Annotated in this window: 52 protein-coding genes (2 of these 52 cut by a window edge); 25 read left to right on the top strand and 27 right to left on the bottom strand. The window is 61.3% G+C overall.

The window, feature by feature from the left end:
• From IHQ71_RS22695 to otnI, 8 genes are all read right to left on the bottom strand, one after another.
• Positions 1–443 carry the start of an ATP-binding protein gene (locus tag IHQ71_RS22695; protein ID WP_374989906.1) on the bottom strand. 1,351 nt of this gene lie to the left of the window's left edge, so the window shows 443 of its 1,794 coding nt (coding positions 1–443); the start codon lies at positions 441–443; the stop codon falls past the left edge of the window.
• A gap of 88 nt (positions 444–531) precedes the next feature.
• A complete protein-coding gene (locus tag IHQ71_RS22690) occupies positions 532–1,617 on the bottom strand; it encodes an ABC transporter ATP-binding protein (RefSeq protein WP_308737971.1) in 1,086 nt (361 codons plus the stop codon).
• A gap of 11 nt (positions 1,618–1,628) precedes the next feature.
• The gene (locus IHQ71_RS22685) at positions 1,629–3,545 is read right to left on the bottom strand and encodes a glycoside hydrolase family 127 protein (RefSeq protein ID WP_374989905.1); all 1,917 of its coding nucleotides are present in this window, start codon (positions 3,543–3,545) and stop codon (positions 1,629–1,631) included.
• A 40-nt stretch (positions 3,546–3,585) separates the two neighbouring features.
• Entirely contained in the window at positions 3,586–4,470 is an 885-nt protein-coding gene (locus IHQ71_RS22680; protein ID WP_258158679.1) for a carbohydrate ABC transporter permease, read from the bottom strand.
• Positions 4,467–5,384, bottom strand: coding sequence for a carbohydrate ABC transporter permease (locus tag IHQ71_RS22675; protein ID WP_258158678.1), 918 nt, complete (start codon positions 5,382–5,384; stop codon positions 4,467–4,469). The genes IHQ71_RS22680 and IHQ71_RS22675 overlap by 4 nt, the downstream gene beginning before the upstream one ends.
• Before the next feature lie 303 nt (positions 5,385–5,687).
• A complete protein-coding gene (locus IHQ71_RS22670; protein ID WP_258158677.1) occupies positions 5,688–6,923 on the bottom strand; it encodes a sugar ABC transporter substrate-binding protein in 1,236 nt (411 codons plus the stop codon).
• A 51-nt stretch (positions 6,924–6,974) separates the two neighbouring features.
• Positions 6,975–7,976 (bottom strand): LacI family DNA-binding transcriptional regulator, encoded by a 1,002-nt coding sequence (locus IHQ71_RS22665; protein ID WP_374990050.1) that lies wholly within the window; start codon positions 7,974–7,976, stop codon positions 6,975–6,977.
• Between the two features lie 102 nt (positions 7,977–8,078).
• Positions 8,079–8,855, bottom strand: coding sequence for a 2-oxo-tetronate isomerase (gene otnI, locus IHQ71_RS22660; RefSeq protein WP_258158675.1), 777 nt, complete (start codon positions 8,853–8,855; stop codon positions 8,079–8,081).
• A 96-nt stretch (positions 8,856–8,951) separates the two neighbouring features.
• Here otnI and IHQ71_RS22655 point away from each other — a divergent pair, with 96 nt between their 5' ends.
• From IHQ71_RS22655 to IHQ71_RS22635, 5 genes are all read left to right on the top strand, one after another.
• A complete protein-coding gene (locus IHQ71_RS22655) occupies positions 8,952–9,878 on the top strand; it encodes a transcriptional regulator (RefSeq protein WP_258158674.1) in 927 nt (308 codons plus the stop codon).
• Positions 9,879–10,120: 242 nt separating this feature from the next.
• Positions 10,121–11,041, top strand: a complete 921-nt coding sequence (locus IHQ71_RS22650) for a metal ABC transporter substrate-binding protein (protein WP_308737877.1) — start codon at positions 10,121–10,123, stop codon at positions 11,039–11,041.
• Positions 11,042–11,058: 17 nt separating this feature from the next.
• Complete coding sequence (locus IHQ71_RS22645; protein ID WP_258158673.1) at positions 11,059–11,946, top strand: manganese/iron ABC transporter ATP-binding protein; 888 nt, start codon at positions 11,059–11,061, stop codon at positions 11,944–11,946.
• Positions 11,946–12,803, top strand: coding sequence for a metal ABC transporter permease (locus tag IHQ71_RS22640; RefSeq protein ID WP_258158672.1), 858 nt, complete (start codon positions 11,946–11,948; stop codon positions 12,801–12,803). The genes IHQ71_RS22645 and IHQ71_RS22640 overlap by 1 nt, the downstream gene beginning before the upstream one ends.
• Complete coding sequence (locus IHQ71_RS22635; RefSeq protein ID WP_258158671.1) at positions 12,800–13,645, top strand: metal ABC transporter permease; 846 nt, start codon at positions 12,800–12,802, stop codon at positions 13,643–13,645. The genes IHQ71_RS22640 and IHQ71_RS22635 overlap by 4 nt, the downstream gene beginning before the upstream one ends.
• 4 nt (positions 13,646–13,649) lie before the next feature.
• On the opposite strand, the gene IHQ71_RS22630 is transcribed toward IHQ71_RS22635, so the two are convergent.
• A complete protein-coding gene (locus IHQ71_RS22630; RefSeq protein WP_374990049.1) occupies positions 13,650–14,285 on the bottom strand; it encodes a GntR family transcriptional regulator in 636 nt (211 codons plus the stop codon).
• 139 nt (positions 14,286–14,424) lie between these two features.
• Here IHQ71_RS22630 and IHQ71_RS22625 point away from each other — a divergent pair, with 139 nt between their 5' ends.
• The 6 genes from IHQ71_RS22625 (at position 14,425) to IHQ71_RS22600 (ending at position 20,820) form a co-directional block, all read left to right on the top strand.
• Positions 14,425–15,564: a mandelate racemase/muconate lactonizing enzyme family protein gene (locus IHQ71_RS22625; RefSeq protein ID WP_258158669.1), complete on the top strand. Its 1,140-nt coding sequence runs from the start codon at positions 14,425–14,427 to the stop codon at positions 15,562–15,564.
• Between the two features lie 52 nt (positions 15,565–15,616).
• Positions 15,617–16,876, top strand: a complete 1,260-nt coding sequence (locus tag IHQ71_RS22620; RefSeq protein ID WP_258158668.1) for an ABC transporter substrate-binding protein — start codon at positions 15,617–15,619, stop codon at positions 16,874–16,876.
• A 217-nt stretch (positions 16,877–17,093) separates the two neighbouring features.
• The gene (locus tag IHQ71_RS22615; protein ID WP_258158667.1) at positions 17,094–17,927 is read left to right on the top strand and encodes a carbohydrate ABC transporter permease; all 834 of its coding nucleotides are present in this window, start codon (positions 17,094–17,096) and stop codon (positions 17,925–17,927) included.
• A gap of 7 nt (positions 17,928–17,934) precedes the next feature.
• Positions 17,935–18,768 carry a carbohydrate ABC transporter permease gene (locus IHQ71_RS22610; RefSeq protein WP_258158666.1) on the top strand — a complete coding sequence of 278 codons (834 nt, stop codon included), beginning with the start codon at positions 17,935–17,937 and terminating at the stop codon, positions 18,766–18,768.
• 4 nt (positions 18,769–18,772) lie between these two features.
• On the top strand, positions 18,773–19,828 hold the full coding sequence (locus IHQ71_RS22605) for an ABC transporter ATP-binding protein (RefSeq protein WP_258158665.1): 1,056 nt from the start codon (positions 18,773–18,775) through the stop codon (positions 19,826–19,828).
• 11 nt (positions 19,829–19,839) lie between these two features.
• The gene (locus IHQ71_RS22600; RefSeq protein WP_258158664.1) at positions 19,840–20,820 is read left to right on the top strand and encodes an aldo/keto reductase; all 981 of its coding nucleotides are present in this window, start codon (positions 19,840–19,842) and stop codon (positions 20,818–20,820) included.
• Between the two features lie 4 nt (positions 20,821–20,824).
• Here IHQ71_RS22600 and IHQ71_RS22595 read toward each other — a convergent pair whose 3' ends face one another.
• From IHQ71_RS22595 to IHQ71_RS22555, 9 genes are all read right to left on the bottom strand, one after another.
• Positions 20,825–21,928 carry a Xaa-Pro peptidase family protein gene (locus IHQ71_RS22595; RefSeq protein ID WP_258158663.1) on the bottom strand — a complete coding sequence of 368 codons (1,104 nt, stop codon included), beginning with the start codon at positions 21,926–21,928 and terminating at the stop codon, positions 20,825–20,827.
• Positions 21,929–22,119: 191 nt separating this feature from the next.
• Entirely contained in the window at positions 22,120–23,784 is a 1,665-nt protein-coding gene (locus IHQ71_RS22590) for a hydantoinase B/oxoprolinase family protein (protein ID WP_258158662.1), read from the bottom strand.
• A 1-nt stretch (position 23,785) separates the two neighbouring features.
• Positions 23,786–25,861 carry a hydantoinase/oxoprolinase family protein gene (locus tag IHQ71_RS22585; RefSeq protein WP_258158661.1) on the bottom strand — a complete coding sequence of 692 codons (2,076 nt, stop codon included), beginning with the start codon at positions 25,859–25,861 and terminating at the stop codon, positions 23,786–23,788.
• A gap of 47 nt (positions 25,862–25,908) precedes the next feature.
• A complete protein-coding gene (locus IHQ71_RS22580) occupies positions 25,909–26,718 on the bottom strand; it encodes an ABC transporter ATP-binding protein (RefSeq protein WP_258158660.1) in 810 nt (269 codons plus the stop codon).
• A complete protein-coding gene (locus tag IHQ71_RS22575) occupies positions 26,715–27,605 on the bottom strand; it encodes an ABC transporter ATP-binding protein (RefSeq protein WP_258158659.1) in 891 nt (296 codons plus the stop codon). The genes IHQ71_RS22580 and IHQ71_RS22575 overlap by 4 nt, the downstream gene beginning before the upstream one ends.
• Complete coding sequence (locus IHQ71_RS22570) at positions 27,602–28,432, bottom strand: ABC transporter permease (protein WP_258162920.1); 831 nt, start codon at positions 28,430–28,432, stop codon at positions 27,602–27,604. The genes IHQ71_RS22575 and IHQ71_RS22570 overlap by 4 nt, the downstream gene beginning before the upstream one ends.
• A complete protein-coding gene (locus IHQ71_RS22565; protein ID WP_258158658.1) occupies positions 28,432–29,457 on the bottom strand; it encodes an ABC transporter permease in 1,026 nt (341 codons plus the stop codon). The genes IHQ71_RS22570 and IHQ71_RS22565 overlap by 1 nt, the downstream gene beginning before the upstream one ends.
• A 218-nt stretch (positions 29,458–29,675) precedes the next feature.
• Complete coding sequence (locus IHQ71_RS22560; RefSeq protein ID WP_258158657.1) at positions 29,676–31,259, bottom strand: ABC transporter substrate-binding protein; 1,584 nt, start codon at positions 31,257–31,259, stop codon at positions 29,676–29,678.
• Positions 31,256–31,942: a helix-turn-helix domain-containing protein gene (locus tag IHQ71_RS22555; RefSeq protein WP_258158656.1), complete on the bottom strand. Its 687-nt coding sequence runs from the start codon at positions 31,940–31,942 to the stop codon at positions 31,256–31,258. The genes IHQ71_RS22560 and IHQ71_RS22555 overlap by 4 nt, the downstream gene beginning before the upstream one ends.
• 143 nt (positions 31,943–32,085) lie before the next feature.
• On the opposite strand from IHQ71_RS22555, the gene IHQ71_RS22550 reads away from it, so the two are divergent.
• The 9 genes from IHQ71_RS22550 (at position 32,086) to IHQ71_RS22515 (ending at position 43,743) form a co-directional block, all read left to right on the top strand.
• Positions 32,086–34,449: a LuxR C-terminal-related transcriptional regulator gene (locus tag IHQ71_RS22550; RefSeq protein ID WP_258158655.1), complete on the top strand. Its 2,364-nt coding sequence runs from the start codon at positions 32,086–32,088 to the stop codon at positions 34,447–34,449.
• A gap of 219 nt (positions 34,450–34,668) precedes the next feature.
• Positions 34,669–36,234: an ABC transporter substrate-binding protein gene (locus tag IHQ71_RS22545; RefSeq protein WP_258158654.1), complete on the top strand. Its 1,566-nt coding sequence runs from the start codon at positions 34,669–34,671 to the stop codon at positions 36,232–36,234.
• 128 nt (positions 36,235–36,362) lie between these two features.
• A complete protein-coding gene (locus tag IHQ71_RS22540; RefSeq protein ID WP_258158653.1) occupies positions 36,363–37,385 on the top strand; it encodes an ABC transporter permease in 1,023 nt (340 codons plus the stop codon).
• Complete coding sequence (locus IHQ71_RS22535) at positions 37,385–38,272, top strand: ABC transporter permease (RefSeq protein WP_258158652.1); 888 nt, start codon at positions 37,385–37,387, stop codon at positions 38,270–38,272. The genes IHQ71_RS22540 and IHQ71_RS22535 overlap by 1 nt, the downstream gene beginning before the upstream one ends.
• Entirely contained in the window at positions 38,269–39,114 is an 846-nt protein-coding gene (locus IHQ71_RS31935; protein WP_308737876.1) for an ABC transporter ATP-binding protein, read from the top strand. The genes IHQ71_RS22535 and IHQ71_RS31935 overlap by 4 nt, the downstream gene beginning before the upstream one ends.
• The gene (locus IHQ71_RS31930; protein ID WP_308737875.1) at positions 39,111–40,013 is read left to right on the top strand and encodes an ABC transporter ATP-binding protein; all 903 of its coding nucleotides are present in this window, start codon (positions 39,111–39,113) and stop codon (positions 40,011–40,013) included. Before IHQ71_RS31935 ends, IHQ71_RS31930 begins: the two co-directional genes overlap by 4 nt.
• Positions 40,010–41,575: a hydantoinase/oxoprolinase family protein gene (locus tag IHQ71_RS22525; RefSeq protein ID WP_258158651.1), complete on the top strand. Its 1,566-nt coding sequence runs from the start codon at positions 40,010–40,012 to the stop codon at positions 41,573–41,575. Before IHQ71_RS31930 ends, IHQ71_RS22525 begins: the two co-directional genes overlap by 4 nt.
• On the top strand, positions 41,565–42,647 hold the full coding sequence (locus IHQ71_RS22520) for a DUF917 domain-containing protein (RefSeq protein WP_258158650.1): 1,083 nt from the start codon (positions 41,565–41,567) through the stop codon (positions 42,645–42,647). Before IHQ71_RS22525 ends, IHQ71_RS22520 begins: the two co-directional genes overlap by 11 nt.
• 13 nt (positions 42,648–42,660) lie before the next feature.
• Complete coding sequence (locus tag IHQ71_RS22515; protein ID WP_258158649.1) at positions 42,661–43,743, top strand: DUF917 domain-containing protein; 1,083 nt, start codon at positions 42,661–42,663, stop codon at positions 43,741–43,743.
• On the opposite strand, the gene IHQ71_RS22510 is transcribed toward IHQ71_RS22515, so the two are convergent.
• The 4 genes from IHQ71_RS22510 to IHQ71_RS22495 form a co-directional block, all read right to left on the bottom strand.
• The gene (locus IHQ71_RS22510) at positions 43,740–44,852 is read right to left on the bottom strand and encodes an acetate/propionate family kinase (protein ID WP_258158648.1); all 1,113 of its coding nucleotides are present in this window, start codon (positions 44,850–44,852) and stop codon (positions 43,740–43,742) included. The two genes, IHQ71_RS22515 and IHQ71_RS22510, sit on opposite strands and share 4 nt — an antisense overlap.
• Positions 44,853–44,986: 134 nt before the next feature.
• Entirely contained in the window at positions 44,987–46,264 is a 1,278-nt protein-coding gene (locus IHQ71_RS22505) for a hypothetical protein (protein WP_258158647.1), read from the bottom strand.
• A gap of 100 nt (positions 46,265–46,364) precedes the next feature.
• Positions 46,365–47,012 carry a transcriptional regulator BetI gene (gene betI, locus IHQ71_RS22500; protein ID WP_258158646.1) on the bottom strand — a complete coding sequence of 216 codons (648 nt, stop codon included), beginning with the start codon at positions 47,010–47,012 and terminating at the stop codon, positions 46,365–46,367.
• 44 nt (positions 47,013–47,056) lie between these two features.
• The gene (locus IHQ71_RS22495; protein ID WP_258158645.1) at positions 47,057–47,845 is read right to left on the bottom strand and encodes a class I SAM-dependent methyltransferase; all 789 of its coding nucleotides are present in this window, start codon (positions 47,843–47,845) and stop codon (positions 47,057–47,059) included.
• A 154-nt stretch (positions 47,846–47,999) separates the two neighbouring features.
• On the opposite strand from IHQ71_RS22495, the gene IHQ71_RS22490 reads away from it, so the two are divergent.
• The 5 genes from IHQ71_RS22490 to IHQ71_RS22470 all read left to right on the top strand — a co-directional run bounded on the left by IHQ71_RS22490 (position 48,000) and on the right by IHQ71_RS22470 (position 54,213).
• Positions 48,000–49,619 carry an NAD(P)/FAD-dependent oxidoreductase gene (locus tag IHQ71_RS22490; RefSeq protein ID WP_258158644.1) on the top strand — a complete coding sequence of 540 codons (1,620 nt, stop codon included), beginning with the start codon at positions 48,000–48,002 and terminating at the stop codon, positions 49,617–49,619.
• The gene (locus IHQ71_RS22485) at positions 49,606–51,165 is read left to right on the top strand and encodes an NAD(P)/FAD-dependent oxidoreductase (RefSeq protein WP_258158643.1); all 1,560 of its coding nucleotides are present in this window, start codon (positions 49,606–49,608) and stop codon (positions 51,163–51,165) included. Before IHQ71_RS22490 ends, IHQ71_RS22485 begins: the two co-directional genes overlap by 14 nt.
• A complete protein-coding gene (locus IHQ71_RS22480) occupies positions 51,162–52,379 on the top strand; it encodes an aminomethyltransferase family protein (protein WP_258158642.1) in 1,218 nt (405 codons plus the stop codon). Before IHQ71_RS22485 ends, IHQ71_RS22480 begins: the two co-directional genes overlap by 4 nt.
• 3 nt (positions 52,380–52,382) lie before the next feature.
• Positions 52,383–52,631: a hypothetical protein gene (locus IHQ71_RS22475; protein ID WP_258158641.1), complete on the top strand. Its 249-nt coding sequence runs from the start codon at positions 52,383–52,385 to the stop codon at positions 52,629–52,631.
• Between the two features lie 169 nt (positions 52,632–52,800).
• Positions 52,801–54,213, top strand: a complete 1,413-nt coding sequence (locus IHQ71_RS22470) for an aminotransferase (RefSeq protein ID WP_258158640.1) — start codon at positions 52,801–52,803, stop codon at positions 54,211–54,213.
• A 10-nt stretch (positions 54,214–54,223) separates the two neighbouring features.
• On the opposite strand, the gene IHQ71_RS22465 is transcribed toward IHQ71_RS22470, so the two are convergent.
• The 5 genes from IHQ71_RS22465 to IHQ71_RS22445 form a co-directional block, all read right to left on the bottom strand.
• The gene (locus IHQ71_RS22465) at positions 54,224–54,544 is read right to left on the bottom strand and encodes a YnfA family protein (RefSeq protein ID WP_258158639.1); all 321 of its coding nucleotides are present in this window, start codon (positions 54,542–54,544) and stop codon (positions 54,224–54,226) included.
• Positions 54,545–54,946 (bottom strand): type II toxin-antitoxin system VapC family toxin, encoded by a 402-nt coding sequence (locus IHQ71_RS22460; protein WP_258158638.1) that lies wholly within the window; start codon positions 54,944–54,946, stop codon positions 54,545–54,547.
• Positions 54,943–55,206, bottom strand: a complete 264-nt coding sequence (locus IHQ71_RS22455) for a type II toxin-antitoxin system Phd/YefM family antitoxin (RefSeq protein WP_258158637.1) — start codon at positions 55,204–55,206, stop codon at positions 54,943–54,945. The genes IHQ71_RS22460 and IHQ71_RS22455 overlap by 4 nt, the downstream gene beginning before the upstream one ends.
• 61 nt (positions 55,207–55,267) lie before the next feature.
• Entirely contained in the window at positions 55,268–56,467 is a 1,200-nt protein-coding gene (locus IHQ71_RS22450) for an aromatic ring-hydroxylating dioxygenase subunit alpha (RefSeq protein WP_258158636.1), read from the bottom strand.
• A 234-nt stretch (positions 56,468–56,701) separates the two neighbouring features.
• Positions 56,702–57,240: the 3' portion of an adenylate/guanylate cyclase domain-containing protein gene (locus IHQ71_RS22445; RefSeq protein ID WP_258162919.1), read on the bottom strand. Its footprint extends 217 nt past the window's final position; the window shows 539 of its 756 coding nt (coding positions 218–756); the start codon falls outside the window, past its right edge; its stop codon occupies positions 56,702–56,704.

Below are 57,240 nucleotides of genomic sequence, written 5' to 3'. Positions count from 1 at the left end.
GCCTGATGCCCTTCGGCCGCACGCTGGAAATACGGCCGGTAGCTGAAATTCTCGCCGACGAAACTCGTCGGCTCATTATAATTGCTGGCGGCGATGGTCTCGCCGTCCAGCGTCATCACGTAGATATCCGACGAGCGCAGCAACGTGTTGATTTCCTTCAAATAGAGATTGGCGGCGTCGCGAAGTGCCGGGTCGTGGGGCTTGGAAATCAATTCCTTGATGTTGTCGTGATCGGCGATGAGGGCGGGGAGCGGCTCGTATCGCTTGAGCTGACCGGACAGGGCCGAGACCGCCAGCCTGAGCGCGCTGTTGGCCTGAAGCGAGGCTTCGTTCATGAAACGCACGGTCGCGAACGGAATGCCCCAGCCGACGACGAAGATCGCCGCGGCAAGCAGCACGCCGATAAGTGCGAGGATGCTTCGATGTGCGTTCCTCAGGTTCACTCTCCCACGGACTGGCGGTGGCCGTCCTCAATCCGCCCTAAGGATTGCAGATTGCGGGCGTCTTTCCAAGTGTGGGTGTGTGAAGGGCTTACCGCAGCCTCTCACCGGTGGTGGCGAAGAACCGGCGGCGATCCAGCGGTGTCGTCAGATGCAATGCCTCACCGGGTGCTGTATCCGGGCCATCGCGCTGCTCGACAGTCAGGTTTTGGCCATCGTCAAGCTGGCAATAGAGAAAGCGATTGCCACCGAGATATTCGGAGAAATCCACCCTGGCGGCGATGGTATCCGGTCCGGCTGCCGTGACCACCATGTGTTCGGGGCGCATGCCGAGCAGGAGCTTGCCGCCGGATTGCAGGCCGGAGGCATCGATCGACGCATCCACCGTGATGCCCGAGATACGGACTTTGCCATCGCCCGCCCATTCCGCCTCCAGCAAGTTCATCCGGGGCGAGCCGATGAAACCGGCGACGAAGACATTGGCCGGATCCTCGTAGACCTGGCGCGGCGTGCCGACCTGCTCGACCTTGCCGTCGCGGAGCACGACGATCTTGTCGGCGAGTGTCATCGCCTCGGTCTGGTCGTGGGTGACATAGATCATCGTATTGCCGAGTTGGCGGTGCAGGCGCGCGATTTCGATGCGCATGGAAACACGCAATTCGGCGTCGAGGTTCGAAAGCGGCTCGTCGAACAGGAAGACATCCGGTTCGCGCACGATCGCCCGGCCGATGGCGACGCGCTGGCGCTGGCCGCCGGAGAGCTGGCCCGGTCGGCGCTCCAGCAACGGATCGATCTTGAGGATGCCAGAGGCATGAGCGACCCGCCGCTCGATCTCGGCCTGTGGCGTGTTCGCCATCTTGAGCCCAAAGGCGAGGTTTTCGCGCACGCTCATGTGGGGATAGAGCGCATAGGACTGGAACACCATGGCAATGCCGCGATCGGACGGATCGAGGTCGGTGACGTCGCGGCCCTTGATGGCGATCTCGCCGTCGGTGACTTCTTCCAGGCCGGCAATCATCCGGAGCAGCGTCGATTTCCCGCATCCGGACGGTCCGACGAAGACGACGAATTCGCCTTCGGCGACCGTGAGGTCGATGCCGTGGATCACTTCCAGGCCGCCGTAGCTCTTGCGCACGTCGACGAGCGCGACGCTGGTGTTGTTCATCCCGTTCGCCATCAGCATAGTGCCTATTTCTCCGACTGCACCCAGACCAGCATTTCGCCGGGCGCGCGGTTGTCCCAGAGATGATAGGGCACGAAGCGCGCCTTGTCTTTCACCCGTTTCGCCGGCGCGTTTCGGTAGAGCGACTTGCCCCAGTCCGAACTATCGTCACGTTCAACTGGCAGGTCGACCGCCACGGCATTGTGGAGATCGTCGAGAACCGTCGTCTCCCCCGCCGGCAGCTCGGCGGGCAGGACGATGGCGCTGAGGTCATGGCCATTGTCAGTCGTCTCGACGCAATAGACGAGCGGGCCGCGCATCAGCGCGACGCGGCCGGCATCCTGCCGGACCTTGGGGTTGGCATATTGTGGCCGGAGCGCCAGCGGTAACAAGAGCGCCACCCGGTCGCCATCGGTCCAATCGCGCTCGATGCGGGCATAGCCGTCGATGACATTGGCGGCGAGGTCGATCATCGTGCCGTTGACGCTGAGCGTCGCGCCGTCCGCCCATTCGGGGATGCGGAGGGAAAGTGCGAAGCGGGCTGGCTTCGCCAGTTCTGTGGTGAACGCAATCGTGCCTTCCCAGGGATAATTGGTGGTCTGCCTGATCGTCACCTTGGCGCCGTTTGCCAGCTCGCAGCGCAGCGTGCTCTCGCCGTAGAGATGCACCGCGATCTCGTCATCGGACGCGGCATACATATAGGAGCCGATCGAGGTGACCAGCCGCGCGATGTTCGGCGGGCAGCAGGGGCAGTGATGCCAGGTCCAGCGGTGGTGCTTGCCGACGCTTTCCAGCGGATTGTCGTAGAAGAAGGTCTTGCCGTCGATCGCCAGGCCGGGCAGCGCGCCATTGTAGAGCGCCTGTTCCATGATGTCGGCATAGCGGCGGTCGGGGCCACGGCCGAGCATGCGGTTGGCCCAGAAGACGAGGCCTACGGAGGCGCAGGTCTCGGCATAGGCGGTCTCGTTCGGCAGGTCGAAGTAATCGGTGAAGCCCTCGTTGCTGGCCGAAGGGCCGATGCCGCCGGTGATGTACATCTGCTTGGTGACGACATCGTCCCAGAGCGCTTCAAGCGCCTCGGTCAGGCTGTCGTCCTTGTATTCGGTGGCGATGTCGGCCATGCCGGAATAGAGATACATGGCGCGCACCGCGTGGCCGACGACCTTGCGCTGGTCGCGCACCGGCTCGTGCGCCTGGCCGTATTCGTAGGTTTTCTGGATGAAGTTCGCCGGGTCGCGGCCATCCTTGATCGCCTCGGCGGTGAAGAATTTTGGTTCGATGCCGCGTTCGTCGATGAAGTATTTCGAGAGTTCGAGGTATTTCTTCTCGCCTGTGACGCGGGCGAGCTTGACCAGCGCCAGCTCGATCTCCTCATGGCCGCAATAGCCGGGGATCTGGCCTTCGCCGTGACCGAAGATGGTGATCATGTAATCGGCATAGCGGCACATGATGTCGAGCAGCTTGCGCTTGCCCGTCGCCTGATAGTAGGCGACTGCCGCTTCCATCAAGTGGCCGGCGCAGTAGAGCTCGTGATGGTCGCGGAGATTGGTCCAGCGGCGATCCGGCTGGACGCGCTGGAACCAGGCGTTGAGGTAGCCATCCGTGTCCTGCAGCCGCTCATACATGTCGATGATCGCGTCGGCGCGGGCTTCGAGCTTGGGATTGGGCTTGCGATAGAGCGAATAGGCAATCGTTTCGATCGACTTGCCGAGATCGGAATCCCAGAACATCTGGGTCGTTCCACCCCAGGGCTGGATCGGGATGACGACGCCGGGGCTCGGTTGATTGACGTCGATCGCCTTGATCATGCCGGCCGCTTCGCAACGATCGAGCAGGATCTCGGCAGTCGAGTCGCTCACGGCATCCTGCCACTTGCCCCAGAATCCGCCGAGATCGACGTCGGGAACGGCAACGGGGCGGAACTGCCCATCTTTCCTATTCATAGAGGCTTTCTTACTCATATCAGCATCCATTTCTGAAGGTTCATTTCACCGCGCCGGCCATCAGCCCGCGCATGTAGTAGCGTTGGAGGAGGAGGAAGACGAAAAGGCAGGGCACGACCATGACAGCCACGCCGGCCTGCACCGCGCCCCAGTTGATGGCGCCGAGGCGGCCGGCACGCACAGCGGTCATCAGCACCGGCAGCGTGTAATTCTCGTTCGAGGACAGCAGGATCAGGGCTGCAAAGAATTCGTTCCAGGCATTGAGAAAGGCGAAGATCGAGACCGTGGCAATGCCGGGCATGACCAATGGCAGCAGCACGCGGACCAGCAGTCGCAAGTCCCGCGCGCCGTCGATACGGGCGGCTTCCTCAATCTCCTTCGGCACCGCATCGAATGCGTTGCGCATCATGAAGACCGAGAAGGGAAGCTGCAGCGTCACATAGACCAGCATCAGGCCGAACAGCGAATTGTTGAGCCCGAGCCTGGCCAGGATGATGAAGAGCGGCGTCAGGATCGACTGGAACGGGATCATCAGCGTGGCGATGATCAGCACGAAGAACACGTTCTTGAACCGGAAGCGGTAGCGCGAGAAACCGTAGCCGGCGAGCACGCTGACGGCGACCGTCAACAGCACCGTGCCGATCGAGACGACGAGCGAATTGATCGTGTGCTGCCAGATGCCGGAGCCGAAACCATCGAGTGCGCGGTAAGCGTCGATGCTGATGCCCGATGTCGGCCAGGGAGGCAGCGGCGGCGAACTGGATTCCTGGTTGGTCCGGAAGGATGCGAGCAGCGTGATGACGAACGGTGCGAGGAAGAAGAAGCACGTGCCGATGCCGATGCCGTGATAGGCGATCCTGTCCCAGAGCGCCTTGCGGGCGCGGATTTCGCGGCGGCTGCCGAGTGTCGTTGCGGATGTGCTCATGGGCGTTCGTCTCCGACACGCAGGAACCAGAGCTGAACCACGCTGATCGTCACAAGGATCGCCAGCAGCACGATCGAAAGAGCCGCGCCATAGCCGAGATTGAAGGACACGAAGGACTGGTTGAAGATATAGTAGACGACCGAGATCATCTTGTTCTGCGGTCCACCCGAGGTCATGATGTAGAACTGGTCGAAGGCGAGGATGGAGCCGGTGACCGACAGGATCAGCGCCAGCGCCAGCGTGCGGCGCATCAGCGGTAGCGTGAGATAGCGGAAGCGCTGCCAGCGCCGGGCGCCATCGATGCGCGCGGCTTCGCTGAGTTCGGTCGGGATCGCCTGCAAGCCGGTCAGCAGGATGATCATGGTGAAGCCGGCGATCTTCCACACGACCATGACGATGATGGTCAGGAACGCGGTATCGAACTTGGCGAGAAGATTGAGCCGCCCAGTCGTCAGCCCAAGCATCTGGAACAGCGGCGCGAACAGGCCGCTATCGACATTGGCGAGCCACACCCAGAGCAGCGAGGCCGATGCCAGCCCGACCACGACCGGCAGGAAGATGATGGTGCGATAGGTGGAGACCAGCGGTCGCTGTTTCTCGACGAAGATCGCGAGGGGAAAGGCCACGACGAAAATCGCGATGGTGACAATGATCGTGTAATAGGCGGTGAAACCGAGTGCCGAGAAGAAACGCGCGTCGCTCAGCATCCGCGTGTAGTTGGAGCCCCAATTGAAGACCGGCACGCCGAGCAGCGGCCATTTGTGAAAGCTCATCCAGACGGTGAACAGCACCGGAGCCACGAAGAACATCAGCACCAGTGCCATGGCGGGTGCGATATAGACGAGCCCGCGCCAGTTGGAATTTCGCCGCGGGCGGCGCCGGGCTCGGGTTTGGGTTTCGGCGAGCATCGTCATTGGCACTGTACCAGTTCGATCATAAGCGAACGAAGGCTCAACGCGCTCCCGCTTCTCCCCTTGGGGAGAAGGTGGCCGAAGGCCGGATGAGGGGTTCTCACAAACGTCGTGTATGCTGCTGAGAACCCCTCATCGCCTCGCATGCGCTCGGCACTTCTCCCCAAGGGGAGAAGGGGGCGCCAGCCTTTGGCGCGTGCGTCCGAAGACAGGTTGGAGGGGCTGCAAAGGCTCAGCATATGCAAGTCCGGCTTGGGTTAAGGAAGATCCGGGAGCGCCAACGCCCTCCCGGCAGCATTGTTTCACTTACTGTGCAGCGTCGATGATCGACTGCATTTCCGCTTGCGCGTTGGCAAATGCGCCATCGACATCGTCGCCATAGATCGCGGCGTTGATGAAGGTGGCCCAAGGGCCGTTCGACGAGTTGATCAGGTCGTTGAACTGCAGTGTATAGGGCGTCTTGGCGACCGCGATCGCCTCGATGCCGACTTTCAGGCGCGGGTCCAGACCTTCGAGCACCTGGTCGGCGATGTCGCCGCGGGTCGGAAGGCTGCCATACTTGGCCAGGATCTTCTGCCCCTCGAGCGAATAGGTATATTCGAGGAATTTCTTGACCGTTTCGAGCTTCGGCGTGCCCTTGGTGACGACGAAGTTGTCGCCGCCGGCAAAGGATGACGGCTTGCCGTCGACGCCGGGGATCAGCGTGACCCCAAAATTGATCTCCGGATGCTGGGTCACCAGCGTGCCAATGGCAAAGGCGCCGATACTCTGCTGGCCGATCTTGCCATTGGTGAAGGTCAGGAAGTTGACGCCGTTGTCGCCCTGCGAACCCGCGGGCACCGTGTCCTTGGCGACGAGGTTGCGATAGATCTCGACGGCCTTGCGCATCTGCGGCGTATCGAGCGTCGCGGTCTTGCTGTCGGCGGACAGGATGTCGGCGCCGGCACCCCATGTGAGCGGGGTGAAGGTGAAGATCATGCAGCCGCCGCAACCGCCGCCGGAGAAGTAGAAGCCGTAGGTGTCGCCGCCGAGCGCGCGGATCTTTTCGGCATTGGCGGTGATTTCGTCCCAGGTCGTCGGCGCTTTTTCGGGGTCGAGGCCGGCCTTCTTGTAGAGGTCCTTGTTCCAGGCGAAGATCGAGGTCTCGACCGAGAGCGGCAGGCCGTAGATCTTGTCCTCGTAAGTGCCGAGCTTGACATGCGACGGCGACAGCGAGTTGAAATAGGGTAGGGCCTTGGCCCAGTCGCTGAGGTCTTCGAGCTGACCAGCTGCCGCGAAAGCGGGCGTGTAGATCAGGTCGAGAGATAGCGCATCAGGCGCCTGGCCGCCGGCGATCGCGGTCGCATATTTCTGCACCAGCTCGGCGAAGGGCACTTCGGTCATCTCGACCGTGTCACCGCCCTTGGCGTTATAGGCCTTGACGACTTCCTTGAAGGAATCGCCGATGCCCGATCGCACCCACATATTGATCGTCTCGGCCGAGGCCGAGTTGATCATCACGGCCGAAATCAGGGCCGTTGCTGCCAGTAATCTCTTCAACATTGTCATTCCTCCCATGTTTGGGGTTGCGTCCTCCCGCACCCCTTCTTCCAGCTAGATTTGTTTGCCTCCGCAGGAATCGCGGACGACGAGCTTGCAGGGTAGGCGGCGCAGGCCGTGTTCGACGGTCCTGCCTTCGGCGAGGGCCAACACCATCAGCCCAGCCTGTCTGCCGAGTTCCTTGAGGTTCATGTCCACCGTGGTCAGCGGCGGGCGGGTCTGATCGGCGACGATCTCCCAGTTGTCGAAGCCGATGACCGAGACATCGGTGGGGACATTGGCGCCACGCTCGCGTAACGCATCGACCACGCCGCGTGCGATCTGGTCGTTGCCGCAGAAAATACCGTCGGGCTTTTCGCCCGGGTTATTCCAGATACTGGCGATGGCTTCGTGGCCCCAGGTTTCGGACCATGTACCATGCATGACGGGAGCATCCTTGCCCGCGACCTGGCGGAACGCGTCGGCACGCTCGCCGACGGACATGAAGCTTGTCGGGCCGGTAATATGAACGAGGCGTTTCCGCCCCAGCTTCAACAGCCATTCCGTCGCGAGCACCGCACCGTGGCCGTCGTCTGAGGTCAATGTAGCGCTGTCGGGTGCACCCTTTGTGAACGCGTAGACAACAGGCACCGGCAGGTGAGCGAGATCGACAGGGAGAGACTTGTCGATCCGCTTACCTGTCGCGATGATGCCGTCCACCTGTTTGTCCAGCATGGCATCGACATGGATCTTGGCGAGCGCGGGGTCATCCTCGATCGCGCAGAGGAAAACGGAGACACCGTGATCGACCAGCGCCTCTGAAATCCCGGCCATAACGGGCAGCGTGAAGCGGCCATAGGTGTCGTTGGTCAGAAGGCCCACGGTGAAGCTGCGATTGCTGAGCAATCCGCGAGCGAGCGCATTGGGCCGGAAGCCGATCTCGCCGGCCATGCGCTTGACCCGCTCGCGGGTCTCGGTGGCCATGCGGCCGTTGCCGTTGAGCGCCTTGGACACGGTCGAAACGCTGACGCCGGCAGCCCTGGCCAGGTCATGAATGGTTACTCGACTGCCCTTGATGCGCTGCGCGTTCAGTGTGGTTTCCTCCCAAATCCGGGGTGAGAAAACCTTTTATCACTACGCAAGTCAATATGAGAAAACGTTTTCTCAAAAATTTCACATTTATGTCCTGCTTGCGCGTTCCAGCCATTCAAGGCCGTCACGCGTGCTGCCCGCGGGACGGTATTCGCAGCCGACCCATCCGGCATAGCCGAGCGCATCGAGTGCGTTGAAGACCGCGAAATCGTCGAGGGTGCCGCTGCCGGGCTCGTTGCGGTGTGGTACGGACGCGACCTGGATATGGCCGATGAGCGGCATCATCCTTTCGAGAGATGCGATGACGCCGCCATGAAGAATTTCGTGATGATAGATGTCGAATTGCAGCTTGAGCGCGGGGTGGGCAATGTCCTCGATGAACGCTGCGGCACGATCGAAGTGATTGAGGAAATAGCCTGGCATGTCGCGGCCGTTGAGCGGCTCGATGAGGAGACCGATGCCGGCCTCACCCGTCATATCGGCTGCGAAGCGCAGCGAATCCCGGTATGAGGCGATTGCCACCGGATCCTCCGGCGATGCGATCCCCGCCATCATGTGAAGATTGGGAACCTCGAGGATGCGGCCATAGCGCAGCGCCGTGGCGACCGATTGCCGAAATTCATCGCGCCGTCCGGGCAGGGCTGCAAGCCCTCGATCGCCGGCATCCCAGTTGCCGGGAGGCATGTTGAACAGCACTTGGACGAGCCCGGCATTTTCGAGCTTGCGGGCGATTTCCTCCGGATCGAAATCATAGGGAAACAGGAATTCTACCGCCTCGAAACCGCACTCCGCGGCTTCGGCGAAGCGATCGAGGAACGGCAGTTCGTTGAACATCATGCTCAGATTGGCGGCGAAGCGCGGCATCTCAAGTCTTCCCGCATGCGGCCAGTTTGGCTGGGACATTGATCAAATCAGATTAGCTGATATAGAAGGTGGTCGCCACTCGAATTTCATATCAGAATGAGCCGCAATTTCCTGGTCATCGACCCCGAAGAAGACATAGCCGTTCTCAAGGGCCTCGCGTCGCATGGGCGGGTCCTGATGCTGAAGCTCCTGCATGAAAAGGGGCCGATGAATGTCAACGACATCGCGGCCGAACTGTCGCTGCCGCAATCGACCGTTTCCACCAATGTGCAGGTCCTCGAAGATGCCGGGCTGATCCGCACCGAGAACCGCAAGGCGCGCAAGGGCAGCCAGAAGATCTGCTATCCGACCGCCGAGGAAGTGCTGGTCGTCTTCAAAAGCGAGTATCGCCGCGTCAAGAACGATGCGATCGAAGTGTCGATGCCGCTCGGGCTTTACACAAGTTTCGAGGTCACGGCGCCCTGCGGCCTCTGTTCGCCGGATAGCATTATCGGCCTGCTCGACGTGCCGAATTCGTTCCTCGATCCGGACCGCATGAAGGCGGGGCTCGTGTGGTTCACCCGCGGCTATGTCGAATACCAGTTCCCCAACAATGCCAAGCTCGCCAATGCCGATATCGCCGAGTTGGAGGTGGCGATGGAGTTGAGTTCGGAAGTGCCCGGCACGAGCGCCGACTGGCCCTCGGACATCACATTGACGATCAATGGCGTCGATGTCGGCACCTGGACGTCACCCGGTGATTTCGGCGACAAGCGCGGCGTGTTCACGCCTTCGTGGTGGAAGTTGAAGGGCTCGCAATACGGCAAGCTCAAGAATTGGCGGATTTCCAGCGACGGGACCTATGTCGATGGTGTCAGGATTTCCGAGGTCAACCTGAATGCGCTCGATCTCAAGAGCCACCATTCGATCCGGGTGAGGATCGGCGTGAAGGAAAACGCCAAGCATCCCGGCGGGATCAATATCTTCGGCAAGGGATTCGGGAACTACGATCAGGATATTGTCCTGCGCATCAAGACCGGGTGACCCTGTCATCACTTCACCAAGCTCTGCAAGCCAAGCCTTTATTATTGATATCAGGCATTGTGATCTAAATCACGGCTGCCGATATTTCTCATATCCGGAAACATCGGGCATCCCTGATTTCGACGAGGGGAACCTTGCCGTGGCCTGAGAGTCTTGTTTCAATGAGAATGATTATCACTTGCAATGCTGAAACCTTTCCATTATTTCTGCTATTGCAACTTACTCGCAATAAGGAGAAGCTGGTGCTCGATAGGACAAGGCGGCATGTTCTTGCCGGGATGACAGGCGCTGCATTTGCGTTGTTGATAGGCTTTACGCCGGCTGCGGCGGCGGAAAAATTCAAGGCGGTGACGACATTTACTGTCATCGCCGATATGGCGCGCAACGTTGCCGGCGACGCGGCGGTGGTGGAATCGATCACCAAGGCAGGCGCCGAAATTCATAATTACTCGCCGACGCCGGGCGATATCCAACGGGCACAGGGCGCCCAGCTCATTTTGTGGAACGGGCTCGGCCTGGAACGCTGGTTCGAGAAATTCTTCCAGAACCTCAGTGATGTGCCCGGCGTGGTCGTTTCCGACGGCATCGAGCCGATGGGCATCAGCGAAGGCCCGTATGAAGGCAAACCCAATCCGCATGCCTGGATGTCGCCGAAGAACGCGCTGATCTATGTCGACAATATCCGCGACGCTTTCGTGAAATACGATCCGGCCAATGCCGAGACCTACAAGGCCAATGCCGAGGCCTATAAGAAGAAGATCGAGGCGACGGTCGCTCCGATCCGCGCGAAGCTCGCGACGATCCCCGAGGACAAGCGCTGGCTGGTTTCCAGCGAAGGTGCGTTTACCTATCTTGCCCGTGATTTCGGGATGAAGGAACTCTATCTCTGGCCGATCAATGCCGACCAGCAGGGCACGCCGCAGCAGGTGCGCAAGGTCATCGATGCGATCAGGGAACACGGCATCGTCACCGTCTTCAGCGAGAGCACCGTGTCCGACAAGCCGGCGCAGCAAGTCGCGCGCGAGACCGGCGTCCATTATGGCGGCGTGCTTTATGTCGACTCCCTTAGCGATGAAGCCGGCCCGGTGCCGACCTATGTCGATCTGTTGCGCGTGACCTCCGATACGATACAGAAGGGTCTGGCCGAGGGCCTGTCGCAATGAATGAAATGGCCTCAAGCATGACCTCTGCAGCCGCGTCTTCCAACAGTGGGTCAGGTCTCGCCGTCCGGCATGCGACCGTCACGTATCGCAATGGCCTGACCGCGATCAAGGATGCTTCATTCGAGATTCCGACCGGAACGATCACGGCGCTGGTCGGCGTCAACGGTTCGGGCAAATCGACGATATTCAAATCGATCATGGGTTTCGTTCGTCTCGCCAGGGGCGATATTTCCGTGCTCGGCATGCCGGTCGCGCAGGCTCTGAAAAAGAACCTCGTCGCCTATGTGCCGCAGGCCGAGGAGGTCGACTGGAACTTCCCCGTTCTTGTCGAAGACGTGGTGATGATGGGCCGCTACGGCCATATGGGGATAATGCGCATCGCCAAGGCCGCGGATCGCGAGGCGGTCGACAAGGCGCTCGCTCGCGTCGGCATGACCGACTATCGCAAGCGCCAGATCGGCGAACTCTCGGGCGGCCAGCGGAAGCGCGTTTTCCTCGCCCGTGCGCTGGCGCAGGACGGGCGGGTGATCCTGCTTGACGAGCCTTTCACAGGCGTCGATGTCAAGACCGAGGATGCCATCATCGCGCTTCTGCGCGCGCTGCGCGACGAGGGCCGCGTGATGCTGGTTTCCACCCACAATCTCGGCAGTGTGCCGGAATTCTGCGACCGGACGGTGCTGGTCAAGGGAACTGTGCTTGCCTATGGCCCGACCTCCGAGGTCTTCACCCAGGCCAATCTCGAGAGCGCCTTTGGCGGCGTGCTGCGCCATTTCGTGCTCGGCCATGCCGATAGCGAGGCGCCCTATCCATTCGGCCTGTTTACCGATGACGAACGGCCGCTGGTGCTCCAGGGCGGCAAGGCCGTGCCACGCGAAAAGGCGGAGACGGCCGAGGATCAAGGCTGATGGAGGTCCTGCTTGAGCCCTTCGGCTACAACTACATGATCAACGCCATGTGGGTTTCGGCGCTGGTCGGCGGCGTGTGCGCGTTTCTCTCCTGCTATCTGATGCTGAAGGGCTGGTCATTGATCGGGGACGCGCTTTCGCATTCGATCGTTCCCGGCGTTGCCGGCGCCTATATGCTCGGCCTGCCGTTCTCCATCGGCGCGTTCTTTGCCGGCGGTTTGGCGGCAGCAGCGATGGTGTTCCTCAACCAGCGCACCAAGCTGAAGGAGGACGCGATCATCGGCCTGATCTTCTCGTCCTTCTTCGGGCTGGGGCTGTTCATGGTGTCGCTGTCGCCGACCTCGGTCAATATCCAGACTATCGTGCTCGGCAATATCCTGGCGATCACGCCGGAGGATACGCTGCAACTCGCGATCATCGGATTCGTCTCGCTGGCGATCCTATTGGTCAAGTGGAAGGACCTGATGGTGGCGTTCTTCGATGAGAACCACGCACGTTCGATCGGCCTCAATCCGACAGCGCTGCGGGTGATGTTCTTCGCATTGCTGGCGGCTTCGACGGTGGCGGCGTTGCAGACGGTGGGCGCGTTCCTGGTGATCTGCATGGTGGTGACGCCGGGCGCTACCGCCTACCTGTTGACCGATCGGTTCCCGCGCCTGCTGGTGATCGCCGTGATGATCGGAACCTTGACGAGTTCTATCGGCGCCTATGCCAGTTATTTTCTCGATGGCGCCACGGGTGGCATTATCGTCGTGCTGCAGACGCTGATTTTTCTCATCGCCTTCTTCTTCGCCCCCAAGCACGGCATGCTGGCGGCACGCCGCCGTGCGGCCGAAGCGCTGGAGCCGGGCCAATGACCATTCTCGATACGCTGCTCTCGCCCTTCCAGTTCCCGTTCATGATTAATGCGCTGGTCATCTCGGTTCTGATCGCGGTGCCCACGGCACTACTGTCGTGCTTTCTCGTGCTCAAGGGCTGGTCGCTGTTGGGTGACGCGATCAGCCACGCCGTATTTCCCGGCGTGGTCATCGCCTATATCGTCGGCTTTCCCTATGCGATCGGCGCCTTCGTGGCGGGCATGATCTGTGCGGTCGCCACCGGCTTTCTCAAGGATAATAGCCGTATCAAGCAGGATACGGTGATGGGTGTGGTGTTCTCCGGCATGTTCGGCCTGGGGCTGGTGCTCTATGTCAAGATCCAGTCCGACGTCCATCTCGACCATATCCTGTTCGGCGACATGCTGGGCGTGCAATGGGCCGATATCGCGCAGGCCGCCGCGATTGCTCTCGTCACGGCGGGTGTGATCGGCATCAAATGGCGGGATTTCCTGCTGCATGCTTTCGATCCCGCACAGGCGCGGGCCGTGGGCCTGCGGGTCGGCCTGCTGCATTACGGGCTACTCTTCCTGATTTCATTGACCGTGGTGGGGGCTTTGCAGGCGGTGGGCATCATTCTCGTCATCGCCATGCTGATCGCGCCCGGCGCGATCGCCTTTCTGTTGACGCGGCAGTTCAGCACGATGCTCATTCTGTCGGTCGTGATCGCCGTTGCCGCTTCGGTGGCCGGCATTTATCTCTCGTTCTTCATCGATAGTGCGCCGGCGCCGACAATCGTGCTGATCCTGGCTGGGATCTTTATCGGTGCCTTCGTGGTCGTAACGCGCCGGGCGGCCGGGGCCGAGGCCAGCGAAGCCAACTGAAGGGCTAGATTAGGCCGAGACTGCGCTGCATGGCCGCCTGGAAATGGGCGTCGAGTGCTGCTTCGGCGCGATCGGCATCGCGCTTCCGGCAGGCTTCGACGATCTCGACATGTTCCTTCAATGTCCGGAGCACGATGGGGGCGGTGAGCTTGCGGTCGAGACGGAGCAGCCGGAGATAATTGTGCATGCGGCGGTAGCTGCTTTCAATCAGTGGGTTGCGCAGGATGCCGATCACGGCATTGTGCAGCAGCCGTTCGAGCTCTTCCATCTCGAGGAGGTCAGCTGAGGTCAGACCGTTCGAGGCGATCGTTTCGATCAAATCCTTGTGGCGGCGGCCCATCTCGACGATCAAATCCTCATCGCCTTCTTCAGCAAATATACGCACAGCTGCACGCTCCAGAATCAAGCGAAACTGGTAGGTTGCCCGCGTTAATTCGAAGCCCGGCCGGACGAACTGGATGCCCGAGCGCGGATGAATGGTGAGGATGCCTTCCGCCTCAAGAACGCGCAGCGCATCCCTCAGTGGCGCCACCGGAACCTCAACGATTTCAGATAGTTCGCCTTGCGAGACGAAAGAGCCTGCCTGGACTTTTCGCTCGAACAGGGCTTCGAGCACGCGCTCATAAGCGAGGTCGCTCATGCGCTGCGACGGGATCGGGTCATCATCGACCGAGGCGAGTTTTATCTTGCGGACCACTTGCACTGCTCTCGTTTCTGGCATATTAGATAGCGCATCTGATCGATCAGATCAACAAATTAATAGATCAAGTGCAGCTTAAATGACGATCAAATCCTTCCGGATCACCCGCTTCCAGTTCGCCCGCGACCGCGTCATCGGCGACAGCCAGGTGCGTGCCGATGACGTGAACGTAGCAGCACTGGAACTGCTCTCCGATAGCGGCCAATCGGGGCTCGGCTTTATCCAGACGCTTTTCACCTCGCTGCCTGATCAGGCCGAGATCGAGCGCGTCTTTGCCTCGGAAGTGTTTGCCGGTTTGGAAGGGCGTAAGGCGATCGGGCTGGTGCACCGGGTGTCACGTCCGCGCGGCGGCAATCTGCGGCCGTTCTCGCTGCCGTTTCATGAGGCGCTGCAGGTGGCGCTTTGGGATCTGGCCGCCAAGGAGGCTGGCCTGCCGCTCTTTAAATTACTCGGGGCCACGCGCGGCAAGGTGCGAGCCTATGCAAGCGGACTGGATTTCCATCTCAATGATGACGACTTTCAGAAGCTGTTTTCGCATGCAGCAGGCCTTGGCTACCACGCCTTCAAGATCAAGGTCGGCCATGCCGACTTCGAACGCGACCTCAATCGCCTCGCGCTGCTGAAGAAAATCGTGCCGGCCGATTCCAAGATCATGATTGATGCCAACGAAGCCTGGTCTTCGAAGGAAGCGCTGGTCAAGATCGGGGCGATCCAGAAGGCGGGTTTCAACCTGCTCTGGGTCGAGGACCCGATCCTGCGGAGCGATTTCGCCGGCCTGAAGATGCTGCGTGAGGCGACCAGCCGCACGCAGATCAATTCCGGCGAATATCTCGATCTCTCGGGCAAGCGCCTGCTGCTGGAGGCCGAGGGCGCCGACATCATCAATGTCCACGGCCAGGTTTCCGATGTGATGCGGATCGGCTGGCTGGCAGCCGAAAAGGCGATACCCGTCTGCCTCGGCAACACGTTTCTCGAGGTCGGTGTCCATGCAGCCTGCGCGCTGCCCGAGGTCGAGTGGCTCGAATATTCGTTCCAGAATTTCGACCATCTCGTGGAACAGTCGGTCGAGATTCGGGACGGCTGGGCCTATGCGCCTGATCGCCCCGGCCATGGCCTGGTGCTGAGCGAGGCTGCGCGCGAAGAATGGTCGCGACCCTCTATTCTTGCCCGCGACGCGCTTGGCGCGGCGCCGCATAATCCAAGACTGCCCGTATTCTGAAAGCCGCTATTCCGGCGGTCGCCGCCGGCACATTTCCATGGGAGGAAACCACATGCGCATGACTCTGAAAGCCGCCCTGATGCTGGGCACATTGCTCTCCGGCACCTCGGCCTGGGCACAGGAAATCACCGTCTGGGACTGGAAGTCGAGCGACCCGCTCAGTGTTCCCTATTACCAGAAGGCAAAGGAAGTGTTCGAAGCGGCCCATCCGGGCGCCACGGTCAACTATGTCATGCAGCCGCATGACCAGTATTACACGCTGCTCGGCACCGCGCTGTCCTCCAATGCCGGCCCCGACATGTTCCTGATGAATGGCGGCGCGCAGGCCAAGGCCCGTTTCGGCGCGCTCCTCAAGCTCGACGACAAGGTCACCGATATCAAGGACGACCTCGTTGGCTGGGAAGAGTTCGCCGATGCCAATGGCGTCTATGCGATCCCGCTCTCGATCCAGGGCTTCGTCGTCTATTACAACAAGAAGCTCTACACCGATGCCGGGCTCGATCCCGCGAACCCGCCGAAGACCTGGGCCGAACTCACCAAGGTCTGCGACGCGATCAAGGCCAAGGGTGCCGTGCCCTGCTTCGCCATGGGCAACAAGGAAGGCTTTGGCATAGAGTTCTGGTTCTCGGCCATCGCGGCAACGTCGTGGACGCTCGAACAGCATGCGGAATTTGCTTCTGGCAAGTTGAAATGGTCGAGCGAACCGGTCAAGGCGATCCTGCAGAGCTGGGTCGACGCCAACAAGAACGGCTGGTTCCCGCAGGGCGCCAATTCCACCGCCAAGTTCATGGACGAATATGAAGGCTTCATGCGCGGCGAGGCGGCCAACACGATCGGCCTGATCTCGGATGTCGCCCACTGGAAGCAGTTCGATGAATTCCTCGGCGCCGAAAACGATGGCGTCTTCCCGATGCCGTCGCCGACGGTCGCGTCCGACAAGAAGGAAGGCGAGCCGAATTTCCCGCTCGCGGGCGGCATCGGCTACGGCATTAACAAGGCCTCTGATAATGCCGACCTCGCCGTCGCCTTCGCCAAGGTTCTTGCTTCGCCGGAACTTGAGCAGATATTCTTCAACGACGCCGGCGCGGTGGCCGCCAACTCCAAGGTCGATACCAAGGGCGTGAAGAGCCCGGCGGCGATCGAGATCCTCAAGATCATGGCGACCTCGGGTGCGCCGATGGCGCACGCCAATGCCACGGCCAAGGAACTCGAGGAAATCCATCGCCTGAGCCAGTTGTTGCTCAACGGCGAGACCACGGTCGACGAAGCCGTCAAGCGCATGGACGAGGTCCAGGCCGAGGCACACAAGTAACCGCGAGGATTGTGCGGATAGTGCCCCTCATCTGCCTCTAGCCTCCTTCTCCCCGCAGGCGGGGAGAAGGAGGCTAGAGGCACTGACAGCACCACAATTCCCTTCTCCCCGCAAGAACGGGGAGAAGGTGGCGGCAGCCGGATGAGGGGCTGTCGTAGACCTAATCAAGAAGGAATGGTATCGCGTGGGAAGCCCCGCTGAAAGACGGATCGCACTTTTGTTCATTGCACCTGCCTTGCTGCTGGTGGCGATGTTCCGTATTTTTCCACTGTTCTGGGGTTTCGTGCTGTCGTTCTTCGATTCCGACGGCATGACGAAACTCGAGTTTGTCGGCTTCGGCAATTACGTGGCGCTGGCCAGCGACAATGCCTTCCGCGATTCCGTCGAGAATACGCTGATCCTGATCGCCACCCTGCCGATCTGGGTGGCGCTGCCCATGCTGCTGGCGATCCTGATCCACCAGGGTGTGCCCGGTGGCCGTTTTTTCCGCGCGGTCTATTTCTTCCCGGCCGTGCTTTCCTCCGTCATCATCGGCTCTATCTTCAACATGGTGCTACGCTTCGATGGCAGCCTGAATGCCATGCTGAAGGCCGCTGGACTGGTGCCGGTCGACTGGCTGGGCTCGGGATCGACGGCGCTGTTCGTGTTGTTTTCCGTGCAGCTCTGGTCGACGTTCGGCATGAGCCTGCTGATCTTCCTCGCGGGCCTTTCGACCGTGCCGACGGAACTGGTCGAGGCGGCGCGGCTCGATGGCGCCAAGCCGATGCAGATCTGGTGGCATGTGATCATTCCGGTGCTTCGTCCGATCATCGAATTCGTCGGCGTGGTGACCACGATCGGCGCGCTGACCTCGATGTTCGGCCTGATCTATGTGCTGACCGCAGGCGGGCCGGGCACGTCGACCACGCTGCCGGAGTTCCTGATCTGGCTCGAACAGGGCAAGATGAACCGGCCGGGCTATGCCGCCGCGATCTCCATGCTGCTCTTCTCGCTGATGGCGGGGCTGGCCTATGTCCAGATCCGCATCATGTCCAAGAACGCGAACCTCTGAGGGCATCATGGCGATTTCAGGCAAACGCGAAAAATGGCTGATGCGGGGACTGTCCGTCCCCATGATGCTGCTGGCGCTGACCTGCCTTTATCCGGTCTATTTCGCGATCAACAATGCGCTGAAGACCGACAAGGGCTATATCCTCAACCGGTTCTCTATCGTCACGGACCCAACAATTCAGAATTTCGTCAATGCCTGGACCCGGTCGCGGCTGAGCGAATATTTCCTCAATTCCGTGGTGACCACGGCGGGTGCCGTGGCGCTGCTTTTGATCATTTCATCGCTCGCGGGCTTTGCCTTTGCGATGCTGCGGTTTCCCTATCGCAAGCTGCTGTTCATCGTCATCCTGGCTTCGCTGATGATCCCGGTCCAGGTCGTGCTGGTGCCGTTCTACCGTACCATCGTGACTCTCGGCCTTATCAACACCCGCATCGGCTTGATCATTTCCTACACGGCGTTCTTCCTGCCGTTCTGCGTCTACCTGATGACCGCGTTCTATTCCGGCCTGCCGCGCGAACTGGTCGAGGCGGCGCGCATGGATGGCGCCAAGCTCATCCAGATCTGGTGGCATGTGATGCTGCCGCTCGGCAAGCCGGCGCTGATCACGCTCGGCATTCTCAACACGCTCTATTGCTGGAACGATGTGCTGATCTCGCTGCTCGTTCTGCAGAAGGAGCGAACGCTGATGGTCGGTATCGCGGCGCTGAAGGGCGAATACACGACCAACATTCCGCTACTGATGGCCGGCATCGTCATTGCCGCCGCGCCCATCGTCATCATCTACATCATCTTCCAGCGGCGGATCGTCAACGGTATCGCCACCGGCGCCGTCAAGGGTTAGCACCATGCCACAGATCGAAATGCGCAACGTTTCCAAGACCTATGGCGCCGTCAAGGTGATCCATGGCGTCTCGATGGCGATCGAGAAGGGCGAGTTCACCGTGTTCGTCGGCCCGTCGGGCTGCGGAAAATCGACGCTGCTCAGGATGATCGCGGGGCTCGAGGAAATCACCGGCGGCGATCTGCTGATCGGCGATGCCAGAATGAACGATCGCGAACCGTCGGAACGCGGCGTGGCGATGGTGTTCCAGTCCTACGCCCTCTATCCGCATATGACGGTGGCCGAGAATATGAGCTTCAGCCTGCGGATGGCCAAGGCGCCGAAGGCCGAGATCGAGGAGAAGATCAACCGCGCCGCCGGCATATTGCAACTCACGACGCTGCTCGACCGCAAGCCGGCGGCACTCTCCGGCGGACAGCGCCAGCGCGTGGCGATCGGCCGGGCAATCGTGCGCAATCCCGATGTCTTCCTGTTCGACGAGCCGCTCTCCAATCTCGATGCCGAGCTTCGCGTGCAGACCCGCGTCGAGATCGCCAAGCTGCACCAGACGCTGGGAAACACGATCGTCTATGTTACCCATGACCAGACCGAGGCCATGACGCTGGCCGACCGGATCGTGGTGCTGCGCGCTGGGCTAGTCGAGCAGATCGGTACGCCGGTCGATCTCTACGAGGATCCGGACAACGAATTCGTCGCGGGCTTTATCGGTTCGCCGAGGATGAATTTCTTCGAGGGCAAGGTTGGAGCTAACGCGATTTCATTCGGCGGTATCGAGCTTCCGCTGCCTGACCTCAAGGCCCTGCCGCCGGCCGGTTCGCATATCCGCATCGGCATAAGGCCGGAGCACCTCGATGAGGCACAAGGCATCGAACTGCCCGCGACGGCGGATGTGATTGAGCAGCTTGGATCGACGGCCTATGTGCACGCAAGGCTCGCGACCGAGGAGACGGTGGTGGCGGAAAAGCGCCGTACGCAGATGAAGCCCGGCGAGACATTGCGCTTGACTTTCGATCCCGCCAATGCCCGGTATTTCTCCGCTGACGGGCAACGCATCCGATAGGGAAGACACGCATGAAGACGAGGGAAATTGGCAAGACCGGTGTTCACGTCACCGAGATCGGCTTCGGCACGGCGCCGGTCGCGGGGCTCTACCGCGCGGTCGATGAGGAAAGCGCGCAGGCCGTGTTGCAGGCGGCATGGGATTCCGGTGTCCGATACTTCGACACCGCGCCGCATTATGGCGCGGGTTTGGCGGAAGAACGAGTAGGGCGGTTCCTGAAGGACAAATCCGGCTACGTGATTTCCACCAAGGTGGGCCGGCTTCATATCGGCGTGCCCGAGGGCAAGGGTGGCGATTATGGTTTCGTCGGAGCGCATCCCGTCATCCAGCATTGCGACTATTCGGGCGCAGGTATTGAGAAAAGCCTTGAGGTGAGTTCCAAGCGGCTCGGCATGGACCGGTTCGACATTGTCTTCGTGCATGACATCGGGCCTTATACCCATGCGCCCGGCGACAACGAGCGTCATCTCAGGGCCTTCCGCGAATCCGGTATCCGCAAGCTCAACGACCTGAAATCGGCTGGCGTCATCAAGGGCTGGGGCCTCGGTGTCAACGAAGTGCCGGTGATCATGGATATCATGTCCGACACCCATCTCGATGTGATCCTGATGGCCGGGCGCTATACGCTGCTCGACCGCGGCGCCGAGGCGGAACTGCTTCCGCTCTGCCGCAAGCGCGGCACGTCCTTCGTCATCGGCGGGGTGTTCAACTCAGGCATTCTCGCCACTGGACCAGTCGAGGGTGCGACCTTCGACTACATGGAGGCCAAGCCCGATGTGCGCGCCAAGGTCGCCGCGATGGAGAAGATCGCCAAGGACGCAGGCACGGATCTCGCATCGGCGGCGTTGCATTTTCCGTTTCAGGAGCCGGTCGTCGCGTCAGTGTTGCTCGGCACTGCCAAGGCTTCAAGCCTCCAGCGCAACCTCGTCGCGCTGGAGAAGCCGTTCGACGCGAGCCTGTTTCCCCGCTTCGAACCGCATGTGATCCGCTGATATCTCAGAGCCTCACGACATGGACGTCGCGGGGCAGGGACGACAGGATTTCCGGGCCGTCCTCGCGCAGGATGATGATGTCCTCCAACCGGATGCCGAACCGGCCGGGCAGGTAGATTCCAGGTTCGATCGAGAAGACCATGCCTTCTTCCAGAACCGTGTCCGACGTCGCGGTGATGTAGGGCGGCTCGTGGCCGTCGATGCCCATGCCGTGGCCAGTGCGGTGGACGAAATATTCGCCATAGCCGGCATCGGCGATGACACCACGCGCGGCCGCATCGACCTCCTTTGCCGGCACGCCGGGCTTGGCGGCTTTCAATGCCGCCTGCACGGCCTTTTCGACGATCGAGTGGATCTGGCCATAGCCCTCGGGCGGCTGGCCGACCACGGCCATGCGGGTGATGTCCGAGGGAAAGCCCTGCTTGCGGCCGCCGATATCGATGACGATGGCGTCGCCTTCCTGGATCACGCGCTCGCTCGCGGAATGATGCGGGAATGCGCCATTGCCGCCGGCGCCGACGATCCAGAACTGCGGCGAGGCGCCTTCCGAGGAGAAGTGCGCGCGGATCTCGGCGGCAAGTTCGGTCTCGGTCATACCCGGCCTGACCTTGGAGAAGGCCGTCTGGATGGCACGGTCGGCGATGCCGGCATTCATCTTGAGCTTCTTGTATTCGGCGCTGTCCTTGCGCATGCGGAGCGCGCCGAGCGTTTCCGGTGTGAAGGTGCGTTCGGTGTCGGCCGGCAGGGCATCGATCAGCAGCAGCGCGAAATCGGCCCGCATCGTCTCGTCGAGCGCCACCTTGCCGGGGGCCGTCGCACCGATGGCGGCGAGCGTCTGATTCAGTGCCTCGGCTGGACCATCGGCATCGCCCCAGTTGAAGAATTCGATATCGGTGAATTCACGGCTGCCCTCGGCATTCAGCACCGGCATCAGGAAGGCTTCCTTGTCAGGCGCGATCAGCAGCAGGCAGGGCCGCTCGTCGGGATGCGGGTGGAAGCCCAGAACCCAATCCATATGCGAGCCGGGGCCGATGGCTATCAGACCGGTGCCGGTGGCGGACATTTTCTCGCGCAGTGCCGCGAGGCGTTTGGTGGTTTGTTCGGACATGTTTTCTCCCTTTAGTGTGTGTTGATTATGAAGAAAGGCCCCGCCCCAACCCCTCCCCACAAGGGGGAGGGGCTAACCTAGCCGCACTGCCTTCGCCCAACTCACCCGAAACTGTGCATTGGGCACGGACGAATCCGAGCGTTAAGCCCCTCCCCCTTGTGGGGAGGGGTTGGGGCGGGGCCTTGTTATTTTTATGCGGCCTTATAGCCGTGAACTTCCGCCGCGCGCTCGGGTGTGATGAAGCCATTCTTGATATCATCCGCCACCTTCGCCGGGTCGCGTGCCTTCGGGTCGCCGATGCCGCCGCCGGCGCCGGTGATGATGCGGATGACGTCGTCGGCATCGACGCGGATGCCGGAGCCGAAGGCATAGCGCTCGCTTGTGCCATCGGTGCGCATGACGAGGATGTAGTTGGCCGAGCCCTCATTGCCGCCATCGAGCGACCAGGGCAGGATGCGCGAGCGGGTGTAGCCGAGCGTCAGGAAGGAATTGTCGCGGCGGATGCGATAGTCGAGCCTGATGCCGTGGCCGCCGGAGAATTCGCCTTCGCCGCCCGGTTCGGTCGATAGCTCCATGCGATCGACGAACAGGCCGTTGCGCGCCTCGGAGATTTCCGCCGGGCAATTGTAGGTCTCGCCGTGGACCGCCGAGAAGATCGCGTGGTTGCCATCCCGACCGGGGGACGCGCCCCATCCGCCGATCTGCGGCTCGATGATTGTGTATTGGCGGCCGGTATCGGGGTGGATGCCGCCGATGAAGGTGCCGGCGATCGAGGAGAAATGGCCGGCTGGCAGCTTGTCCGGCATGTGCGGCGCGAGGCAACGCCAGACCAGGTCGTAGCCCCGGATGCCGATCTCATAATAAAAGCCGACAGCGGCGGGCTCGCTGGCATGGAAGGTCGTGCCTTCGGTGGTCAGCACTTTGAGCGGACGGAACGAGCCTGCATTGGCGGGCGAAGTGGAGTCGGTCAACGCCTTGAAGATAACCTGCATGCTGACCAGCGTGTCGTCGTAGCCGGCGTTGGACGGACCGAAATCCTGCACCGGGTTGTCGCGCAGGTCGATGACGAATTCGGTAGCCGAGATCGTCACCTTGACGTTGAAGAAGCGGCCGTCGTCCTGTTCCTCGGTCAGTTCGAACGTGCCGTGCGGCAGCTTGGCGAGTTCGGCCAGCGCGATCTTCTCGCCATGGTCCATGAAGTTCGCCATCGCATGCTCGAAGGTCGAAATGCCGTATTTGGTGGCGAGTTCGGTCAGCCGCCTGGCACCGATGCGCACGGCAGCGATGGCGGCCCAGAGGTCGCCTTCGAGGAAATCGGGCATGCGGGAATTGACGGTGATGATGTCAAATATGCCGGGGATCGGTTCGCCCTTTGAGATCATCTTGATCGCCGGCAGGCGCAGGCCTTCCTGGAAAATCTCGGTGGCGTCAGCGGAGAGCGAACCTGGCGACTTGCCGCCGACATCGGAATTATGCGCGATATTGGCGGTCCAGGCGATCACCCTGCCATCGGCAAAGACCGGCATGCAGACGACGAGGTCGTTGAGATGGGTGACGCCGCCGTAATATGGGTCGTTGGTGATGAAGACGTCGCCGGGCTCGATGTCCTCCGGCTTGAATTTCGACAGCAGGAAGGACACGGATTTGTCGAGCACGCCGATGAAGCCGGGAATTCCGGCACCCGACGAGGCGAGTTGGCCTTTGGCGTCAGTGATGCCCGTGCCCATGTCGAGCACTTCGTAGATGATCGAGCTCATCGCCGTCTTGCGCGTCGCGGCGAACATTTCGTCGGCCGTGGCCTGAAGCGAATTCTGGATGATTTCCAGCGTGATAGGGTCGTGGGTCTCGGTCGTCATGTCACGCTCCCTGCAGGTTGATATGAATGTTGCCGAAGGCATCGACCTCGACGCGGTTGCCGGGATGGATGACCACGGTCGTGCCGGAATCCTCAATCACGGCGGGGCCGGTCAGGCGCATGCCGGGCTGAAGCTTGTCGCCGTCATAGATGACCGCCGAGTGGATGCCTTCGAGCGCGTAATCCACCTTGCGCTCGCCTTTGGCCGCTGGTGACGGTTCGGCGTTTCCGAGCGGCTTTTCCTTCATCGTCAGCTTGCCGACCTCTGCGGAGGCGACGAGGTGGATGCCGACCAGTTCGACCGGCGCCTTGAGGCGATAGGTGTATTCGCGCTCATAGGTTTCGTGGAAATCGGCTTCGATCTGGCTCAACCGTGCATCGGTGATCGTACCCTCGACCAAAACCTCGGTCGTGTGCTCCTGGTTCTGGTAGCGGAACTTGCCATAGCGCAGGAACTTGATCTTCGATCGATCGATGTCCTCCTCGCCGAACTGGCTCGCCGCCAGTGCCTCAGCCTCGGCAAACACGCCTTCGATTACCGCGCCGGCGCCGGTCTTGAGGTCGGCGAGCTTGGTGACGAAATAATCGCGGCGCAGGTCCGACATCATCATGCCCCAGGCCGAGAACACCGAGGCGCCGGCAGGAATGACCACCTTCTTCACGCCGAGTTCGACGCCCAAGGCTGCCGCATGCATGCCGCCGCCGCCGCCGAATGCAACCAGCGTGAAGTCGCGCGGGTCGAAGCCGCGATTGAGCGACACCAGCTTCAGCGCATTGACCATGTTGTTGTTGGCGATGCGGATGATGCCGCGCGCGATGTCGTCCGCATCGGTGCCGAGCTTATCGCCGACTTCCTTCAAAGCGGCTTCGGCCGAAACCATGTCGGCATCGATGGCGCCGCCGCAGAAATAATCGCGGTTGATGCGGCCGAGCCAGAGATTGGCGTCCGTCGTCGTGGCCTTGGTTCCACCGCGTCCATAGGCGGCCGGGCCGGGCATGGCGCCGGCCGATTGCGGGCCGACATGAAGCTTGCCGAAATCGTCGACCCAGGCGATCGAGCCGCCGCCGTTGCCGATCTCGACGAGATCGACGACCGGCACCATGATCGGGTAGCCGGCGGAATTGCGGTCGCGCTCGATCCAGTAGTCGGTCATGATCTTGACCGCGCCGTTCTCGATCAGCGAGCATTTCGCCGTCGTGCCACCGATATCGAGCGCCAGTACATTGTGCTCGCCGATCAGCTTGCCGAGTTCGGCCGCGCCCCAGAATCCCGAGGCCGGACCGGATTCGACCATGGTGATGGGGATGCGCGATACCGAACCGAGCGAATCCACGCCGCAGTTCGATTGCATGATGAAGAGGTTGCCGTCGAAGCCCTTGGCGGTCAGGCCGTCGTTGAGACGGGTGAGGTAGCGCTGGGCCGCCGGTTGCACATAGGCGGACATGACGGCGGTGTTGGTGCGCTCGTATTCGCGCCATTCCCGAGTGATCTGGTGGGAGGAGACGACCGCGACCTCGGGCCACAGCCGTTGCACTTCGGCCAGCGTTGCCTGTTCGTGGGCGGGATTGGCGTAGGAATGCAGGAACGAGATGGCGACGGCCTTCACGCCGTCGGCGCGGAAGATATCGAGAATGGCGGGCAGGCCGGAAAGATCGAGCGGCCGCATTTCCTGGCCGTGATAGTTCATCCGGCCTGGCAGTTCGTGGCGCAGGTAGCGCGGCACGAAGGGGACGGGCTTTTCGTAGTGCAGGTTGAAGAAATCCGGGCGGTTGCCGCGGGCGATTTCCAGCGTGTCGCGAAAACCTTCGGTGGTGATCAGGCCGACCTTGACGCCCTTGCGCTCGGTCAGCGCATTGATCACGACGGTCGTCCCGTGCGCGAGGAAATCGATCGTCTTGGGATCGACGCCGCCCTTCTCCAGCACGTTGAGCACGCCTTCTTCGAAGTTCGGCGGTGTCGTGTCGGATTTCGCGGTCGTGATACGCTGCTCGCCGGTCGCGTGGTCGGTCTCGAAGCAGACCAGATCGGTGAATGTGCCGCCGACATCGGTGGCGACGCGGATGGTTTTGCCGCTCATGTCACGCATGCTCCTTCATTTTTTCGTGCAGCATCATGTGCTGGTAATCAGGCATTTCCATTCTCCATGATGATGTTGTCGCGCAACGCCGCTTCCTCGCGGCTGACGACGGGGACTGCGCCGATCAGCCGGCGCGTATAGGCGTGTTGGGGATTGGTGAAGATCGCTTCGGTGACGCCCAGTTCGACAAGCTTGCCACGCTCGAAGACCGCGACGCGGTTGGCGATACTGCGCACGACCGACAGGTCATGCGTGATGAAGATATAGGTCAGGCCGCGCCGGTCCTTGAGATCATTGAGCAGCTTGAGTACCCGGGCCTGGACCAGCACATCAAGCGCCGAGGTCGGCTCGTCGAGCACCACAAGCTCGGATTGGCACGCCAGCGCGCGGGCAATCGCCACGCGCTGGCGCTGTCCGCCGGAAAGGGAGGACGGTGAACGGGTGCGGAATTCGGGCGGCAGGCCGACCTCAGCCAGTAGTTCCCCGGTGAGTTCGGCGCGGCTGGCTCTGTCGCCGATGTCGTGGACATCAAGCGCGAGACGCAGCGAGGCGCCGATCGAACGGCGGGGATTGAGCGACGAGAGCGGGTTCTGCTGCACGAGCTGGATGGCGCGGCGATGCTCCTTGGCGCGAGTCGCGGGAAGTTCATCGCCCTTGAAGATCAGGCTGCCGGAGGTCGCGGGATAGATTCCGAGAATGATGTTGGCGATGGTGGATTTGCCGGAACCGGACTCGCCGACGATGGCCAGGCACTCGCCCTGTTCGACATCGAAGGAAACATTGTCGAGCGCTTGCACCTTGGCGCCGTTGACCGAAAATTCCTTGAAGACATTGGACACCGAGAGAAGCTTGCTCATGCCAGCAGCTCCCTTTCGCTGAAGCCGGGATGCGCGACCAGCGGCTCGGTGAAGCGCTTGGAATCGTCATCGATATCGGGGATGCCGCCGCCGGTGATACGCGGCACGGCCGCGAGCAGTGCGCGGGTGTAGGGATGCCGGGGATCGGAAAACAGGGCTTCGGTCGATCCCTGCTCGACGATGTTTCCCTTGTAGATGACATAGACGCGGTCGGCGAATTCGCGCACGACGCCGAGATTGTGCGAGATGAACAGAACCGACGTGTGGTGTTTTTCGACAAGCTCCGACATCAGCTTCAGTGTCTGGGCCTGTACGGTCACATCCAGCGCGGTGCCGGGCTCGTCCGCGAGCAGCAGTGCCGGATTGTTGACCAAGGCCATTGCGATCATGACACGCTGGTTCATGCCGCCGGAGAGCTGGAAGGCGTAGGAATCGAGCACCCGGTCCGGCTCGGTTATCGAGACGTCTCTCAGCGCCGCAGCGGCCGTCGAACGAGCGTCGGCATCGGTGATGCCGAGTTTTGCCCGGGCGAGCACTTCCTTGAACTGGGTGAAGATCGGATAGACGGGGTTAAGCGAGGAGGTCGGATCCTGGAAGATCATCGACATCCGCGTGCCGCGAAGAGCGTGCCGGGCCTTGGGGTCCATCCGTTCGAGATCGTTGCCTTCGAATTCGACGGCGCCCGATATCCGGGCGGTCTTCAGCGCCTGCAGCATGCCGAGCACGATGCGGGCGGTGACCGATTTGCCCGAGCCGGATTCACCGACCAGCGCCACGCGCTCGCCCTTGCGGACATGCAGTGAGATGCCGTGCAGCACTTCGGACACGCCGTCAAAGGTCTTGAAGCCGAGTTTGAGGTTGTCGATCCTGAGCGTGGGTGCGGTCATTGGTCGATCCCCAGGATCTCCCGCAAAGCATCGCCGATCAGGTTGAAGCCGAAAACGGCAACGAGGATGGCGACGCCGGGGAAGACTGTCAGCCACCAGCTGTCGGGGAGATATTTGGCGCCTTCCGCGACCATGGAGCCGAGATCGGGCGTCGGCGGTTGCACGCCGAGGCCGAGGAAGCTGAGTGACGAGGCGATGAGGATGACGAAGCCGAAATCCAGCGTCATCTTGGTGACGATGGATGGAATGCAGTTCGGCAGGATTTCGCGGAACATGATGTGGGTCTTCGATGCACCGATCACCTCGGCGGCCAGTACATAGCCCTCCTCCTTCTCGGAGCGGGCGATGTTGTAGACCAGCCGCGTGTACCACGGCCACCACATGACGGTGACGGCGATCATCCCGTTGGTCAGTGTCGGCGCGAGCAGTCCCATCATCGACATGGCGAGCACCAGCGGCGGGATCGACAGGAAGACGTCGGTCAGCCGCATCAGCAGATATTCGGTCCAGCCGCCGAGATAGCCGGCCAGCAGACCGATCGCGACGCCGACCGGAACCGCGAGCGCCAGCACCACGACGCCGAGGATCAGCGAGATGCGGTAGGCGTAGATCACCCGGGTGAAGAGGTCGCGGCCGACGAGGTCGGTGCCGAAGATGTTCGGCCATTGCGGCGGCTTGTTGAAATTGGTGAAATCGACCACCGATCCGACATGCTCCGGAAATGGCGTGATGAAATCCGCCAGCAGCGCCGAAAGCACCACGATCCCCACAAGGACTAGGCCGATCAGCGATAGCGGATTACGGGTGAGAATGGCCAGCGTCTTCATCACGAGGCCCTCTGCGACAGTCGGATGCGGGGATTGATGATCGAGACCATGAGATCGACGATGATGTTGACGATCAGGAACATGGCCGAGATGATCAGGACGGTGCCGACGATGGCGTTGAGATCCTTGCGCAGGATGACGGCGACGCCGTAGCGCGATAGTCCCGGCCATGCATAGACCGCCTCGATGAGGAATGCATTGCCGAGCATGGCGGCGAAATCGAGCCCGATGATCGTCAGCGACGGGATGAGCGACGGCCGGAAGGCATAGCGGTTGGCGATGCGTTTGGCTGGAAAGCCATAGGCCTCGGCCATTTCGATATAGGGCTTGTCATAGGTCTCGACCATGTTGGAGCGCACCAGCCGCGCGGCCTGGCCGATGCCGGAAAGCGCCAGCGCGAAAGCCGGCAGCACGATGTGCCATGCGGCATTGCCGAAGGCCTTTAAGTTGCCAGCGATCAGCGTGTCTATCATCAGGAAGCCGGTGACGGTCTGGATCGTGTAGGTATCCGAAATACGGCCAGCGATGGGGAAGATGCGGATATAATAGGCGAAGACCAGCATCAGGATGACGGCCCAGACGAAGCCGGGGGCGGAGACGCCGAGCAGGGTGACGAGCCGGATGACGTGATCGATCCACGTGCCTCGATAGCGTGCGGAGAGTACGCCGAGCGGCAGGCCAAGCGCCACCATCATGATGCCCGAGACAATCACCAGTTCCATCGTCGCCGGCAGGAACTGGATGATATCTGTCGTCACTGGTCGGTTGGTGTAGAGCGAGATGCCGAGATCGCCACGAAACAGGTCACCGAGGAAATAGGCATACTGGGTGAAGAAATTGTCGTTGAGATGCAGTCGGTCGCGGAGCGCCGCCACCGCGTCCGCTGTGGCATTCGGCCCGAGCGCAATGCGCGCCGGATCGCCGGGAATGACCCGGGCGATGGCGAAGATCAGCAGGGATACGCCGATCAGCACGATCAGCGATGTTCCGAGCCGCTTCGCGAGAAGGCGGACAAGAGGCGGCATCTCAAGGTTCTTTCGTTCTCAATTTCAGGTTTTGGCGAAGGCTTACCCCTCACCAAGTTCATCCAACCAATCGGCTGCGCCTCTTGGGGATGAACTATCCTCTCCCACAAGGGGAGAGGTAGGCCTCAGCTTTACCTCTCCCCTTGTGGGAGAGGATAGCAAGTCCGCGAGAGTCGTCAGCCGATCGCATGGACGCGCTTGGTGAGGGGTGAGCTCGACTACTCATTCATCTCCATCAGGCGGAAATTGAATCCGAAGGCGCCGAGGGCGAAGGCCTTCGCCGGATCGGTCAGCGCAGGCGCCGATACCCGCTTGCTGGCGGCATACACAGCCGTCTGGTCCTGGGCGAAGATCGACGGCGCGAGGTCCTTGAGGCGCTGGTTGACCTCCTCGTAGATCTTGGCTCGCTCGGCCTCCGGTGCGACGCGGCCCTTGTCGAGCAGTGCATCGACCTCAGCGTCCTTCAGGTATTCCGGCGACATCCATGTACCGGCGGACTTGGAATGATACATGCCGTAAAGCAGCGTATCGGGATCACCCGTCACGGTGTTGACGAACACCTGGCTGATATTCGGCGTGTTTTCAGGCTTGGTGACCTGTTCGGTGAACAGCGCCCATGGCACCTTGCGGACCTCGGATTTGATGCCGATTTCGGCGAAATTGGCCTGCATCAGCAGCGCGAAACGTTCTTCCAGCGGCACTTCGCCGATCCAGGAAATCTCAATGTTCAGATCTTCGGCCTTGTACTTGCACTTGGCCAGATGTTCCTTGGCCTTGTCGAGATCGCGCTTGTAGCTCTGGTCGGAGGGAAGCGAGCCGAGAAGGCCGACCGGCAGTGCGCCCGTGGAGGGGCTGCCCTGGGAAACCGTGTCGGAGACGGCCACCATCTTGATGCCGGAATCATAGTCGAAGGCATAGGAGATCGCCTGGCGGCACTCGACATCATCGAAGGGTGGCTTGGCGGTGTTGATTTTGATGTAGAATTCCGCGACGCCCTTTTCGGTGAACAGTTGCGCGCCCTCGGCCGCCAGCGATTTCAGCACTTCCGGCGGCATCCATTGCGAGGAGATGTCGTGCTCGCCCTGGGCGATCAGGGTGCGGACGGTGGCGGCTTCGAGGCCATAGCGGAAGCGAACAGTATCGGGCGCCTTGGCATTGATCGGCACGAAATAGGCCGCGTTCTTGGCCATCACGGTCTCTTCCTGCGGATTGTGCGAGACGACCTTGTAGGCGCCGGTGCCCGCGCCATGGGTGGAGAGATAGGCCTGGCCCCAGTCCTTCATCTCGCCGTCGCCGGCAGCGAGATTTTCCATCACCAGCTTCTTGTCGATGATCGGCAGGCGGGTCAGCGCCGAGACGAAGGGCGAATAGGGATCCTTGAGGGTGAATTTCACGGTCGTGGCATCAACGGCCTCGGCCTTCTCCACATTGGTGAAGAGGTAGGACATGCCCTGGCCGAGTGCCTTCATGCGATCGAGCGAGAACACCACGTCCTCGGCAGTGAGCGCATTGCCGCTCTGGAACTTCACTTCGCCGCGCAATTTGAAGGTGAATGTCTTGCCGTCGGTCTCCCAGCTCTCCGCTACATGCGGATCATAGCCCGGCTGGCCCTGCTTGGGGATGACGAGCGCATCATAGATGTTGAACATCAGGATCGAGTCGGCATTGTCGGATGCCTTGGCCGGGTCGAGTTCGCCGACGGCCACTTCGTCGAGGCGAAGAACGGTTTCCGCCGCGGCATAGCTGTGGATGGAGGCGGCCGTGAGCAGGGCCGCTGCGAGCATTCCTATGCTGGTCCTCATTTTGATTTCCCCTTGCTTATTTTGAGTTCTTTTGGCGCCGAGCGCCGGTTGACCGCCCTGGTGACGACCAGGCTGGTATTGGGATCGCCCGACGGTTCGCCGTCGCCGAACACATCCATGGTGCAGGTGTGCAGCACGGTGGTCGGGCTGGCCGTGTGGTTCCACGTCACATGGGTGCGGGTGGATGGAAAATGCGCGGTGTCGCCGGCCTCGAGGATCATCGTCTCGCCGTCGAGCTCTATCGTCAGCGCACCCTCGACGATGAAGAACATCTCTTCACCCTCATGCGACATCGGTTCGCTGCGAAAACCCGGCGGTTCATGCATCAGTGTGCTTCGCAGCACATTGCCGGGAAAGGAGGCGGAAAGGCGCTCATAGGTGACGACGTTTGCCGATGTGCCGCCGGGGCCATAGACCTGTCGGTTCTGGTGGCGGGTGACGGGCGTTTCAGATTTTGGTTGCTTGAAAAACGCGCCGATATCGGTCTTCAATACGCGGCAAACGGATATGAGCGACACGAGGGATGGTACCGTGATGCCGCGCTCGATCTGGGAGATGAAGCCGACAGAGAAGCCCGCTCCGTCGGCAACTTCCTGAAGCGTGAGCTTCAGCTCCTTGCGCCGCTTGCGCAGGTGCTGTCCCAGTTCGATGGCCGGCGCATCGGCGCGAGGCTCGGCTAACACTTCGGCATCCACATTGCGTCCCTTGGTTTTTTAGTATTACTTCAAAGAAACTCCAGTTTGCCCATTTGTCAAACGGAATTTTAGTATGACTAAAATTTTGCAGAGTGGCGCTGGAATGACCATGCCGAGGAGCCGCCCGTATCGTGACGCAAGCGACCTGGTTTTTTCGCGAGAGATTGATCGTGCGCATGCTGGCGCAACCGGAGCCTTTGATCGTACTCGAAGCCCCGGCCGGCATGGGCAAGTCGGTGTTGCTGCGGCAGATCGCCGAGACCACGGGGAGCGTCGTGCATATCTCGCACTTGCCGCCCGTGCTTGGCCAGGCGCTGGCGTTGTGGGATATTCCACCCTACGGCAATCCTGCGCCTCTGCCTGAGAATCTGTTTTCCGGCGAAGGACGCCTCATTGTTGCGAAGCGTCCCGGCGTCGAACTTGCCGGCATGACCCGCGCCTTCGCCTACGGCTTCGGTGCGCGGATCGGGGCCCAGGAATTGCTGCTGGACGAGGACGAAGCCGCCGCTGCTTTCGGAGAGGTCGGCGCATCCGAGATCCTCCACCGTTCCGGCGGCTGGCCGCTTGCTGCATTCAATGCCGGCCGGATCACCGATATGGCGGAATTCATCGAGCATGAATTGCTCGACCACATCTCCCCGGAGGAACTTGTCGATCTTCGTCACCTGTTGGCGGGCGGCAATGTGCCGGCGAGGCAGGAAAGCCGCCTGCTGCCCTTCGCCCTGCCGGATGCGGGCCAGCGACTCGAACTGAATGTCCGGACCTGGGCGGCCGATCTCGAACAGGCGATCCGCTCATCGATCGGAAAGCGCATCACCACACCGGCGGGCGCCAAGGCGATCGCGGAGGCCTATGCCGCGCATGGCCGGGTGGTCGATGCGATCACGACCTTCCAAGATGCCGGGTTCATGGACAATGCCTACCAGCAATTCAACAGAGCGGGCGGTCTGTTCTTCATCTATTACCACGGCCCGGCGGCCTTCGACCGGGTGCTCGCCGGTTTCCCTTCGAGCTATGCGCATCAAAGCGAGCTGCTGGTTCTGTCGCTCGCGCTCCAGTCGTGCAAGCGAGGCGATATTTCCAGGGCGCGACGGCTTTTGATCGATCGCTTCGGCGATCTCGCCGACGATCTCGATGCCGTTTTCGGCCCTCGCTCGGTCTTTTCCAGGGAGTTCCGCGAATTCCGTTTCCTCATGCTGATTTACGAAGACTATCGCTTCACCGAGGAGACACTTACGAGCCTTTTTAGCCTCGCCGCCGAGTTCCCCTCCGACGCGCATCTCTTTCGCGGCAGCTTGTACAATTCCGTGCTGGAATTCTACATCCGGCAACGCAGGTTCTCGGAGGCGGAGGAGGCCGCGCAGCGGGCGATGCATCACTACGAGGCCGCAAAAGCGCCGATGCTCTGCTTTTACATCAGCCTGCACCAGGCGATGATCGGGCTGATTAAGGGCGACACGCTGGCTGCCAGAAAACATGCGGGCCGGGCGGCGAAATATCTCGACGAGGTGCCGTTTGAGACGCCGAACGATGCGCGGCTGCAGATGCTGCTCGAGGCCTGTATCGAATATGAAGGCGGCCGCGCGGAACCCTTGGCGCGGTTTCTCAACACCGAGATCGACGATTTCTCGCATGGCGAAATCTGGCCGAGCCTGATGGAGTTCACGCTGCTCTATGGCAGCCAGGCCATGGCGACGCATTTTTCGCTGCTGGCCGCGCGTGGCTTTTTGGACCGCTGGCGCGTCTACCAGACTTCCAATCTCCAATTCCAGGCCATGGTCAGCATAAGGGAGGCAGTGATCCTGCAGAACGCCAATCGCTGGTCGGAAGCCGCGACGCGCCTGAAAAGCCTGACCCTGCCGATCGATCGCGCCTGGATTCTCGCCAACCCCGGACGGCTTGAGGATGTGTCGGACCGTGACGATATCGGCCTGTCGCTGGTCTGGCTGCGGCAGATCCTGCATGAGCAGCCGGACCTGCCCGGCCTGGAGCCGATGCTGGCGCACGCGCTTGCCAATCTCAACATCACCGACCGGCAACGCATGGGCGTCGGCATCTGGCTGGCCTATGTCCACAAGCGCCACCAGGATCTTACCCGGGCGCGGGCACTGCTGCTCAGGATATTCGAGGATGCGGCCCGGCTCGGGTCCATCGCGCCGCTCGCCGAGGAGAAGGTCTTTCTCACCGAACTGATGGACAACAAGCGGATCAGCGAATTCCTGTCCGCCTCGTCGTCGGCCCGGCAGGTGATCCGCAAGCTCAGGGACAGTGGCCATCTCGGCACCGCATCGGGCATCCGCAGCGAGCTGTCGCGGCGGGAGAACAAGATCCTGGTGATGATCTCGGAAGGTGCCGCCAACAAGTCGATCGCCGGCATGCTGGGAGTCAGCGAGGCGACGGTGAAATTTCATCTCGGAAATGTCTATCGCAAGCTCGGCTGCCGGACGCGGCAGGAGGCGATCAGCACCGCACGCGCGGCGGGAATCGTTGGCTGACACCGCCAAGACTAGCCTGCCAAGCTCGACCTATCCGGCGAAAATCGCAATACCTAGACTATTTAGGCAAAAACCTAGACTTTCATCGCGTTGTCACGCGCCAAAACGCTGTGCATTCTAACTGCACTTGGACGGGCGATGCAGCCATCCAGGCAATCCACAATGACGGCCCTGCCAATGCGGCCGCACCGGGAACTCGTTTTTCAACTGGGAGACAGCATGAGCAAGCTCAGGATTTTCGCATCCACCGCGGTCGCGGCTCTTATTGCCGGCGGTGCCGGCCTTACCTCGGCCAAGGCCGAGACCGTCGTCACGATGAACACCGTGCAGATCTTCGGCACGATCGATCCGGCCAAGATTTCCGACTACACCGACTACATGGCCGCCGTGAACCTCTACGACGGCCTGATCAGCGTCGATTCCAAGGGCAGCCTGATACCCGAACTGGCGGAAAGCTGGACCGTATCGGACGATGCCAGGGAAGTGACCTTCAAGATCCGCGCCGACGCGAAGTTCTCCGATGGCACGCCGGTGACCGCTGCCGACGTCGTCTATTCCGTCGATCGCCTGCTTAGGATCAACCAGGGTCCGGCGACCTTGTTCCTGGATATCCTCAAGCCGGGTTCGGTGACGGCGGTCGACGACAAGACGGTCAAATTCACGCTTTCCAAGACCTTCTCGCCGTTCCTGACTGCGGTTCCGGCAATCTTCATCGTCAATTCCAAGGTCGCCAAGGCCAATGAAGGCACCGATGATGGCCAGGCCTATTTTGCGACCAATGTCGCCGGCGCCGGCGCCTACACGCTCAAGGAATGGGATCGCGGCGCCAAGATGACTGTTGTCCGCGACACGGACTACTACAAGGGTTTCGGCAAAGGCCCGATCGACGAAGTGCGCTGGATCATCACCAATGACGAGGCAACGGTTCGTTCGCTTGCCGCCTCCGGCGAGTTGACGATGTCCAGCCAGTATCAGTCGCCCGAGACCTACAAGGCATTGGAAGCGATGGGGCGTTTTAACGTCGTGACCGAGCCGACGACGACAGCCTTTTATCTCAAGCTCAATTCGAAGGTCGCGCCGACCGACGACGTGCATATCCGCCGCGCCATCGCACTCGCCACAGACTACAAGACCATCAAGGAGGTTATCTTCCCAGGTGGTGACATGAACGGGCCTCTGCCGCCGGCCTTTGCAGAGTTCTACGACTCCAGCATCGCCGCGCCGACATACGACCTCGAGGCAGCAAAGGCCGAAGTCGCGAAATCCAAATATGCCGGCCAGCCGATCGATATCACGCTCGGCTATGTCGCAGGCACCAAGTTCGAGGAAGAAATCAGCCTGTTGATGCAGGCCAATCTCGAACAGATCGGCTTCAAGGTCACCCAGCAGGCTGACCCGTGGAACAGGATCACTGAAATTGCCGGCAAGGTCGAGACGACGCCTGCGGTCAACCAGATCTTCTTCGGCCCGACCTATCCGTCGCCGGATTCGATGTTCTACAGCCAATACCACTCGAAGTCGGCTGGGACATGGATGTCGATGGAATGGGTCAACGATCCCGCGATCGACAAGCTGATCGACGACGCCCGCGCCACCGGCGATGTCGCCAAGCAGGCGGAATACTACAAGGAACTGCAGAAGAAGCTCGTCGAGATGCAGTCCGACGTCTTCCTGCTGACCCAGAACGTGCAGCATGCGATGGACAAATGCCTGACCGGCTTCAACGCCGTGCCGATGCAGTCCTTCGACTATGACTTCACGCGCTATAGCTGGACCTGCCCGTAAGCGGTTCCCCGGCCCAGCCCCGATTTCCCAGGGGCTGGCCTTGGCAGCGCGGGTTCGGGCCAACCTCCGGCCCGCTCTGCCCTTTTCTCATCGTTTCCACCTTTTCCGCGCAACATGGAGTGGCGCAGTTGGAATTTCTCCTCTTCCTTGCCCGGCGCGTGTTGTGGTCGATCCTGGTCCTTGTCGGCCTGTCGATCGTGATCTTCGCGATTGCGCGCGGCATGCCCGGCGATCCGGCACGACTGGCGCTGGGACCGCGTGCTACACAGGAACAGGTGGCTGATCTCAACAGCAAGCTCGGCCTCGACCGTCCGCTTTACGAGCAGTATGGCAGGTTCGTCACAGGGCTGGTCCAAGGTGATCTTGGCAAGTCGCTGCTGACCGAACGGCCCGTCAACGACGATATCAGGGACACATTCGCCGCGACCTTCGAACTGGTGTTGGCGACGATCACCATCGCCTTCGTCATCGGCGTACCACTCGGCGTCGCCGCCGCGCGCTGGAAGGATAAATGGCCCGACAATGCCGTGCGGCTGGTCGCCATCATATCCGCCGTAACGCCGAGCTTCTTTCTTGCGCTGCTGCTGCAGATTCTTGCAGGTTATGTGCTGCATATACTGCCGACGACAGGACGACTGCCGCCCAACATGGCCTTCTCGCCCGATATCACCGGGCTGATGACGGTGGATTCGATCCTTCACTGGCGTTGGGATGTGTTTGGCGAGTCGTTGCGTTATCTCCTTTTGCCGTCGATCGCACTGGCGGCCGCGACCATGGGCCAGATAGCCCGTATCACCCGCGCCTCGATGATCGATGTTTCGAGCCAGGATTATATCGAGGCGGCGCGCGCCTTCGGCGTGCCTGAACGGCTAAGGGTATTCAAATACATGCTGCGGCCTGCCTTCGTGCCGCCGCTGACAATCTCGGGCCTGGAATTCGCGTCCCTGATCGGTAATGCTTTCGTGGTCGAACTGGTCTTCGCCTGGCCCGGTATGGCTGCTTATGGCGTGCGCACCATTTTGCAGAAAGACCTCAATGCGGTGATGGGCGTCGTCATCGTCTCGGGTGTCTTCTTCGTGGTCGTCAACCTCCTCATCGACCTGCTCGTCGGCTTCGTCGATCCGCGTGTCCGCATTCGGGGGCGTCGCTGATGGCCGAATTCGAGACCGTTTCCACCGAGCCCATGCGGCTCTCCAACACCTACCAGAACTGGTACCGGTTCTCGCGCAATCCCACCGCCGTGATCGGCGCGGCCATCGTCATCATCTCGATCCTCGCTGCGATCCTGGCGCCTTATATCACGCCCTATCCGGAGCATGTCGGCGCGGTGGTCAATTTCCGGGCGCGCCATCTGCCGCCATCGGGGGAATACTGGTTCGGCACCGACAATGTTGGCCGCGATATCTTCACCCGCGTGATTTTTGGCGCACGCATTTCGCTGCTGCTGGCGTTGGTCGTGCTGGGAACCGCGATACCTGTTGGAACGGTGCTCGGCCTGCTCGCCGGCTATTTCGGTGGCTGGACTGAAACGATCATCATGCGCCTCACCGACATCGCGCTCGCCATTCCGCCGCTGGTCATGGCGCTGGCGGTGGCTGCCGTGCTATCGCCCGATTTGATCAACTCTATGCTGGCGATCGCCGCGCTCTGGTGGACCTGGCATACGCGGCTGATCTACTCGATTACTCGGCAACTGCGAGGCCAGGAATTCGTCGAGGCGGCGGAAACGCTGGGCGCGTCGAAATTCCACATCCTCTTTCGCGAGATCCTGCCCAATTGCGTCTCGGCGATCGCGGTCAAGACGTCGCTCGATTGCGGTTTCGTCATCCTGGTCGGTGCCTCGCTCTCCTTCCTCGGACTCGGCATCCAGCCGCCGACGCCTGATCTCGGCACGATGGTGTCGCAGGGCTCGGCCTTCCTGCCGGATTATTGGTGGGAATCGATCCTGCCGGGTTTCGCCATCCTGTTCATCGCGCTCGGCTTCAATCTGCTGGGCGATGGCTTGCGCGACCTCTTCGATGTGCAGGAGGTCCGATGAGCGAGGCACTGCTTTCCGTTCGCGATCTCTCCGTCGAATTCTCGACCTATGGCCGCACCAGCAAGGTGCTGCACACTGTGTCGCTCGACGTGCCCGCCCATTCGCAGGTGGCGCTGGTCGGCGAGAGCGGTTCGGGCAAGACGGTCACCATGAAGGCGATCATGGGCCTGCTGCGCGAGCCGCCGGCGCGGATCACCTCGGGCCGCATCCTCTACGATGGCGCGGACCTGCTGACCATGCCGAGTGCCGAGCGGCTGAAGCTGCGTGGCACGGCGATGTCGATGGTGTTCCAGGATCCGATGAGTTCGCTCAATCCGGTCTTCACCATCGGCGACCAGATGGGCACGATCCTGAAATATGCCGACAAGCGGCTTGGCCGTGGGCGCGGCCGGCGCGAGCGCATGGCTCGCGTCCATGAGGTGCTCGAACAGGTCCGCATGCGCGACCCCGAGCGGGTGACGCAATCCTATCCGATCCAGCTTTCGGGAGGCATGCGCCAGCGCATCCTGATCGCCATGGCGTTGCTGAGCGAGCCGAAGCTCCTGATCGCCGACGAGCCGGGCACGGCGCTCGATGTAACGACACAGGCGCAGATCCTGAAGCTGCTCAAGGATCTTGTCGAGGCGCGGGGCTTGGCGTTGCTGATGATCACCCATAATCTCGGTGTCGTGCGCGAAACCTCGCACCATGTCTATGTGATGAATAAGGGCGTGGTCGTGGAGGAAGGGCCGACGAGCCAGATCTTCGAAGCACCGAAGGACCAATATACACGCGACCTCATAGCGGCGGTGCCACGCCTGACGGGCGGCATGCAGTTCGGCCGGGCGGAGGTGGGCTCATGAGCGCACCAATGCTGGAAATCCGTAGCCTCAGCAAGTTCTTCCCCATTCGCAACGCGTTCGGCCGCCACACGGGCGATGTCCGCGCCGTCGATGATGTCAGCTTCTCGATCGAGCGTGGCGCGGTCTATGGCCTGGCCGGTGAGAGCGGCTCGGGTAAATCGACCATCGCCCGGATGATCATGGGGCTGGAGACGCCAACATCTGGCGAAATCCTGATCGACGGAGAGAGCATCGCCAGCAGCTTCGGCAGCCGCGCCCATGGCAAAAAGGTGCAGATGGTGTTCCAGAATCCCGGCTCGTCGCTCAATCCGCGCCGCACCGTGGGGCAGTCCGTTGCGGTGCCGCTCGATGCCCATGGCCACCCCGCCAAGGATCGCGCGCGGCGAATCTCCGAACTGCTCGAAATGGTGCAACTGCCGGCGAATTTCGCAGAGAGGTTCCCACATGAGCTCTCAGGCGGACAGAAGCAGCGCGTGGCCATCGCCCGCGCACTCGCCGTGGCGCCGAAGCTGGTGGTGCTCGATGAGCCGACCTCGGCGCTTGACGTATCGGTGCAGGCGCGGGTGATCGACCTGCTGGTCGATCTCGGCCGGAGACTCGACCTGACCTTCCTGTTCATTTCCCACGACCTCAGCCTGATGCGGAATTTCGCCGGCCGGGTCGGAATCCTCTATCGCGGCAAGATCGTCGAGACCGGCCCGACAGCTGATGTCTTCGTCAACCCGCAGCACGATTACACGCGTCTGCTCCTCGCTTCGGTGCCGGTGATCTCGGCCGAGGAGGAAGCGATGCGCCCCAAGATTCCGCTGATCGATGGTGAGATTCCAACGGCCGAGAAGCTCATCGAAATCAGGGCGTTGAATACCAAGAATAGTTTCAATGAGGAACAACCAGGATGATTAGAATTGGGATCGACGTCGGCGGCACCAATACCGACGCCGTCGTGATGAACGGTAACGACGTGATTGCCGGCGTGAAATCCGCCACCACGCCGGATGTGATGACCGGTGTGGTCAACGCGCTCAAGGACGTGCTCGCGGAATCGAAGATGGATGCGAGCGCGATCGACGTGGTGATGATCGGCACGACGCATTTCACCAATGCGGTGGTGCAGCGGCGCGATCTTGCGCAGACAGCCGCCGTACGACTCGGCCTGCCGGCTACGGCCTCGCTGCCGCCGATGGTCGATTGGCCAGAGGATTTGAAAAAGGCGATCGGCAATCACACTTGGCTGGCCCATGGCGGTAATGAATTTGACGGCCGCGTGATCTCGCCGCTCAACGAAGAAGAACTGCTCGGTATCGCCGGGGAAATCCAGTCCAGGGGTATTAACACGATCGCCATCACGTCGGTGTTCTCACCGGTCTCGAACGAATTCGAGAAGCGGGCGGGCGAGATCTTCGCCAAGGCGATACCCGGCGCGCATATCACCCTTTCGAGCGAGATCGGCCGCATCGGCCTGCTCGAACGCGAGAATGCCGCGATCATGAATGCGTGCCTGCGCGATCTCTCGGCGCATGTCATCGAGGCCTTCCGCAACGCCATTGCCGAGACCGGCATCAGGGGGCGGTTCTTCCTGACCCAGAACGACGGTACGCTCATGGATGCGGCGTTCGCCGAACAATTCCCGGTGCTGACCTTCGCTTCCGGACCGACCAATTCCATGCGCGGCGCAGCGTTCCTGTCCGGCGTGCATGATGCGATCGTCGTCGATATCGGCGGCACGACATCGGACGTCGGCTCGCTGCAGAAGGGCTTTCCGCGCCAGGCGACGGTTGCGGTCGAAGTCGGCGGCGTGCGCACCAATTTCCGCATGCCTGATGTCTTCTCCATCGGTCTCGGTGGTGGGTCGTTGGTCATAGATGGCCCTGATGGCATCAAGGTCGGCCCGACATCGGTCGGTTACCGGATCAAGAGCGAAGCACTGATCTTCGGCGGCTCGACGCTGACGACGACCGACGTCACGGTCGCCGCCGGCAATGCTGATCTCGGCGACAAGGGCAAGGTCGGCCATCTCGACAAGGATCTGCTCGATCGCACGCAGGCCAAGATCCTCGCCATGCTGGAGGATTGCGTCGAGCGCTCGCGGCTGTCGCCCGATCCGCTGCCCGTGATCGTCGTCGGTGGCGGCTCGATCCTCGTCAACGGCCCCATCGGCGGATTGCAGGTGATCAAGCCCAACCATTTCGGCGTTGCCAATGCCGTGGGCGCAGCTATCGCCCAGGTGTCGGGCGAGATCGACCGTGTCTATGCGCTGGCCGAGATCGGCCGCGAACAGGCGCTCAATGATGCCAAGGCGCGCGCGATCGATGCCGCCGTGGCTGCCGGAGCGCTACGTGAGAGCATCGAGATCGTCGATGTCGAGGATGTGCCGCTCGCCTACCTGCCGGGTAATGCGACGCGCGTTCGGGTCAAGGCCGTGGGTGAGCTTCATGTCGCGGGAGCCAAAAATGCCGCGTGATTTCAAGATACTCGAAGAAGCCGATCTTCAGCCGCTGGCGCTCGGCGCGGCGCTGCTGGGAACCGGCGGCGGCGGCAATCCCTATATCGGCATGCTGCGTACGCGCGAACTTCTGCGCAAGGGCGCGAAGATCGAAATCATGCCACTCGAAGCGCTGCCGGATGATGCCTGGGTCGGCGAATGCGGCGGTATCGGCGCGCCTGTCGTCGGGGTCGAGAAGGTCGAGGAAGGTGGCGAATGCCACCGCGCCATGATGGCGGTCGAGGAGGCCGCGGGCGTCAAGATGTCGGCGGTCATATCGGCCGAGATCGGTGGCGCCAATTCCATGGAGCCGATCATCGTGGCGGGTCTCGCCGGCCTTCCGGTGGTCGATGGCGACGGCATGGGGAGGGCGTTTCCCGAGGTGCAGATGACGACGTTCTTCATCTATGGCGCCAAGCCGTCACCCGCTGCGATCGCCGACGACAAGGGCAATGTCGTGGTGTTCCGCGACATGGTCGATATGTTCTGGCTGGAGCGTTTCGCGCGCGACGTCTCCGTCGGCATGGGTGCGGGCGCGGGCTTTGCCGTGGCCCCGATGCGGGGTGATTTCATCCGCAAGACGGCAGTGCCCGGCACGGTCACGCAGGCGATCAGCATCGGTAATACGGTGCTTAGTGCGCGTGCAAAACATCAGAATGTCGTCGAGCGGATTGTCGAGGAGACGGGTGCCAAGCTGTTCTTCACCGGCAAGATCACCGATATCGAGCGCAACCTGGTCGGCGGCTTTTCGCGTGGCACGGCGAAGATATCGGGCGTCGGTGACTGGGCCGGATCGGAGGCCGAGATCGCCATCCAGAACGAGAACCTCGTGCTCTGGGTCGATGGCGAGGCAGTGATCATGGTGCCCGATCTGATCATGAATCTCGAACTCGAGACCGGCGAGCCGATCACCACCGAGATGTTGCGCTATGGCCAGCGGGTCGCGGTCATCGGGCTGCCCGTGCACGACCTGATGAAAACGCCGCGCGCGCTCGAAATCGTCGGCCCGGCCGCCTTCGGCTATCCCGACCTCACCTTCAAACCGCTCTGAGAAGGACCAGACCATGAAAATCCTGCGTACGGTCTATGCCGAGGACATGGAAGACATCGCCATCGGCGGCGCGATCATGGGCACCGGCGGCGGCGGAGATCCCTATGTCGGCAAGCTGATGGCCCAGCAGGCGATCCGCAAGCACGGGCCGGTCAAGATCATCGATATCGAGGAATTGTCCGACGACGCGCTCGTCGTGCCCGTCTGCATGATGGGCGCGCCGACCGTGATGACGGAGAAGCTGCCGCAGGGCGACGAACTGATGACCGCGTTTCGTCAACTAGAACAGCTGCTTGGCCGCAAGATCGACGCCGTGCTGTGCGGCGAGGCGGGGGGTGTCAATTCCACGACGCCCTTCGTGGTGGCGGCCGCCAGCGGCCTGCCGCTGGTCGATGGCGATGGCATGGGCCGCGCCTATCCCGAGCTGCAGATGGTGACCTTCACCATGCACGGCGTGTCGGCGACCCCGATGGTGCTTTGCGACGACAAGGGCAATTCGATCGTACTGGAGACGGTGAGCAATGCCTGGACCGAGCGGCTGGCGCGCGCGGCGACCGTGGAGATGGGCGGCTCGGCGCTGCTCGCCTTCTATCCAATGGATGGCAAGACCGCCAAGAAAGCGGTGGTGCGCGGCACGCTGACGCTCTGCGCCAATCTCGGCCTCACTCTACGCGAAGCGCGCGCTGCGCATCTCGAACCGGTCGATGCGATCGTCGAGATGCTGGGCGCAAAGGTGATCTTCCACGGCCGCGTCAAGGATATCGACCGGCGCACGATCGGCGGTTTCGCGCGCGGCAGCGCCTGGTTCGACGGCGTCGAGGACTGGCGTGGCCACACGTTCAAGCTCGATTTCCAGAACGAATTCCTGATGGCGGAGCGCGATGGCGAAGTGCTGGTCACCACGCCTGAGCTGATCACGCTACTGGAAGCCGACAGTGGCAATCCGGTAACGGCGGATTCGCTGAAATACGGCCTGCGGCTTGTCGCACTTGCATTCCCCTGCAATCCGCAATGGCGTACGCCCGAGGGCATTGCGCTCGTCGGGCCGCGCTATTTCGGCTACGATGTGGATTACAAGCCGTTCGATTTCGCCTAGCTGCGGCTGCGCAGCAATTCGCGCGCATGCAGTGCCATCATCAGCTCCTCATTTGAGGGGATGACGATGGTCTTAAATCCGCCGAGGAAGGCGAGGCGCTTGATGATCGCCTCACGCACCGGCGCGGCGTTTTCGCCGATGCCGCCGGTGAAGACCAAGGCGTCGATGCCGCCCATGGAGGTGGCCATCATCGCCGCATACTGCGCCACCTTCAGCGCGAAATAATCAAGTGCGAAAGCGGCGCGGGGATCGCTGCTGGCAAGCAGAGTCTCGACATCGCCTGAAATGCCGGAGAGGCCCTTGAGGCCGGAGCGTTCGTAGAGCATATCCTCGACGTCGATCGCGCCCATGCCGAGTTCGCGGAGCATGAAGGTGACCGCGCCGGGATCGATGGCGCCGCTGCGGGTGCCCATCGGCAGGCCGTCGAGCGCCGTCATACCCATGGTCGTGTCCACGCTCCTGCCGTCCCTGATCGCGCAGAGGCTGGCGCCATTGCCGAGATGAGCGGCGACCACCCGGCCAGACGCGAGACGCGGATGATCCTTGGCGAGCACGCTGGATATCCATTCATAGGATATCCCGTGGGAGCCATATTTCCGGACGCCCTTGTCACGAAGCTCGGCCTCTATGGCGAACGTCGTAAAAAGCGGGTCCTGCTGCGCGTGGAATGCGGTATCGAAGCAGGCGATATCAGCCGCATGGACGGCAAGCTCGTGCGAAGCCTCGATACCAGCCAGATTGTAGGGCTGGTGCAGGGGCGCCAATGGAATCAATGCTTCGAGCTTCGACAGGATGGCTGGCGTGACGATCACCGGCTCGACGAACTGCTGCCCTCCATGGACGACACGATGGACGACTGCCATGATCTTCCAGCCGTCGTCATGCCTGTCGATGAGGTTGAGAACGGCCAGCAACGCTGCATCATGGCCGCTTGAAGCGAGGATGTCCTTGATAACCTCGTCGGAGCCTTCCACGCTTGCCTCGAGCGCAGCCCGCGTGCCTATTCCGCTCACCTTGCCGCGCATCAGCACCGTGAGATTGTCGCTGGCGAAGACCTGGAACTTCAGGACCGATGATCCGGTGTCGAGGACAAGCAGCGTTTCGATCATTGGATGCGGCCCTGTCGATGCGTCTCGGCAAGCGCGGAGGAAAACCGCGGCCGGCAAGGAGCGAGTATGGCATCGATATCGAGACTCATGCCGTCGGTTCCAGTTCGTGGAGACCGATAGCAGCCTAAACGCGGCTAACGGTCAAGCACGGCGAAGTATCTCGCGCCGGCATCGGTTAACAATGGCCTTGCATCCTTGAGCGGAACTGTCACGAGATCGTCTCCGCAGGCGAAGATGACATGGGGAAGATTCTTGAGTGTGAAGATCATTTCGTCTTGCGTGAAATAGACGCCGAGATTGCTGGTGACCAGATCGGAAAGCCCGCATTCCTCATCGCGCGAAGCGTCGGAGCGGTCCCTCTTATCGTTGACATATTTGATCAGCTCGTCGCTCGGGCCGAACTTGAGATCGCTCTTGTCCTCGACGGTGGACGGATCGACGATCTTGCCGTCGGCGTCTTTCGCGACCCAGCCCTTCAGCAATGTTTCCGGCTCCAGCGGCTTGCCGGTCTTCACGTCGGCGAGCTGGTAGCGGAGGAAATTATCGGGATAGGCGCCGCCGCAAAAGAAGCTGCCGCCTTCCGAAATCCCGAGCAATCGCGGCGTGAGAAGATTGACCACGACCGACGGCGGGCCGTCGTAACCCATGCCGCCCTCGCCACCCGATCCCGACCAATCCATGCCTAGATAGGCCTTGGAGAGGCAGTAGAACGAGTTGAACGAGAACTGCAGCCGCTGCTGGTGGAGATAGGCATTGATCGGTGCGATGTCTGTCTTGCCGATCCTGACTATTGTCGGGAATTCCACCTCGACGCGCGGGTCCATGTCCAGCCTGTAGACACCATCGCCGTATTTGACCTCGGCCCCCTTTTTCAGCGGCACATCCATCTTGAGGAAATCATAGGGCAAGTCGGCCTGGGTGATCAGGGAGTGATCGTCAATCCTTGCCACCGATGAAGGATCGAGGCTGTAAAGCGTGACGCCGCCATCGCCGTCGGGAAGCTTGCGGCTCGCGACGAGGGCGAATTTCAGGTCAAGCGTCTTGCCTGACTTGATGTCCTTCCACGAGCCGGTCAGTTTTTGCTCGTCGTCGCTTTTGCGCAATGTCCATTCGGCCCCGATCGGGGCCTTCTCGACGATTTCATCCTTGGCATCCCGGCATAGTTCTTTCGTGCAGGGCGCCTCTTCCTGGATTGCGAGCCTACCATCGGCATTGGTCGTGCCATGAAGAGGAATGTCGCCGCCCCTGGAGAGATAGGCATAGCGCCCGACGAACTCGCCGCTTTCGTTGGCTTCCGCCAGTTCCAGGATGATGGGGGTCTTGCCGATCGTGCCCTTGTAGGTGACGGCTTCGGCGGCCAGCGACGAACTGCAGGTCAGCAGCAACAGGGCAAGGGCTACGCACAGGCGCATGAGGCACTCCATCGAACGTACCGGATTTCAGACAGGAATGCGGCCGCAACTCAATAGGTCCGCGGCCGTCCTGCAATGTGGTACGGCTTAGAGCCTCGGCTTATTTCACGCCATCGGCGGAAATATGCCTGGGGAATACGGCGGCGACATACTCGATCGCCGCGGCAAGCGCCTTTTCGCGCGTCAGTCCGTCGTTCATCATCAGCCGGAACCACAGGCCTTCCATCATCGCGCAGATGCCGAGTGCCATCGGCTCGGGGTCATAGGCATAGCCGCCTTCCGACTTCAGCTCGGCGCAGAGGTCGGTGAACGTCTTCTGGTAGTTGAGGTCGCTGGCGCCGCAGAGCGCCTGATACGTTGGGCGCGACTTGGCTTCGCCCCAGAAGGCGCACCAGGCGGCGAGCTTGCGCTTTGTGCAGATGCGGCGGTCGAAATCGGCGTTGACCAAGGCCCAGATCTTGCCGGCGGCGCTGTCGTTGGCCTTTTCGAGCGCCGAGCTCCAGTGGCTGGCATATTCGTCCGCCATGTATTGCAGCGTGGCGACGAGCAGCTTTTCCTTGCTTTCGAAATGGAAATTGACGATGCCGCGCGACAGGCCGGCTCCATCGGCGACATTGGCTAGCGTCGTATCGGAATATCCACGCTTGGCGAGCGATTCGATCGTCGCCTCGATAAGCTGCTGCTGGCGCGTTTCCTTGGAGGCCTTGCGGCTCTTCCTCTCGCCTTCCATGACCGGCACGATGTTCATCGGCTTGGTAAGTTTCCCGTATTTTCCACGGCCTTCAAGGTGAATCAGGCGCGTGGTTTGGTTGCACTCAGATGCGTAGGGCAATGCTCGCCGCTGTCAAGAACCTTTTGCATGGCTCGCCATGTGCGGAGGTTCTTCTCCACGAAGGCCTTGCTCGTCAGCGCGACTGCCTGCTCATATAGTTCGCCCTGCAGGCGATTCAACTCGCGGCGCGCCTCCTCGCGATACCAGGCGTTGCGGCTCTCGGTGCGGACATCGGTGAAGCCCGCCTTGGTCATTGCGTCCTTGTAGCGCTTCGGCGAGCCCATGCCGAAGGACAAGCCCTCGGCCTTGATATAGTCCTTCATGTCCTGCGACGGCTCGTCGTCGTGGCCGATCAGCCAGTCCGAGGCAGCGAACAGGCCGCCGGGCCTGAGCACGCGGAGGATGTCGGCGAAGATCGCTTCCTTGTCGGGAATATGGACCATGGCATCCTTGGAGAAGACCACGTCGAAGCTCGCATCCTCGAAGGGCAGGCGGCCGGGCGCTGCCTGGACGAAGAAGACTCGGTCGCTCAGTCCAGCTTCCCGTGCGCGGCGTGTCGCTTCCGTGATGACGGGTTTTTCGACATCGAAGCCGGTGATGGTGCGGGGCTCGAATCGCTTGGCAATATGCAGCGTGATGCCACCCGAGCCGCAGCCGATATCGAGTACATCCTTGCCCCTGATCCCGAATCGATCCAGCACCCGATCGACCTCCGCCGGGCCGCCCGGCGACAGGTAGCCGTCGCCCCAGAGGAGTTCCAGGAAGCGCATGTGGATGTCGTCATATTCCGGCTCGGCTTCGGTCATCATGCGCTGCTCCATCCCCAGGGTTTGCGATATCCTTGATACAGAAATCATAGCGCGATTTCAACGAATTGCAACATTCTGACTGAATGTTCATTCAAAATCTATGGACAAGCCGTGGTCTCCTATGCCAGTTTCCTAGTCATAACGGGGAACGAGCATGAAGACATATGATGCTGTCATCATCGGCGGCGGCCACAACGGCCTTGTCACCGCCGGCTATCTGCAGCGGGCGGGGCTGGAGGTCTGCGTGGTGGAAAAGAACGGCTGGGTTGGCGGCGCCGCCACCAGCCGCGAGCTTTCCAAGGGCGTCTACTATTCGAACTGTTCCTATGTCTGTTCGCTGTTCCGGCCTGAGATCATGCGCGATCTCGAACTGCCGAAGCATGGCCTGCAGATCGTCGCCTATGAGGGCGGCGCCGTGCTCGACCGCGATGGCGGCTATCTCGCGAGCTATCGCGACCACGACCAGCATCGCCGCGAATTCGCCCGCTATTCGGCCCGCGATGCCGAGGCCTATGAACGCTATGCCCGCGACGTGACGCGCCAGTGCCGGTTCATCCAGCCGCTCCTGATGCGCACCGCGCCCGATCCTTTCTCCTTCAAGCCACGCGATATCGGCGAACTGATGTTCCTCGCCAGGAAGATGGGCGAGTTCAGCCCCGAACAGATGGCCCAGACGCTGCGCTTCTGGACCATGTCGATCTCGGACTTCCTCGACGAGTATTTCGAGACCGATATCATCAAGGCCTATCTGGCGATCTCCGGCATTATCGGCACCGCGCTCGGGCCGATGTCACCGGGTACGGCTTATGTGCTGCTGCATCACTATATGGGCGAGGTCGATGGCTCGGTCGGCGCATGGGGCTATGCGCGAGGCGGCATGGGCGCGGTGACGCGTTCGCTCGCTTCGAGCTTCCAGGCTGCCGGTGGCACGATCAAAACAGATGCCGAAGTCTCCAAGGTCATCGTCAAGAACGGCCGTGCCGCGGGCGTGGCACTTGCCTCGGGCGAGGAGGTGCTGGGCAAGCTGACGATTTCCAATGCGGACGTGAAGCGCACTTTCCTCAAGCTGGTCGATGAGAAGGACTTGCCGGAAAAATTCGTCCACCGCGTCAAGCATTTCAAGATGCGCGGCTCGTCAGGCAAGGTGAATATCGCGCTCGACGGCATGCCGGAATTCCCGGCCCTGCCCAAGGGGTCGACCTGCGTCAAGGGCGACCTGCATTTCACCGATTCCGTCGAGCGTATAGAGCGCGCCTATGACGACTGGAAGGCCGGGCGCTGGTCGGACGATCCTTTCCTCGATGCGATGATCCCAACCACGCTCGACCCAACCATGGCCGAACCGGGCAAGCATTTCATGAGCTGCTTCGTGCAATATTGCCCGCCGAAGGTGGAGGGCAAGGACTGGACCGATGCTGACCGCGATGCCTTTGCCGAGACCGTGGTCAGTCAGATCGCCGACTATTCGCCGGGCTTCCGCGACCGGATCCTGCACATGGAAGTGCGCACGCCGCGCGAACTGGAGGCCGAGGTCGGCCTGACCGAAGGCAATATCTTCCAGGGCGAACTGACATTCGATCAGCTGCTGTTCAATCGCCCGGTGCCGGGCTACGCGCAATATCGCAGCCCGATCGACGGGCTTTATATGTGCGGGTCCTCGACCCATCCCGGAGGTGGCGTGATGGGCGCCCCCGGCCGCAACGCCGCAGCAGAAGTGCTGCGCGACCTCAAGAAATCCCGTGATCATATGAGCCCCGCCCATGACATCCTTTGACGCAATCATCATCGGCGGCGGGCACAACGGGCTGGTCGCCGCAGGCCTGCTCGCCAAGGCCGGCCGCAAGGTCGTGGTTCTGGAGGCATCCGGCGCGCTTGGCGGTGCTGCGCGTGGCCATGAATTCGCGCCCGGCTATCGCACTGGCGGCCTTGCGCACATCGTCAACCGGCTGTCGCCTCATGTGGTGAAGGAACTGGGGCTCGATACTTCGCTGTTCACCACGGAGCTTGCGCCGACTGTCGTGCTTGATCCCGAACGCGGACCGGCAGTGCTGCGTGGTGCCTATGGCGAAACGGTGGATGGCGTGGCGCTAGAAGAGGGCAAGGCCTTCGCAACGATGCGCAAGAAGCTGATGATGCAGGCGAGCATTCTCGGCCGGTTTCTGGCCAAGCGTCCGCCTCGGCCCGGCGAGGCTGGCGTCAAGGAATTCATCGATCTCGGCTTGACGGGTCTAAGCCTGATCCGCCAGGGCCGCGATGAGGCGCGCGATTTCGCCCGCATGGCGCTGATGAACGTCGCCGACATCGCCGACGAATACCTGACCGACGACCGGCTGAAGGCGTTGATCGCTTTCGATGCGGTGCTCGGCATTCATCTAGGCCCGCGTTCGCCAACTTCATTGCTCGGCCTTTACTATCGTCTCACCGGCGAGGCGCTGGTCCGGACCGGCGGTCAGTTCGTGCCGAAGGGTGGGATGGGTTCCATCGTTGCCGCGCTTGAACAAGCAGCGAAGCGGTATGGCGTTGAGATACGCCTGAATGCGCCGGTCGCGAAAATCGTCTCGGACAAGGGCAAGGCGACAGGCGTGGTGCTTGCCAGCGGCGAGGAGATCGGCGCCAAGGCGATCGTCTCGGCGATCCATCCGGTGACGACGTTACGCAATTTGGTGGCGCCGGGCGAGATCGACACGCATCTGTCGATGAGCCTCAAGCATATCCGCAGCAAGGGCGACACCGCCAAGCTGCATCTGGCACTCGACAAGATTCCGGAATTCATGGGGGTCAGCCACGGCGATCTCAAGGGCCGGCTGGTGATCGCGCGCTCGGTGCGGCACGTCGAGGATGCGTTCAACCCGTCAAAATATGGCGAGTTTTCGCCCGATCCGGTGATGGAAATCACGCTGCCGAGCCTGACCGATCCGTCGCTGGCGCCAGCAGGCGGAGCGGTGCTGTCGGCAAATGTACAGTATGCGCCTTACGATTTGAAAGAGGGCTGGGAGGCCGGCAAGCCGAAATTCCTCGCCGCCATCATGGCCGTGTTGGAGCGGCATGCGCCCGGTATCGGCGCTTCGGTCAAGGCGAGCGAATTGCTGACGCCGGTCGATATCGAGCGCGACTTCAATATGCCTGGCGGCCACTGGCATCACGGCGAGTTGCAAGTCGATCAGCTTCTCATCAACCGGCCGACATTCGCCGTCTCGGGCTATGACACGCCGCTCGACGGCCTCTACCTCGGCAGCGCCGGCAGCCATCCCGGCGGCGGTATTTCAGGCCTGCCTGGCCGCAATGCCGCACGCCACATATTGTCCCGGAGGGGAACATGAACCAGACCGTACCAACCGGCCGCCGTCCGGGCGACATCCTGACGCCGCTACTCGAAACGCCCTTCCATCAACGGCTCGAAGCGCTGAATATCAACAACGACTGGTATCACTGGTCGGGCTATAAGGCGCCGCATTCGCTCGCCGACGAGGAACTCGAATATTTTGCCATCCGCTCGACGGCGGCTTTGTTCGATATCTCGCCGATGACAAAGTACCGGATCGAGGGTCCCGGTGCTGAAGCTTTCTGCAACCGGCTGACGCTCCGCGATGTGCGCAAGCTGGGCGTCGGCCGCGTACACTACACGGCCTGGTGCGACGACCACGGCCATGTGCTGGACGATGGCACGCTGTTCCGGCTCGCGCCGAAGCGTTTTCGCCTGTGTTCGCAGGAGCGGCATCTGCCGTGGCTGCTCGATAGTGCCGAAGGCTTCGATGTCAGGATCACCGACGAGAGCACCGAGATTGCCGGCTTGGCGCTGCAAGGGCCGACCTCTTGGGCGGTGCTGCGCGATGCAGGTTTCGAGGGCGTCGACAAGCTGAAGGTTTTCCAGCTTGCGGAATTCCCGCACGAAGGTGGCACGGTGGTGATCTCGCGCACCGGCTTCACGGGCGATCTCGGCTACGAATTGTTCTGCCATCGCGATCAGGCACTCAGCCTCTGGGATCGCCTCGCGGCCGTGGGCGAGAAGAACCGCATGCGGGCGATCGGCTATGCCGCGCTCAACCATGCGCGCATCGAGGCGGGCTTCATCGTGGCGAACGCGGATTTCGTAACATCGGAAACGGCGCTCCGCGAGGATCGTCTCAGATTGCCCGACGAGATTGGGCTCGACTGGATGATCGATCTCGACAAGCCGAACTTCAACGGCCGCAATGCCATCGTCAAGGCGCGCGAGAAGAAGACGCTGAAGCACATCCTCGTTGGCCTCGAGGTCGAGGGCAATGTCGCAGGGCCGCTGTCGCTGATCTATCACAACAAGCGCAAGGAATGCGGCATCGTCACCGCCTCGGCCTGGTCGCCGCTGCTCAAGAAGAACATCGCGATCGCCAGCCTCACCCGGCCCTATGGCAACCGGATCACTGATGATCTCTCGGTCGAGATCTATGCGCTGCGCGAGCTCAATTACAGCAAGCTGATGAAGCGGGTGAAAATCGTGCCACGACCCTTTATCAAGCTCGATCGACGCGGCGCCAATCCGCCCGGCCTGATGTGAGCCATGGATGACGAAGCGCTCAGCAACTGGAAACTGATCCTCACCCCGGCGGGCGAGGAATGGTCCGGCCGCGCGCGCTATGCCGCCGCCATGTATTTCTACCGGGCCGGTGAAATGAGCGCCGAAGTGCTGGAAATCTACCGCATCTGTTCGCGCATCGACCACGAAGACGCGGTCGATGCGCTCAAGGCCTACAAGATGGGCCATGCGTGGATCGAGAAGGTAGAACGGATGCGTAGGGAACTCGGCTGAACTCGTATCCAGCCTAGCGTTTTCCGGAGAATTCGAGCGGCTCCGGGATTGCCACATCAGCCCATTTCTGCGATATTGACTGAACGCACATTCAAAATGAATGCAAGATAGTGTGATAAAACAACATTTTGCATTTGAATGAAAAATACGAACGGAACGGGAGACTGATATGGCGGCCAAACGGGAATTTGACGATTTCAACGACAACACCCCCGCTGGCGTGGATGCAATGGCCGAGAAGCACCTCGTGCAGCCCTGGCCGGTTTCGGGGTCGATCGGCGCCGAAGCCCGTGGCTTCATCGAGAGCGGCGAGGGCATCTATGTCACCGATCACACCGGCCGCCGCCTGATCGACGGCCCCGCCGGCATGTGGTGCGTCAATGTCGGCCATCGCAACAAGGAACTCGCCCAGGTCATGCATGACCAGGCGATGGCGCTGTCCTACAATTCGCCCTGGTACACGACGAACCAGCCGTCCGCCGTGCTGGCCAAGCGGCTCGCCGGTCTTGCGCCTGAGGGTCTCGGCCACGTCTTTTACACGACGGGCGGCTCGTCGGCGGTCGAGACGGCGCTGCGCTTCATGCAGTTTTACAACAATGTAAAGGGCCGGCCGGAGAAGAAGATGATCGTCTCCCGCGAGGGCGGCTATCACGGCTCGACCTATCTCTCGGCCTCGCTCAACGGCCGCCCGCGCGACCATGACTGGATGGATTCGGCGCGCGAACAGATACTGAAACTCTCCTGCCCCAATCCGTTCCGCCGGTCCGCCGGCATGACGGAAGCCGAGTTTACGGATTTCCTCGTCGCCGAATTCCGGGCGCTGATCGAAAAGGTCGGCGCCGACAAGATCGGCGCCTTCATCGGCGAACCGATCATGGCCTCGGGTGGCGTGATCGTGCCGCCGGAGGGCTACTGGCCGCGCATGCGGGCGCTGTGCACCGAGTTCGATATCCTCTTCATCATGGATGAAGTCGTCACCGCCTTCGGCCGCCTCGGCCATGTCTTCGCGGCCGACGAAGCGTTCGGCGTCAAGCCCGACATGATCACCTTCGCCAAGGGCGTCACGTCGGGCTATTTTCCGCTCGGCGGCGTGATGATCGCATCCAGACTGTTCGAGGAACTGCGCCAGTCCAACCATAATGACGCGATGTTCGCGCACGGCCTGACCTATTCCAGCCATCCGATCGGTTGCGCCGTGGCGCTGAAGAATCTCGACATTCTCGAAGAAGGCCTACTCGACTATGCGCAGTCGATCTCCGGGCATTTCCAGAGCCGGCTCAAGGCGCTCGAAGACCTGCCGCTGGTGGGCGAGGTGCGTGGGCGCGGCCTGATGGCAGGCATCGAATGTGTCGCCGACCATGTCAGCAACAATCCGCTGACGCTCGATCTCGAAGTGGGAAAACGCATCGACAAGCATTGCCAGGAGCTTGGCCTGCTGGTGCGGCCGCTGATCAACATGTGCGTGATGAGCCCGCCGCTGACCATCTCCATCGCCCAGATAGACGAGATGGCCGATATCCTGCGCAAGAGCATTGTGATCACGCAAGATGAATTGGTGCGGGAAGGGCTTTGGAAGGGGTGAGGCTCGCGCCTCACGTCCTCGACGGCAATAGAATGATCGCGCTGCCGATAAGGCAGACCACCAGCCCCGTCAGGTCCCACCTGTCGGGGCGTTGTCCTTCCACGAGCCAAAGCCACAAAATGGATGCCGTGATGTAGACGCCGCCATAGGCCGCATAGGCGCGGCCGGCGGCTTCAACGGGTATGAACGTCAGCAGCCAGGCGAAGAGCGCCAGCGACACCATCCCGGGCGCGAGCCAAAGCGGCGATTTGTCGAGCTTGAGCCAGGCCCAGAAGGCGAAGCATCCGGCGATTTCGGCGAACGCTGCGGCGGCATAGATGAGATAGGTCATCTACGCACGATCCTCATGAGAGAGGGCAGATACGATATCGGTTCTCGAGAAATCGTTGCCGACGAAAAGCAACGGGCAATTTCGCTCCTTAGCCAGTTGGTAGGCAAAGCAATCACCGAAGTTCAAGCCTGCCGGATGAAAGCCCTTGCCCCACTTTAGATACGCCTTGCCTGTTTGATATGCGGATTCCTTCGTGACCGGAACAACCTCGTGTACCAATCTCCCTAGTAGTTTTTCTACTTCTGCGGTCAGATTCTTGCCTGCTGCTACGATCACCATTTCAGTAAGTGTAGCAGCGGAAATCAAGATCTCATCGGCGTCCTCGATTGCTTTCTTGCACTCTGCTGCTTCGGATTCGTTGATGACAATCGCCATGAGGGCCGATGTATCTATGACGATCATTTCGGCAGGCCGAGCTCATCGTAGAGATAATCCTGGCTACGCGCCGCGCTGGGGCCGATATAGGGGCCTCGCGCCTCCGCCATTCGCCGAATTTCTTCAAACAGCGCCCGCTTTTCCTCTCGCGTCTGCTTCGGTTGAGCGGAAGGGACAATTCGTGCGACTTCCTTGCCGTCTTCCGTGAGTACGACTTCAGCGCCCCGTTCTGCAAGGCGCACCAATTCTGCCAATTGCCCATCTGCTTCGGCTACGGACAGTTTCATCCGGCTTCTCCTGTGCTGTCGTCCGTTTAGCTTAGCACATCAGAAAACGCGGTCCAACGCTTCAGGCGCCCACCCGCATCCGGGCATTCACCTCCGCGACTTCCTTTTCCTCGGGCGCCTTTTCCAGCGTCATCACTGGCAGCACGCGGCGGAGATGGTCGTGGTGGGTGCGGACGCCATATTCGAGGTCGGAGAGGTAGAAATTGCCGAAGCTCTTGGACGCCATGGCCTCGTTCGACCAGATCGTCAATTGGACGTCTTCCGACAGCGTGTCGCGATCGATGCGCATCTGGAGATAGCGGGCGACTTCCTGCTCGCGGGTCTCGTCCTTGTAGCAATAGACGGCGCCGCGCAGCATGGTTTGGGTCCGGGAGATCGGGAATTCCTGGTAGAACTGCACGGTCTCCGGCGTCACCGCGATCACGCAGTTCGGGAACAGTCCGTAATAAATCCAGGCCTTCTTCAGTCGTTCCGGCAGGCGCGGATTATCCTGGCTGATCTTGACGTAGTTGCGCACGCTCCATCGGCGGCCGGCATGCGGATTGTAGGTCGCGAAGGAGCGGCAGATGCCGTTGACATAGGGCTCGTCGTAATAGGTCTGGCCATAGAGATCCTGCAGCGCCGGATGGGCCATGGCGACGTGATAGCCTTCATTGTCGACGTCACGCACGGACTTCCAGTTGACCGGCGTGGTCTGGGTGAAGATCTCGCCCGCCGGCACCATGGTCTCGGACTGGTAGGGGCGAAGCTCGTCGGCGAAGGGCTGCATGATCTCGGCCACCGAGGCCTGCTGCCCCTTGGCGAAGCGGATGAAGACGAAGCCCATCCAGATCTCGGTATCGAGCGGCGTCAGGCCGAACTGCACCTTGTCGAGCGGTGGGAAGGTGTTGGGGCGCGACGGCCCGCGCAGCGTGCCGTCGAGATTGTAGACCCAGCCGTGGAACGGACAGACCAGCGCATTGCGGCATTTGCCCTGCTCGTCGGCGACGAGGCGCGAGCCGCGATGCTTGCAGATATTGTGGAAACCCCGGATCACGCCGTCCTGCCCGCGCAGGATCAACGCCCGCTCGCCGACGATATCCATCGTCAGATAGCTGCCGGGCTCAGGCAGGTCGGAAATGTGGCAGGCGATCTGCCAGTGCTCGCGGAAGACATGCTGCTTTTCGAGTTCGAGCAACGCGTCGGAATGATAGGTCCAGCCGGGCAGGCCGCGGCGATCCCAATCGTTTGGGACATTCAAATCGCGGACAATCTCGTTCATGGCGGACCTCATTATTTGCTGAATGTTCATTCAATATAATCACATTTTCCCATAAATTGGAATAGGTTGCGAGAAGAATTCGTTTGATGGATTGTTGACGGCGCGCCGGATCGCAGATGGTAGTCAGCCGGAGTTCTCCGAGAAAAGCAAACCGCTTCAAGGAGATAATGTGGCCCGGCATCAGGCCGCGCGTTGCAGTGATAATTTCTTATCGGAGTGGGCGGAACAGCCTGTTCAATGCGTGATAAGGACGTGCGCCGGGGTCGGGCGGTCGATGCCCTTGAGCGTCAGCGTGCGCAATTCCGATTCCGAGATCGAAGCTGGTGCCAGCGCCGCCGTTTCCACCGAAATCACGATCTCACCGGCTGCGGCCTGGGATTCCAGTCGCGACGCAAGATTGACCGCACCGCCAATTGCCGTGAAATCACTGCGGAAGGTGGAGAACTCACCGATCTCGACCTCGCCGGTATGAATGCCGACACCGACGCCGATGGCACCCGATACGGTGTGATCGAGATCCAGACCCAACGAACGGAGAGCGATGCCGCACTGGACCTGTATGTCGCGTGCAGCCTTGATCGCGGCCTCGGCGTGGTTCTCTATCTTGATGGGAAAGTTGAAGATTGCCATCAGGCCATCGCCCATCTGCTTGTTGACGATCCCGTCATTGTCCCAGATCGCCTGGGCGCATTTATCCTGGAATACGCTGACAATCTCGCTAAGTTGGATCGGCGCCATGCGCTCCGACAGATGGGTGAAACCACGGATATCCG

Source organism: Rhizobium sp. TH2 (genome assembly GCF_024707525.1).
In the GTDB taxonomy this organism is placed as follows: domain Bacteria; phylum Pseudomonadota; class Alphaproteobacteria; order Rhizobiales; family Rhizobiaceae; genus Rhizobium_E.
This window is presented reverse-complemented; position numbering and strand designations above follow the sequence as displayed.

Excerpts from the sequence above, each read along its gene's own strand:
- IHQ71_RS22690 (WP_308737971.1), bottom strand. The coding sequence starts at position 1,617 with ATGGCGAACGGGATGAACAACACCAGCGTCGCGCTCGTCGACGTGCGC.
- IHQ71_RS22685 (WP_374989905.1), bottom strand. The coding sequence starts at position 3,545 with ATGAATAGGAAAGATGGGCAGTTCCGCCCCGTTGCCGTTCCCGACGTC.
- IHQ71_RS22680 (WP_258158679.1), bottom strand. The coding sequence starts at position 4,470 with ATGAGCACATCCGCAACGACACTCGGCAGCCGCCGCGAAATCCGCGCC.
- IHQ71_RS22675 (WP_258158678.1), bottom strand. The coding sequence starts at position 5,384 with ATGACGATGCTCGCCGAAACCCAAACCCGAGCCCGGCGCCGCCCGCGG.
- IHQ71_RS22670 (WP_258158677.1), bottom strand. The coding sequence starts at position 6,923 with ATGTTGAAGAGATTACTGGCAGCAACGGCCCTGATTTCGGCCGTGATG.
- otnI (WP_258158675.1), bottom strand. The coding sequence starts at position 8,855 with ATGCCGCGCTTCGCCGCCAATCTGAGCATGATGTTCAACGAACTGCCG.
- IHQ71_RS22655 (WP_258158674.1), top strand. The coding sequence starts at position 8,952 with ATGAGCCGCAATTTCCTGGTCATCGACCCCGAAGAAGACATAGCCGTT.
- IHQ71_RS22645 (WP_258158673.1), top strand. The coding sequence starts at position 11,059 with ATGACCTCTGCAGCCGCGTCTTCCAACAGTGGGTCAGGTCTCGCCGTC.
- IHQ71_RS22640 (WP_258158672.1), top strand. The coding sequence starts at position 11,946 with ATGGAGGTCCTGCTTGAGCCCTTCGGCTACAACTACATGATCAACGCC.
- IHQ71_RS22635 (WP_258158671.1), top strand. The coding sequence starts at position 12,800 with ATGACCATTCTCGATACGCTGCTCTCGCCCTTCCAGTTCCCGTTCATG.
- IHQ71_RS22630 (WP_374990049.1), bottom strand. The coding sequence starts at position 14,285 with ATGAGCGACCTCGCTTATGAGCGCGTGCTCGAAGCCCTGTTCGAGCGA.
- IHQ71_RS22625 (WP_258158669.1), top strand. The coding sequence starts at position 14,425 with ATGACGATCAAATCCTTCCGGATCACCCGCTTCCAGTTCGCCCGCGAC.
- IHQ71_RS22620 (WP_258158668.1), top strand. The coding sequence starts at position 15,617 with ATGCGCATGACTCTGAAAGCCGCCCTGATGCTGGGCACATTGCTCTCC.
- IHQ71_RS22610 (WP_258158666.1), top strand. The coding sequence starts at position 17,935 with ATGGCGATTTCAGGCAAACGCGAAAAATGGCTGATGCGGGGACTGTCC.
- IHQ71_RS22605 (WP_258158665.1), top strand. The coding sequence starts at position 18,773 with ATGCCACAGATCGAAATGCGCAACGTTTCCAAGACCTATGGCGCCGTC.
- IHQ71_RS22600 (WP_258158664.1), top strand. The coding sequence starts at position 19,840 with ATGAAGACGAGGGAAATTGGCAAGACCGGTGTTCACGTCACCGAGATC.
- IHQ71_RS22595 (WP_258158663.1), bottom strand. The coding sequence starts at position 21,928 with ATGTCCGAACAAACCACCAAACGCCTCGCGGCACTGCGCGAGAAAATG.
- IHQ71_RS22590 (WP_258158662.1), bottom strand. The coding sequence starts at position 23,784 with ATGACGACCGAGACCCACGACCCTATCACGCTGGAAATCATCCAGAAT.
- IHQ71_RS22585 (WP_258158661.1), bottom strand. The coding sequence starts at position 25,861 with ATGAGCGGCAAAACCATCCGCGTCGCCACCGATGTCGGCGGCACATTC.
- IHQ71_RS22580 (WP_258158660.1), bottom strand. The coding sequence starts at position 26,718 with ATGAGCAAGCTTCTCTCGGTGTCCAATGTCTTCAAGGAATTTTCGGTC.
- IHQ71_RS22575 (WP_258158659.1), bottom strand. The coding sequence starts at position 27,605 with ATGACCGCACCCACGCTCAGGATCGACAACCTCAAACTCGGCTTCAAG.
- IHQ71_RS22570 (WP_258162920.1), bottom strand. The coding sequence starts at position 28,432 with ATGAAGACGCTGGCCATTCTCACCCGTAATCCGCTATCGCTGATCGGC.
- IHQ71_RS22565 (WP_258158658.1), bottom strand. The coding sequence starts at position 29,457 with ATGCCGCCTCTTGTCCGCCTTCTCGCGAAGCGGCTCGGAACATCGCTG.
- IHQ71_RS22560 (WP_258158657.1), bottom strand. The coding sequence starts at position 31,259 with ATGAGGACCAGCATAGGAATGCTCGCAGCGGCCCTGCTCACGGCCGCC.
- IHQ71_RS22545 (WP_258158654.1), top strand. The coding sequence starts at position 34,669 with ATGAGCAAGCTCAGGATTTTCGCATCCACCGCGGTCGCGGCTCTTATT.
- IHQ71_RS22535 (WP_258158652.1), top strand. The coding sequence starts at position 37,385 with ATGGCCGAATTCGAGACCGTTTCCACCGAGCCCATGCGGCTCTCCAAC.
- IHQ71_RS31935 (WP_308737876.1), top strand. The coding sequence starts at position 38,269 with ATGAGCGAGGCACTGCTTTCCGTTCGCGATCTCTCCGTCGAATTCTCG.
- IHQ71_RS31930 (WP_308737875.1), top strand. The coding sequence starts at position 39,111 with ATGAGCGCACCAATGCTGGAAATCCGTAGCCTCAGCAAGTTCTTCCCC.
- IHQ71_RS22525 (WP_258158651.1), top strand. The coding sequence starts at position 40,010 with ATGATTAGAATTGGGATCGACGTCGGCGGCACCAATACCGACGCCGTC.
- IHQ71_RS22520 (WP_258158650.1), top strand. The coding sequence starts at position 41,565 with ATGCCGCGTGATTTCAAGATACTCGAAGAAGCCGATCTTCAGCCGCTG.
- IHQ71_RS22515 (WP_258158649.1), top strand. The coding sequence starts at position 42,661 with ATGAAAATCCTGCGTACGGTCTATGCCGAGGACATGGAAGACATCGCC.
- IHQ71_RS22510 (WP_258158648.1), bottom strand. The coding sequence starts at position 44,852 with ATGATCGAAACGCTGCTTGTCCTCGACACCGGATCATCGGTCCTGAAG.
- IHQ71_RS22505 (WP_258158647.1), bottom strand. The coding sequence starts at position 46,264 with ATGCGCCTGTGCGTAGCCCTTGCCCTGTTGCTGCTGACCTGCAGTTCG.
- betI (WP_258158646.1), bottom strand. The coding sequence starts at position 47,012 with ATGAACATCGTGCCGGTCATGGAAGGCGAGAGGAAGAGCCGCAAGGCC.
- IHQ71_RS22495 (WP_258158645.1), bottom strand. The coding sequence starts at position 47,845 with ATGATGACCGAAGCCGAGCCGGAATATGACGACATCCACATGCGCTTC.
- IHQ71_RS22490 (WP_258158644.1), top strand. The coding sequence starts at position 48,000 with ATGAAGACATATGATGCTGTCATCATCGGCGGCGGCCACAACGGCCTT.
- IHQ71_RS22485 (WP_258158643.1), top strand. The coding sequence starts at position 49,606 with ATGACATCCTTTGACGCAATCATCATCGGCGGCGGGCACAACGGGCTG.
- IHQ71_RS22480 (WP_258158642.1), top strand. The coding sequence starts at position 51,162 with ATGAACCAGACCGTACCAACCGGCCGCCGTCCGGGCGACATCCTGACG.
- IHQ71_RS22475 (WP_258158641.1), top strand. The coding sequence starts at position 52,383 with ATGGATGACGAAGCGCTCAGCAACTGGAAACTGATCCTCACCCCGGCG.
- IHQ71_RS22470 (WP_258158640.1), top strand. The coding sequence starts at position 52,801 with ATGGCGGCCAAACGGGAATTTGACGATTTCAACGACAACACCCCCGCT.
- IHQ71_RS22465 (WP_258158639.1), bottom strand. The coding sequence starts at position 54,544 with ATGACCTATCTCATCTATGCCGCCGCAGCGTTCGCCGAAATCGCCGGA.
- IHQ71_RS22460 (WP_258158638.1), bottom strand. The coding sequence starts at position 54,946 with ATGATCGTCATAGATACATCGGCCCTCATGGCGATTGTCATCAACGAA.
- IHQ71_RS22455 (WP_258158637.1), bottom strand. The coding sequence starts at position 55,206 with ATGAAACTGTCCGTAGCCGAAGCAGATGGGCAATTGGCAGAATTGGTG.
- IHQ71_RS22450 (WP_258158636.1), bottom strand. The coding sequence starts at position 56,467 with ATGAACGAGATTGTCCGCGATTTGAATGTCCCAAACGATTGGGATCGC.